Origin of the sequence: Xylanibacter rarus (assembly GCF_001275135.1) — a bacterium.
Taxonomy (GTDB): domain Bacteria; phylum Bacteroidota; class Bacteroidia; order Bacteroidales; family Bacteroidaceae; genus Prevotella; species Prevotella rara.
In genome coordinates this window covers 115,344-173,014 of the sequence record NZ_LFQU01000002.1, presented here as the reverse complement: position 1 = coordinate 173,014, position 57,671 = coordinate 115,344, and the positions used below count along the sequence as shown (strand labels likewise).

50 protein-coding genes (2 of these 50 cut by a window edge) are annotated in these 57,671 nt (G+C 48.1%); 14 read left to right on the top strand and 36 right to left on the bottom strand.

Annotated elements, in window-relative coordinates:
• The 4 genes in view from ACU52_RS02445 to ACU52_RS14940 are tightly spaced (at most 40 nt apart) and all read left to right on the top strand, a layout consistent with a single transcriptional unit that may run on beyond the window.
• Nucleotides 1-1,346, top strand: partial view of a leucine-rich repeat domain-containing protein gene (locus ACU52_RS02445; protein ID WP_053397624.1) — the 3' portion only. The gene continues 283 nt to the left of window position 1, outside the view; 1,346 of the gene's 1,629 nt are visible here — the last part of the coding sequence; its start codon lies beyond the left edge, outside the window; its stop codon occupies nt 1,344-1,346.
• Between the two features lie 40 nt (nt 1,347-1,386).
• The gene (locus ACU52_RS02440) at nt 1,387-1,968 is read left to right on the top strand and encodes a hypothetical protein (RefSeq protein ID WP_053397623.1); all 582 of its coding nucleotides are present in this window, start codon (nt 1,387-1,389) and stop codon (nt 1,966-1,968) included.
• Nucleotides 1,965-2,768, top strand: a complete 804-nt coding sequence (locus tag ACU52_RS02435) for a serine/threonine protein kinase (RefSeq protein ID WP_053397622.1) — start codon at nt 1,965-1,967, stop codon at nt 2,766-2,768. The genes ACU52_RS02440 and ACU52_RS02435 overlap by 4 nt, the downstream gene beginning before the upstream one ends.
• Before the next feature lie 15 nt (nt 2,769-2,783).
• A complete protein-coding gene (locus ACU52_RS14940; RefSeq protein ID WP_156316877.1) occupies nt 2,784-2,951 on the top strand; it encodes a hypothetical protein in 168 nt (55 codons plus the stop codon).
• 332 nt (nt 2,952-3,283) lie between these two features.
• On the opposite strand, the gene ACU52_RS02430 is transcribed toward ACU52_RS14940, so the two are convergent.
• The 5 genes from ACU52_RS02430 to ACU52_RS02410 are packed head-to-tail and all read right to left on the bottom strand — an operon-like array spanning nt 3,284 to nt 10,774.
• Nucleotides 3,284-4,135: a DUF7281 domain-containing protein gene (locus ACU52_RS02430; RefSeq protein WP_053397621.1), complete on the bottom strand. Its 852-nt coding sequence runs from the start codon at nt 4,133-4,135 to the stop codon at nt 3,284-3,286.
• 9 nt (nt 4,136-4,144) lie between these two features.
• Entirely contained in the window at nt 4,145-7,795 is a 3,651-nt protein-coding gene (locus ACU52_RS02425; RefSeq protein WP_053397670.1) for an ATP-binding protein, read from the bottom strand.
• Nucleotides 7,779-8,336 (bottom strand): condensin complex protein MksE, encoded by a 558-nt coding sequence (locus ACU52_RS02420; protein ID WP_053397620.1) that lies wholly within the window; start codon nt 8,334-8,336, stop codon nt 7,779-7,781. The genes ACU52_RS02425 and ACU52_RS02420 overlap by 17 nt, the downstream gene beginning before the upstream one ends.
• Nucleotides 8,326-9,525, bottom strand: a complete 1,200-nt coding sequence (locus tag ACU52_RS02415) for a hypothetical protein (RefSeq protein WP_053397619.1) — start codon at nt 9,523-9,525, stop codon at nt 8,326-8,328. The genes ACU52_RS02420 and ACU52_RS02415 overlap by 11 nt, the downstream gene beginning before the upstream one ends.
• 4 nt (nt 9,526-9,529) lie before the next feature.
• Nucleotides 9,530-10,774, bottom strand: a complete 1,245-nt coding sequence (locus ACU52_RS02410) for an ATP-binding protein (protein WP_053397618.1) — start codon at nt 10,772-10,774, stop codon at nt 9,530-9,532.
• Between the two features lie 1,444 nt (nt 10,775-12,218).
• On the opposite strand from ACU52_RS02410, the gene ACU52_RS02400 reads away from it, so the two are divergent.
• A complete protein-coding gene (locus ACU52_RS02400) occupies nt 12,219-13,565 on the top strand; it encodes an ATP-binding protein (protein WP_053397616.1) in 1,347 nt (448 codons plus the stop codon).
• Between the two features lie 158 nt (nt 13,566-13,723).
• The gene (locus ACU52_RS02395; RefSeq protein WP_053397615.1) at nt 13,724-14,245 is read left to right on the top strand and encodes a methylated-DNA--[protein]-cysteine S-methyltransferase; all 522 of its coding nucleotides are present in this window, start codon (nt 13,724-13,726) and stop codon (nt 14,243-14,245) included.
• A 310-nt stretch (nt 14,246-14,555) separates the two neighbouring features.
• Here the strand turns inward: ACU52_RS02395 and ACU52_RS02390 are convergent, their stop codons facing one another.
• Together ACU52_RS02390 and ACU52_RS14935 are read right to left on the bottom strand one after the other, a co-directional pair.
• Nucleotides 14,556-15,275 carry a porin family protein gene (locus ACU52_RS02390; protein ID WP_053397614.1) on the bottom strand — a complete coding sequence of 240 codons (720 nt, stop codon included), beginning with the start codon at nt 15,273-15,275 and terminating at the stop codon, nt 14,556-14,558.
• Nucleotides 15,256-15,471 (bottom strand): hypothetical protein, encoded by a 216-nt coding sequence (locus tag ACU52_RS14935; protein WP_147630742.1) that lies wholly within the window; start codon nt 15,469-15,471, stop codon nt 15,256-15,258. Before ACU52_RS14935 ends, ACU52_RS02390 begins: the two co-directional genes overlap by 20 nt.
• 58 nt (nt 15,472-15,529) lie before the next feature.
• On the opposite strand from ACU52_RS14935, the gene ACU52_RS02385 reads away from it, so the two are divergent.
• Together ACU52_RS02385 and ACU52_RS02380 are read left to right on the top strand one after the other, a co-directional pair.
• Complete coding sequence (locus ACU52_RS02385; RefSeq protein ID WP_053397613.1) at nt 15,530-16,180, top strand: MarC family protein; 651 nt, start codon at nt 15,530-15,532, stop codon at nt 16,178-16,180.
• Between the two features lie 642 nt (nt 16,181-16,822).
• Nucleotides 16,823-17,986 (top strand): hypothetical protein, encoded by a 1,164-nt coding sequence (locus ACU52_RS02380; protein WP_147630741.1) that lies wholly within the window; start codon nt 16,823-16,825, stop codon nt 17,984-17,986.
• A gap of 139 nt (nt 17,987-18,125) precedes the next feature.
• Here the strand turns inward: ACU52_RS02380 and ACU52_RS02375 are convergent, their stop codons facing one another.
• The 6 genes from ACU52_RS02375 to ACU52_RS02350 all read right to left on the bottom strand — a co-directional run bounded on the left by ACU52_RS02375 (nt 18,126) and on the right by ACU52_RS02350 (nt 24,710).
• A complete protein-coding gene (locus ACU52_RS02375; RefSeq protein ID WP_053397611.1) occupies nt 18,126-18,674 on the bottom strand; it encodes an RNA methyltransferase in 549 nt (182 codons plus the stop codon).
• A 126-nt stretch (nt 18,675-18,800) separates the two neighbouring features.
• A complete protein-coding gene (locus ACU52_RS02370; RefSeq protein ID WP_021855888.1) occupies nt 18,801-19,226 on the bottom strand; it encodes a SufE family protein in 426 nt (141 codons plus the stop codon).
• A 271-nt stretch (nt 19,227-19,497) separates the two neighbouring features.
• Nucleotides 19,498-20,754, bottom strand: coding sequence for a U32 family peptidase (locus ACU52_RS02365; protein ID WP_053397610.1), 1,257 nt, complete (start codon nt 20,752-20,754; stop codon nt 19,498-19,500).
• 471 nt (nt 20,755-21,225) lie between these two features.
• The gene (locus ACU52_RS02360; RefSeq protein ID WP_053397609.1) at nt 21,226-22,425 is read right to left on the bottom strand and encodes a PDZ domain-containing protein; all 1,200 of its coding nucleotides are present in this window, start codon (nt 22,423-22,425) and stop codon (nt 21,226-21,228) included.
• Between the two features lie 96 nt (nt 22,426-22,521).
• A complete protein-coding gene (locus ACU52_RS02355; protein WP_147630740.1) occupies nt 22,522-23,631 on the bottom strand; it encodes a tetratricopeptide repeat protein in 1,110 nt (369 codons plus the stop codon).
• A gap of 395 nt (nt 23,632-24,026) precedes the next feature.
• Nucleotides 24,027-24,710 carry a hypothetical protein gene (locus tag ACU52_RS02350; protein WP_053397607.1) on the bottom strand — a complete coding sequence of 228 codons (684 nt, stop codon included), beginning with the start codon at nt 24,708-24,710 and terminating at the stop codon, nt 24,027-24,029.
• Nucleotides 24,711-25,107: 397 nt separating this feature from the next.
• Here ACU52_RS02350 and ACU52_RS02345 point away from each other — a divergent pair, with 397 nt between their 5' ends.
• Nucleotides 25,108-26,328 carry a PDDEXK-like family protein gene (locus ACU52_RS02345; protein WP_082335127.1) on the top strand — a complete coding sequence of 407 codons (1,221 nt, stop codon included), beginning with the start codon at nt 25,108-25,110 and terminating at the stop codon, nt 26,326-26,328.
• 736 nt (nt 26,329-27,064) lie between these two features.
• Here ACU52_RS02345 and ACU52_RS02340 read toward each other — a convergent pair.
• The 21 genes from ACU52_RS02340 to ACU52_RS02240 all read right to left on the bottom strand — a co-directional run bounded on the left by ACU52_RS02340 (nt 27,065) and on the right by ACU52_RS02240 (nt 49,155).
• The gene (locus ACU52_RS02340) at nt 27,065-27,472 is read right to left on the bottom strand and encodes a hypothetical protein (protein WP_053397605.1); all 408 of its coding nucleotides are present in this window, start codon (nt 27,470-27,472) and stop codon (nt 27,065-27,067) included.
• On the bottom strand, nt 27,465-28,061 hold the full coding sequence (locus ACU52_RS02335) for an RNA polymerase sigma factor (protein ID WP_021854095.1): 597 nt from the start codon (nt 28,059-28,061) through the stop codon (nt 27,465-27,467). Before ACU52_RS02335 ends, ACU52_RS02340 begins: the two co-directional genes overlap by 8 nt.
• Nucleotides 28,062-28,078: 17 nt before the next feature.
• The gene (locus tag ACU52_RS02330) at nt 28,079-28,705 is read right to left on the bottom strand and encodes a BACON domain-containing protein (protein WP_082335126.1); all 627 of its coding nucleotides are present in this window, start codon (nt 28,703-28,705) and stop codon (nt 28,079-28,081) included.
• Nucleotides 28,706-28,719: 14 nt separating this feature from the next.
• Complete coding sequence (locus tag ACU52_RS02325) at nt 28,720-30,138, bottom strand: serine/threonine-protein kinase (protein WP_021854093.1); 1,419 nt, start codon at nt 30,136-30,138, stop codon at nt 28,720-28,722.
• 48 nt (nt 30,139-30,186) lie between these two features.
• On the bottom strand, nt 30,187-30,567 hold the full coding sequence (locus ACU52_RS02320; RefSeq protein WP_053397603.1) for a DUF805 domain-containing protein: 381 nt from the start codon (nt 30,565-30,567) through the stop codon (nt 30,187-30,189).
• Between the two features lie 129 nt (nt 30,568-30,696).
• A complete protein-coding gene (locus ACU52_RS02315; protein WP_053397602.1) occupies nt 30,697-31,107 on the bottom strand; it encodes a hypothetical protein in 411 nt (136 codons plus the stop codon).
• Nucleotides 31,108-31,119: 12 nt separating this feature from the next.
• Nucleotides 31,120-32,043 carry a hypothetical protein gene (locus ACU52_RS02310; protein WP_053397601.1) on the bottom strand — a complete coding sequence of 308 codons (924 nt, stop codon included), beginning with the start codon at nt 32,041-32,043 and terminating at the stop codon, nt 31,120-31,122.
• Between the two features lie 31 nt (nt 32,044-32,074).
• Nucleotides 32,075-35,857 carry a serine/threonine-protein kinase gene (locus tag ACU52_RS02305; RefSeq protein WP_053397600.1) on the bottom strand — a complete coding sequence of 1,261 codons (3,783 nt, stop codon included), beginning with the start codon at nt 35,855-35,857 and terminating at the stop codon, nt 32,075-32,077.
• Nucleotides 35,858-36,150: 293 nt separating this feature from the next.
• Nucleotides 36,151-37,605, bottom strand: coding sequence for a protein kinase domain-containing protein (locus ACU52_RS02300; RefSeq protein WP_053397599.1), 1,455 nt, complete (start codon nt 37,603-37,605; stop codon nt 36,151-36,153).
• An 8-nt stretch (nt 37,606-37,613) separates the two neighbouring features.
• Nucleotides 37,614-38,852 (bottom strand): Stp1/IreP family PP2C-type Ser/Thr phosphatase, encoded by a 1,239-nt coding sequence (locus tag ACU52_RS02295; RefSeq protein WP_053397598.1) that lies wholly within the window; start codon nt 38,850-38,852, stop codon nt 37,614-37,616.
• A gap of 4 nt (nt 38,853-38,856) precedes the next feature.
• Nucleotides 38,857-39,507: an FHA domain-containing protein gene (locus ACU52_RS02290; protein ID WP_053397597.1), complete on the bottom strand. Its 651-nt coding sequence runs from the start codon at nt 39,505-39,507 to the stop codon at nt 38,857-38,859.
• Nucleotides 39,508-39,553: 46 nt separating this feature from the next.
• A complete protein-coding gene (locus ACU52_RS02285) occupies nt 39,554-40,687 on the bottom strand; it encodes a hypothetical protein (protein ID WP_147630739.1) in 1,134 nt (377 codons plus the stop codon).
• 198 nt (nt 40,688-40,885) lie between these two features.
• Nucleotides 40,886-42,112: a hypothetical protein gene (locus tag ACU52_RS02280; RefSeq protein ID WP_053397595.1), complete on the bottom strand. Its 1,227-nt coding sequence runs from the start codon at nt 42,110-42,112 to the stop codon at nt 40,886-40,888.
• Between the two features lie 141 nt (nt 42,113-42,253).
• Nucleotides 42,254-42,877, bottom strand: a complete 624-nt coding sequence (locus tag ACU52_RS02275; RefSeq protein WP_053397594.1) for an FHA domain-containing protein — start codon at nt 42,875-42,877, stop codon at nt 42,254-42,256.
• 18 nt (nt 42,878-42,895) lie between these two features.
• Nucleotides 42,896-43,780 carry a PP2C family protein-serine/threonine phosphatase gene (locus tag ACU52_RS02270; protein ID WP_053397593.1) on the bottom strand — a complete coding sequence of 295 codons (885 nt, stop codon included), beginning with the start codon at nt 43,778-43,780 and terminating at the stop codon, nt 42,896-42,898.
• A gap of 53 nt (nt 43,781-43,833) precedes the next feature.
• Nucleotides 43,834-44,547, bottom strand: coding sequence for an FHA domain-containing protein (locus ACU52_RS02265; protein WP_053397592.1), 714 nt, complete (start codon nt 44,545-44,547; stop codon nt 43,834-43,836).
• A 20-nt stretch (nt 44,548-44,567) separates the two neighbouring features.
• On the bottom strand, nt 44,568-45,188 hold the full coding sequence (locus ACU52_RS02260) for an FHA domain-containing protein (RefSeq protein WP_053397591.1): 621 nt from the start codon (nt 45,186-45,188) through the stop codon (nt 44,568-44,570).
• Between the two features lie 17 nt (nt 45,189-45,205).
• On the bottom strand, nt 45,206-45,970 hold the full coding sequence (locus ACU52_RS02255; RefSeq protein ID WP_053397590.1) for a caspase family protein: 765 nt from the start codon (nt 45,968-45,970) through the stop codon (nt 45,206-45,208).
• 23 nt (nt 45,971-45,993) lie between these two features.
• Entirely contained in the window at nt 45,994-46,689 is a 696-nt protein-coding gene (locus ACU52_RS02250; RefSeq protein WP_021854078.1) for an FHA domain-containing protein, read from the bottom strand.
• 41 nt (nt 46,690-46,730) lie between these two features.
• On the bottom strand, nt 46,731-47,345 hold the full coding sequence (locus ACU52_RS02245; RefSeq protein WP_162207743.1) for a UpxY family transcription antiterminator: 615 nt from the start codon (nt 47,343-47,345) through the stop codon (nt 46,731-46,733).
• A 1,048-nt stretch (nt 47,346-48,393) separates the two neighbouring features.
• Nucleotides 48,394-49,155, bottom strand: a complete 762-nt coding sequence (locus tag ACU52_RS02240; RefSeq protein WP_053397588.1) for an EFR1 family ferrodoxin — start codon at nt 49,153-49,155, stop codon at nt 48,394-48,396.
• Between the two features lie 304 nt (nt 49,156-49,459).
• Here ACU52_RS02240 and ACU52_RS02235 point away from each other — a divergent pair, with 304 nt between their 5' ends.
• On the top strand, nt 49,460-49,948 hold the full coding sequence (locus ACU52_RS02235; RefSeq protein ID WP_053397587.1) for a DUF3592 domain-containing protein: 489 nt from the start codon (nt 49,460-49,462) through the stop codon (nt 49,946-49,948).
• A 122-nt stretch (nt 49,949-50,070) separates the two neighbouring features.
• Here ACU52_RS02235 and ACU52_RS02230 read toward each other — a convergent pair whose 3' ends face one another.
• Together ACU52_RS02230 and ACU52_RS02225 are read right to left on the bottom strand one after the other, a co-directional pair.
• Nucleotides 50,071-51,408 (bottom strand): S41 family peptidase, encoded by a 1,338-nt coding sequence (locus ACU52_RS02230; protein ID WP_082335123.1) that lies wholly within the window; start codon nt 51,406-51,408, stop codon nt 50,071-50,073.
• Between the two features lie 167 nt (nt 51,409-51,575).
• Complete coding sequence (locus ACU52_RS02225; protein ID WP_053397585.1) at nt 51,576-52,964, bottom strand: sigma-54-dependent transcriptional regulator; 1,389 nt, start codon at nt 52,962-52,964, stop codon at nt 51,576-51,578.
• Between the two features lie 252 nt (nt 52,965-53,216).
• On the opposite strand from ACU52_RS02225, the gene ACU52_RS02220 reads away from it, so the two are divergent.
• The 4 genes in view from ACU52_RS02220 to ACU52_RS02205 are tightly spaced (at most 56 nt apart) and all read left to right on the top strand, a layout consistent with a single transcriptional unit that may run on beyond the window.
• On the top strand, nt 53,217-54,647 hold the full coding sequence (locus ACU52_RS02220; RefSeq protein ID WP_053397584.1) for a nucleoside hydrolase-like domain-containing protein: 1,431 nt from the start codon (nt 53,217-53,219) through the stop codon (nt 54,645-54,647).
• Nucleotides 54,648-54,674: 27 nt separating this feature from the next.
• Nucleotides 54,675-56,093: a DUF1593 domain-containing protein gene (locus tag ACU52_RS02215; protein ID WP_053397583.1), complete on the top strand. Its 1,419-nt coding sequence runs from the start codon at nt 54,675-54,677 to the stop codon at nt 56,091-56,093.
• 28 nt (nt 56,094-56,121) lie between these two features.
• Nucleotides 56,122-57,282, top strand: a complete 1,161-nt coding sequence (locus ACU52_RS02210; protein WP_021854529.1) for a sialidase family protein — start codon at nt 56,122-56,124, stop codon at nt 57,280-57,282.
• 56 nt (nt 57,283-57,338) lie between these two features.
• Nucleotides 57,339-57,671 carry the start of a pectate lyase family protein gene (locus tag ACU52_RS02205; protein ID WP_053397581.1) on the top strand. The gene runs 1,059 nt beyond the window's last position, so only the first 333 of its 1,392 coding nucleotides appear in the window; its start codon is at nt 57,339-57,341; its stop codon lies beyond the right edge, outside the window.

The following is a 57,671-nucleotide window of genomic DNA, read 5'->3' as shown; positions in this document are numbered from 1 at the left end:
TTCAGCCGGGCACGATGTACTACTACAGACTCCATGCTACCAATGGCCGCGTGGAGCTGCATGGCAACACGATGACCTTTGTAACCGTGCCAAACGACAGGCCCACGGTGGGCGTGCCGGCAGTGCTGAGCCAAGGCCCAATGAGCGTCATTGTAGAATATGAAATAACGGACGACGGCAACGAGACTATAACCTCCACGGGATGCTACGTAACCGACATTGAGACGGGCGACACGCAGAGCGTAGAGGCTGAGACGCCGGGCGCTGAAGGCGTTGGCATGAGGGTGCGCATAGGCGGACTGCGCCAGAATGCCACCTACGAGATAAAGGCCTACGCCGCCAACGGCGAGGGCGAGAGCGTGGGCGAGGCGCTGACCATAACCACGTCTGATGCCGTTCTGCTGGCCGATGCGGGCGAGTTTGAAGAACTTATGGGCGACAGCAAATACGAGTATACTACGCTGTCTATTGCCGGCCCTATGAACGGCGACGACCTGCGGTGCCTGCGCCAGATGATGGGACGCGACATCGACGGCTCTGCCACGGCTGGCCGCCTTGCGCAGGTAAACATGGCCGACGCCCATATCGTGGAGGGCGGAGGAGTGTACGGCTCGTCGCGATACACCGAGAATAATGTAGTGGGTTACGGCCTCTTTGCCGACTGCACCCTGCTTACAAGCGTTACTCTGCCTTCCGATGCCGTCAAGATAGAGAAAGACGCCTTCATGAACTGCACGGCGCTCAAAGAGATAACCATACCGGCATCAGCCACCGACATCAGTCCGTCGTCGGGCTGCACGGCGCTCGCCGCCATCAACGTGTCAGCCGCCAACACTGCATACAGCAGCATAGACGGAGTGCTGTTCGACGCCGGTGCCACAGAGATACTGTGGTTCCCCATAGGCAAGCAGGGCGACTATACGCTGCCGTCCACAGTCAAGGCTATAGGCGACTATGCCTTCCAGGGTTGCCACATAACACGCTTCACCCTGCCCGACAACCTCACGGAGATAGGGCAAGCCGTGTTCTACGGCAGCAGCGTAGAGGAAGTGGTCATGCCGTCAGGGCTTAGACTCATACCCACAGCCACCTTCCAGAAGTGCGACAAGCTCACCACGGTGCGCCTCGGTGCAGCCACAGAGCTGATATCCGACTATGTGTTCGACGGCTGTCCGCTCGAGCATCTGTATGTCGACGCACAGTATCCGCCCGTGTGCAACAGCAACGCCCTGACCAGCACGCCCGACTTTCTGCCTACATGCACGCTGCACGTGCCCAAGGGACGGCGCAACTTCTATCGTGCCGACTCGAGCTGGAAGCGCTTCGGCACCATCGTAGAGGAATGACGCGTGCTGCTCATTTACAAACAAAACAGCATTTAAGTTTATGACAATGAATACACCTGAAATAGAGGAGCTGAAGCTGCTCATTGAACAGAAATATGGAAAGACGCTCGGCACGACAACCGACTTTGAGGAGTTTTCGGTTCATCTGAGCCACGACACCGGACAGAACGTGTCGGCGTCGACGCTCAAGAGGCTCTGGGGATATGTCAACGACAGCCACAAACCGCGCATGTTTACGCTCGACATCCTGGCCCAGTATCTTGGCCATGCCAACTATTACGCCTTTGTTTCGTGGCTCAAGACAAGCACACGCTACAACTCGTCGTTCTTCAACGCCAAGCAGCTCATCAGCAACGAGCTCGATGCCGGAACTGAGGTGGAGATAGGCTGGAGCCCTAACCGCCTGGTGCGCCTGCGCTACGTGGGCGAGAGCCGCTATGAGGTGGTGTTGTCGCAGAACAGCAAGCTCGTGCCCGGCGACAGCTTCGTCACAGGATGCTTCATCAAGGAGCAGCCGCTCTATCTGCCCTACATCGAGCGCCCTGACGGCCGCACGGCGCCCTTTGTGGCAGGCCGCAACGGCGGACTAACCATAATTAACGTCATCAACATCGAGAAATGAACAATTCAGACACCGAAATATTGGACGACAGCCCCTCAGGATACATGAGCGACATAGACGGCGAGATGGACAGCGCCGTGCGCATACCCGTGCAGAACGCCTTCAGAGACATAAGCGAGTTCTATGTGTCGAGGTCGGGACATACGCGCCTGCTGACAGCTACACGCTTCGGCAAGCGCTATACGCTGAAATGCCTGAAGCCCGACTTTGCCTACACGCCCGTCTACCGTCAGGCCCTTGCCAAGGAGTTTGAGATTGGGCTGCAGATGGACCATCCGCACATCTGCCGCACCATAAGCATGGAGGAGGTGGCAGAACTGGGCACGGTCATCGTTATGGAATATATCGACGGCGACACGCTGAAGAGCCTCATTGACAGCAAGACGCTGACGCCCGACATGGCGCGCAGAGTAACCGAGCAGCTGGCCGACGCACTCGGATACATACACAGCAAGCAGATAATACACCGCGACCTGAAGCCTTCGAACATAATGATAACGCACAACGGCCACAACACCAAGCTGATAGACTTCAGCCTGTCGGACAGCGACTATTTCAACGTACTGAAATGTCCTGCCGGCTCATCGGGCTACATCGCCCCGGAGCAGCTTCAGCCCGACGCCAAGCCCGACATAAAGGCCGACATCTATTCGTTCGGAATGGTGGTAAGAGACATGGCCCGGCTTACTGGCGACGCCTATCTGCGCCGCATAGCCGCAGCCTGCACCCGGCGCAACGCCTCTGAGCGTCCGGCAGACATGTCGGCCGTGATGTCGCTGCCGCGCACAGACAACCGTTAGCGCATCGTAGTTGCATTGCTGTCATTAGTTGTTGCTGCGCTCACTGCTTATGTGGCTGTTACGCTCTACAACCGCTCCACGGCATCAGACGACGCACGGCAGGACAATGCTCCGATAGAGATTGCTCCCGACAGCAACCGCGCCTTAGACTACACCCTGTGGCCCGAACGCGGTGAAAAGTAGAGCCAGTCTCCCGACAATTTACATCTTCTTCCGCAGTCTCCCCCGGCAAATAGGCGTAAATAGTATTTTTTTCCTACGTGATAAGGCGAGCGAAGTTTCGTTCCCAAGTCTCTATTTATACCTGCCGGTTTGAAGGCGAAATAGAACGACATAATATCCTCGAACAATACATCTTGTGAGTTAGAATACGAAGAATCGGATAAATGATTATATATACTGATTTTGGCTGTTTTTGATTTAAAAATTATTACTATTAATATTTTATGCTGTCAACTGAGAACTCAGTGGGAATGACAACAGGGATAATTTATAAATTAAAGAGTTTTTATATATTACGAATTACAACATATGTAACCCTCCTGATCATAGGCTTTTTGCTCACGATGAATTAAAGTTATCAATTGCTGCAACTCGAATAAATCTGATTTGATATCTTTGAAATAGTTATACTGTTCATCATATCTTTTCCGAGAGCCAGACTGCAGACGGAATTCAATATCGTCAGGAATTAAATATGAAGAACGTTCCTTGCCTAGATATTGATGAAATTCTAAGAGAAATATATTAATTCCAGCCAAATCAAAGTCTCCGAAATGGAGATAATAATTTGGAATAGAACACAGCCACCTTCTAAGGTCAGAAGATTGTGGATATCTGGATACAAAGAGTACTCTGTTTGAAAAATCATGTGTTTTGAGATAATTTTCAAATAATTCTCTTTGTTTACGAATCATCCTAAAATTTTCCATATTCTCGATACCAATTATTACCACATCTTCTGGAATCGTAAATTTTTCCCAGTCTGAGACAAACAGGAAGCTTCCTTCCTGCGGATTTACCAAAAATGGCTCTCCACAAAGAAAACATTCAATAGGTTCGTAGCTGTTTATAGGAAATCCAGGGCAGGAACGAACTGTAGCAAGTTTTGAATTTCCTGTTTCCATTGCCATTGACGCACGGGAATCAGGAACGTTTACTTCAAGAATTCGGTAACTTTCATCCTTATCTACAAGAAACCTTTTAAGAGCATCTGTGTCACGGGCAAGATATGATTTTCTTGAACCATGTGATATCACCAATAGCATACCTTCAGCCAACAGTTCATCAAGCAACTTATTGTTTAGTTTTGAGCCGGCAACCTGTTCACCAGCCAACAATGCCTGTATAGATGCGCTTATTGCCATATCATCTGACTAATTTATTCGTTTTAACAACTTTTCCACTCTCGTCCTCACCCCATGCTTACTTAACATATAGGTATAGCGGTAGTCGTAAGCATTATACGATGTCGGTGAACTGTTAATAATATATATATTGCGCGTATTGGCAAACTGCAGAATGCCTTTTATATTGTTAGGGTGTAAGCGTCCTATCTCATCCATCATACAGTGTACAATGAAATCACCACTTTTTCTGGCTACCTTTTTCTTAAAAACATTGATGAGCATGATATTGACCATTGCTTTCACAAGGATATCCGTACCGTCAGATCCAACATTATTAATACGTACGGTCCAGCCTGTGTCATTGTCGTTCTCCTTCACGCGAAACTGTAAACGGAAAGCATCACCTAACGATACAGTCGGACGATTAGGTTCATTATGTAGCTGATGAGACAGACTCTTCAGATAATCCACGACCTTATGGTTCACTTCATCCCGGTTATTACTTGAGAAAAGATTCAATTCACCTATTGAAAGAGCATTCTCTACAGCATAATCGTGAATGGATATAAGCAGTTTCATAAGTTTGTCTGATGATTCATCTGACTTGAGTTCAATACTCTTGATTACACCAGCAAAATTCTTTTCTATAAAATCACGGTTTATGTCTTGTATCACCCCATCTACATCTGATCTGCGTTTTATCAGTGACCCTATTTCTGTCGAGATACGTCCTAAAATATCTTTATAGTGTTCGCTTGTACGTCTGCGGAAATCCTCTATTTTGTTATTATCCATGAAGTCCTGCAAATCAAAGGCAATCTGCAAATAGTCATTATCTGTTATTGGCATCGTATTAAAATGGAAAGCATTTTGAGGCTTGAAGTTACGATTGAAATTGACAACTAATGACTTAAGTTTTTCAATTGATTCGCGTTTTTGATTTACAGTACCCCTAAATTGACTTAAAAGTTGCTGACAATCCAGCTCAGTATTCTTCGTTTTGTCATCCGAGAGGAAAGTATCAGGTACCAGATGCTCATTCTCTACCATTTGATGATAAAGTTCTAAGCCTTCTCTCATATGTAAAAGTTCATTATGGAGTTCTTCCTGGTGTTCTTTCATTTCTTTACATTTTTTCTCGATACGTATTCGTTTATCTTCATAACGCTGACGTATCATGGCAAGTCGCTGTTCAATATTTTTAATTTCCTTTCTTATTTCCGGTTCCTTAGCAAAAAGATTTTGCTCAGTGTGACGATATTTGAAAACTATTGAACGTTCATCTTCAATTTTTGCCAAAAGTCCCCTTAATTTATTTAAATTTACACGATATTTCTCAAACAAATTTGTATCAACACCTTTTCCGGCAAGTTCTGCTGTCTGCTGTTCATCAAGTTGCTTTTTCTGTTCGGAAAACTCCTGATAACGCTCTCTGGCTTCATCCTCTTGTCTATCTTTGAAAATACGTAATTCATCTTCAAGAAGATTCGTAGCCTTTTTAAATGATGAATCAAGATTCTTAAGGTCTTTCTTATTTTTGCTTTTATTCTTATCACGAGTTTCCCGCTCCGAATTTACATGCAAAACAGATTCATTATAGGAGCGTTCGCGGATATCCTTTTCTTGCTTAATCAGCTCTTGTTCCTCCATCTGAAATTTATGCCTACTGGTTTGTAGGTTTTGCCGTTTGACGGGTATTTGTCCTTCTTCAACCCTCAGCGATGTCCTCTTCTGACGAAGGGGATTTATCTGAGCGGCATGTTTCTTGCCAAGTTTAGAAATCTCTTCTTGAAGGTTAATTGGTAATTGTGCAAGCCTACGGTTAATATGTTGCACCTGTTCTTCCAGGTGGCTCTTCTCTAATCTATAATCGTCAGGCGTACGATGTACAGAAGCAATGTTATCCAGGTTCAATTTTATACCAAACAGACCATTGGACTCTGTATCCAATTGAGGTTCCAGTCCTTGAGCATATAGAATTCTTTCTTCGTCAACAACTTTGCCTATAGTGTTCTCCCAACCTTCCGAATTATCACAAAGCCACTTATATAGAGAACCGTCTAAATGAGCCAATATATCATCAATCTTCGCCATCTGTTCACGAAGAGTTATACGCTCACTTTCAAGACGTTCCTGCTCATGCTGCGACTCCTGTTTTATTTCCGTTTCTTTCATCCTGTACTCGGCTGTAATCCGATCTATCTGGCTTTTTACTGCTGCTTGCAGGATCGTATTTTCCTTCTCTTTAAAATTCAATTTCTGTAGTTCATCATCCACCTGCTTTATTTCATCTGCCTTTGGATTCCAGTGACGAAGTTCTTTAAGTGCGCTATCTGCCTTGTTCTGTTCAACCAACAGAATTTGCAAACGCTCATCCGAGTCATGTTGCCAGTTGTTGAAAGCATCCATAATCTGCTTTCTGTTTTTGATATATTCCTCTTCCAAATACTTACGCTTTATCTGAAGTTCGTCCTGCTTATGATAATACGCCTTTTTCTGAACATTCTCGAACGCCTGACGTGCATTTTCCAGTTTTTCCCTTGCAATATTGTACTTTTCTTCTATAGATGCATGAGTTTTCAATAAATCATCCAATAGATTTTGTTTTTCAGTTATTTCCTGCTTGATAGCAGATTCACGACAGGCAAGAGCCAGCTTTTCGTCTATACCTATAGCCTCAAATTCCTTTCTTGCCTGTGCTATATCTTTCAGTTTCCCTTTCTTTGAACCAAGATCTTGATTGAGAGAGTCCTTTTCTTTATCATATTCAGATGTGAGTTCTTTTTCACGGTTAAGTTCTTTCTCTATTTCAGCCTTAGTTTCGATATCTTTAGCTTCCCAAAGAGGTATGTGCTCTTCACTATAGGCTACAGCATGATTGAGCATATGCCATACATCTGCCAACTGCTGGTCAAGTGCAACGATTATACGCCCTTGTTCAGCTATTTTCAAAGCCTGCTGACGAACGGGATAACTACCATCACGTGATTGGCGAAACCAACAGTCTATCTCGTCATACTCTCGTTCAAAATTTGTAACGAGTCGTCTGTAGGTCTGCAAATCAAGCGGTAAATCTTCATCTGTCATGGATTGTATTATAGTATCCTTTACAAAGTCTGCATCAAGTTTTGTATTTAGAAAAACATTTTGAATACTTCGTGGAATATTCTGATAATGCGGACTCTGAACCAATGCATAACGTGTATATTTATGGTCATGGGTGTTACCGAAAATTATATCCTTAAACATCACACCGGATTCTATTCTGGCAGAAACAGCTACATTTTTGTCTATACGTTCACGAATCTTTACCCAGTCACTCAGTACTCGGTTATCGCCATCGATTAACCATTCACGCTGATAAGGAGCATCAATAAACCTCCATGAAGCACGCCCCTGATATCTGCATACAACAATCGTATAAGCCCCATTATCACGCATCACCTCATAAAGTATATAAGAGTTTGACTGACTGAAATAGAAATCATCAAACGATTTTTGTCCCTGTTGAATACCCAAACGATGTTTATCTGCATTATAGAAAAACAGCAATGCTCTCAACACAGTACTTTTACCAACGCCCTGGGTTCCTGTAAAATGTACATTCCCATCTACAGAAATCTCTGCATACGGGATATTGGCACTATTGATAAAAATAATCTTATTCAGGTATTTCATCTTCATTTGCTATTTGAATTATATCAACTAACTCTTCGACATAACGGAATGCAGAAGTAACCTTATACGTTTCCTCAAGTTCACTGATACACTCCGCAAAGCCCATATTCTGCATTTCCTGTAACAGTTTGTTTACTATCTCACTATTTGAGCCTACGCCGTATTTTTTGAACAGATGGTGCGCCTTTTCCTTCAGTTCTATATCCAGACTAATCTGTTCTATCAAATGGCTTTTACGGAACTGATATCCAGCTGCAAATGACTGATTATAGCATTTGAGAAAATCCAGATAGTCAATCCATTTTGAAAAGCTGTCCAATTTCTGCTCTATCGACTGTTTAGCCTCTCCTATCCTTGAAAAATAGAAGTAACCATTACCTGATTCCAATTGCAGACCTATTTCCTTGAAATATTCTTTATAATCCTCCAAATTCTCTTCGACATCCTCATAAAGATGGCGTACAGAAGCGTCTGCACTGTCCACCGAAAGAAATTCTCCCCGGCTTAACTTGTCGTATATTCTTCGAGTATTATTTCGCATAAATTATAGGATATTCGATGTCTTGATAAATTGCATATTTTCCTGTCATCCGGCATTCATCCGGATGCAGGATGACCAACTGACAGAAAAGAGTAACATGCTCTTCAATATTACGTTTTACCTTATAGTCGTACCTCAAGATGAATTCAAACAAATTATAGCTTGATGCCAGGAATGAATTCCATACTTCAGCAGAATCCACATCCTTTAATAGTCGGACATGATTTTGCAGTTCTTCTTCAGTCAAGGGATCGGCTTCCGTTTTTGCTGTTTTATGTATTCCATTACGCTCGGCAATCCGTCTCAGAATCTTTACTACCAATTCGTCTTCCCGCAGCATTTCTAAAGACAGACGAATCTTATTGTATTGACGGGATTCCATCCACAGAGGATTTCTTTCCTCCAACACATTTTTAATATTTGTGCCACTTTTGATCAGTAGCTGATCTTGCAGATACTTCAGTCTTCGTATCTTTTTGTAAAGTTTATTCTGCTGGTCTATCTGATTGATATAAGAAATAATCTGTCTGTCAATCTCCATTAACGCATGATAGGCTTCTACAAAATCATGCTTCACATCGCTACAAGTCTTGGCCATGTGCGGATCATTGGCCATAATGAAAAAAGCATGCTCGTTATCCATCAGTTTCTCACATTCACGTATCATTGCACGAATGCTATGGCTCTTTTCATCTAAGTTCTCCAGTTTTTTCTTTTTGATAATATAATTGGGTTCCTGCTTATAGGCATTATCCATATTGCGCTTCAAATCAACCACATTCTTTAAAGTCCTGAATCCGGTCTTCTTTAAAAGCTGGCGCACACTATCCTGATATCCGGCTTTACGGTTGGTATTAGTTTCTTGCAGGAAATAGCCTATATACTCCTTCAATGTGTTGATACATTCCTGTACGCTCAACACACTGATTTCCTCATTTACATTCAGCACTTCTTCGAAGAAGTTCAGGTAGTCACTCTCTATCTCAACCGTATTGCCAGTTTCCACTAGTACACCGTAGTCCACCAGTTTCCTCAATCTTGTTTCATTTCCTCCGACAAGGTCTATGGCAAGCCCGACCGGAAACTTCATAAGTTTTCGCTTTTCAAACATCTCGCTCAGCAATCCTTGCTCACGTGAGAGTGTCTTTGTTAATTCTTCTATGCTTCTAAAATGCGTCAGGACATCCATATATTTAAAACTCTGTGATTGGCACTACATCTATCTTATAATCGTCTTTCTCTATTGTGCGTTTGTTATTATAAGTCACAATAACGAGATTATCACACTTTAATTCTCCGGCACATTCAACAATACTGTCCACTTCTCGCTTCTCCGTTTTAGGACTGCTCATATCATAACAGACCTGTACAAGTTGTAATATGCGAGTTCCTTCACGAAGTACAAAATCAACTTCCTTATCGTTTCGTGAACGATAATAGAATATGGTCTTTTCAACATCATAACCTCGGCGTATAAGTTCTATGAAAACTTGATTCTCAAGCAATCGTCCCAGATTGTCACTTAAAGAAAAAGCCTTGGACACCACAAAGCCATTGTCAACTACATACACTTTCCTTGGAGCTTTTTTCATCAGCTTAAGTTTGTTATTGTAGCGTGATAAATAATAGAAAAGGTATGGTTCATGGAGATAGTCCATATATTTCTTTGTCGTATTGACACTGGAGAAGTCAAGTTCTGTTGCTAACTCATTAGCACTGACAGGATTACAAAAGTTTGAGACAAGATACATGGCCAGATTATTCAAATCGGTCACATTCCGGACATTATGACGTTTGGCAACATCTTTCCATATGATGGAATCAAATAACGTATCAAGGTAACTACGGGTCAGTTGGCGTGAAGCAACTACTTCCGGATAACCGCCATACCTCAAATAGTCGTCTGTCAGCACAAGAGATTCCGTCTTGTGTTCTGGTTCCTGTACATGCAAATCAAGCTTATTCCAGTTGAAAAACTCTTCAAGACTAAAAGGCAACATTTCTACCTGAAGATACTTACCGGTTAATACTGTAGCCATTTCGCTGCTGAGCATTCTGGCATTACTGCCTGTTATCACGAGATTCTTTCCCATTCTATACAGTTCACTGACCCACAGATCCCATCCGTCAAGGTTCTGTACCTCGTCCAACAACATATATTCATACCCGGGATATACATCATCCAGCATCCGCATTACCAAATCAGCATCCCAGGCTTCTAGCAATTGATAGTTATCGAAGTTCAAGTATGCAAAATTCTTGTCCCGCAGCATCAATAGTGCCTGAGTGGATTTACCCACTCGCCGTGGACCTGTTATCAACTTGATAAGATGGCTGCCCAATAGCAAATCTGTATTTTGGTTGCTCTTACGCGTCAAATACGGACGAGACATCAGCTCGTCACGTTCTTTGCGTTGATTCAGAATGATTGTTTTCATCTTTTATATGTTGTTATTCAAATACAATATTACTGTTTTTTATTCAAATAACAATGCCTATTGCACAAAATATGTATTATTTTATGCAGTATAAGATTGTTATTGAGTAAACTTTAGCATTATCGAGTGCAAAAACAGCCATACCGACAGAAAGGTCGACAGAGAACGTTTTATCCTTAGAACACAAAATAATTTTCTTCTCACGTTATTTCACTTCTAACAAACAATATATTGTTTCTATACAAATGCTCAAGCCCATTATGGCTGTACAATCTTTGGCTTGATATTTATATAAAAACGATGCAGGTCATTAAAATACTACAATAAATGTATATACACTTTTTGTTGCAACAATTTTTGTAGTTACATTTTATGTATCATTTGTAGAACGGATCAAAATAATAGAGCGCTATGTCTGTTTCAAAGTGATTGTAACTGCAGAGAACTGCAAACGTGAAGATAAAGAGTCTTGATGATATATACAGATTTTGGCTCTTTTTTGATTAAAAATAAACTATAATTTGCCAAATCTCTAAAATTTAATGTGATTTGGCAAATTATATTGATTTTTTGTGCTTGTTTATGTAAAAAACAAAATTCTATAGTTATGGTAATTTTCTGAATTTGCCTTGCTTTTGTATCTTCTGGAACGTTATTATCATTGATGATAAAATGTGCCTATATTGTATCAACAAATAATTTCACTACTTTCATACAAAAACTAAAAACGCGGTAAAAAGTCAGGACAAAATTTTTTTGTAATCTGGAGAAGAAGGCTTTAATGGATGTTAAAGAAATGATGTGCTGAGTGTCTTTGTTTTAACTTATGTTTGCTTTTGTGCGGCTAAAGAGAGTGTGAAGATGATGTTTTTGGGGCATGTAAGGGCTTGTTTTGCGTTGCAATAGCACTGCTTTTGGAGCGTAAACCTATGGGTTTTGCAACGAAAGTGGCAGAGTAATATATTTTAACACTGCGGCTTTTGCTTTCAAAATGGCTTAAATGTCTGTATGTCAATGCTTTAGTGCGAATGCTTGTTTTTGACGTTTTTCAGGCAAAATCGCGGAGACGTGAGGAGCATGGGCATTCTGAAGACGTCAAACGGTATGGACTTTGTCTGAAATATTTACAAAATGCGGCGGCGCCACGGTGTGTGGTGTGCCGCACGACCTTCATGATGTCATTATACAGGTACCGTCAGAATAAGTATCGTCAGTTGGCTTAGTCTGCTTATACAGCTGATTACTTTTGGCCTTAATAAGGGGAAAATGTGAAATTTATAGGCCTTTTGGATGCGGAAAGTGTGAAATTTATGGCTGTATATTGTGTGGAAAATGTGAAAATAATGGGGCAATATGGCACGGAAAGTGTGAAAAATATGGGTTTTTATGATGCGGAAAATGTGAAATTTACTATATTTGCAGATGTATCAAGACGTTTGGAAATATGGAGAAGTTGCTGAAAAGAAAGATTGACAAATATCTGACTGACTGGAAAAACAGACCAGACAGGAAGCCTCTTATCATCAAGGGCGCCAGGCAGATAGGCAAGACGCGCTCAGTAGAGTGGTTTGCCGGTCAGAATTATGCAAGCGTGATAGAGATAAACTTTATCGAACAGAAAAAATACCGTGAGATATTCAACGACGGATTTGAGGTGGACGCCATACTGAAGAATATATCACTGCTGAATCCTGAACTGAAGTTTATTCCCGGCAATACCATATTCTTCTTCGACGAGCTTCAGGCGTGCCCCAACTGCGCCACGTCGCTGAAGTTTTTTAAGCTCGACGGCCGTTTCGACGTAATCTGCTCAGGCTCGCTCATGGGGATAAGCTACAATGAGATAGAATCTAACAGCGTGGGATATAAAGAGGACTACGAGATGCACTCGATGGACTTTGAGGAATTTTTGTGGGCAATGGGCTATAACGACGATTTCACGGCCGACCTGCTAAGTCACATGCTTGATGTAAGGCCGCTGTCTGAACTGCAGATGGACACACTGATGAGCCTGTTCCGCGACTATGTCATAATCGGAGGCATGCCCGAAGTGGTCAGCACGTATGTTAGGAACAAGAATTTCAGCGGCACGCTCGACATTCAGCGCCAGCTGCTGAAAGACTATGAGGAGGACATAACAAAATATGTTGAAGGTCTGGACAAGGCAAAGGTGAAGGCGGTGTATAACCATATCTCGACCTTCCTGGCAAAGGAGAACAAGCGGTTCCAGATAACCAAGATAGCCAGAAACGCGCGCAACAGAGACTATATGGGATGCGTTGAATGGCTCGCCGATGCCGGAGTGGTGAACGTGTGCTACTGTCTTAATCAGCCCGAGCTGCCGCTGAAAGGCAACTACGACCCAAAGATGTATAAGATATACTTTAAGGACACAGGACTGCTGATAGCCTCGCTCGACGAGGAGGCACAGGAAGACCTGAGGGCAAACAAGAATCTCGGCACGTACAAAGGGGCGATATACGAGAATATCGTAGGCGACATGCTCGTAAAGCAGGGCTATCGGCTGTTTTACTATCACAGCGACAGGCCGGCTCTTGAGATGGACTTCTTTATAAGGGACGCCGATTCGCTTATACCTGTAGAGGTGAAAGCCAACGACGGGGCTACGGCTTCGCTGAACAGACTGCTGAATGATGACAAATATAATGACGTGAAGTATGGCATCAAACTGGGCTACAGGAACATCGGATTCAACGGCAAATTCTATACATTTCCATATTTCCTGACCTTTCTGCTGCGAAGATTCGTGGCTGAGAGCAAACGGAGGTAGCTCCTTGAATGAGCAAAGCCGTATGGCGGCATGAGGCTTTCTGGTGTGTATAGTCTGTTTCTGTCGTGCCATATATTATGATGAAATGTGGCGCCGGGCATGTAAACGGGCAGTCTGTCGTGCCGCATTAATCGTTTAACAGGTAAAAACATATCCGCATGAGCGACATTTCATTTACATGCAAATATCATTCGCCGCTGGGAGAGATAACCCTGGCATGCCGCGACGACAGGCTTACGGGGCTGTGGTTTGACGGACAGAAACACTACGGCAGCACGCTGACCGGTAGAACCGAAGAGGCAGACGTGCCCGTGTTGAGGCTTGCCGTGAGGTGGCTCGACGAATATTTCAGCGGCCATGAGCCGCAGTTTGTGCCGCCGCTGAGTTTCACAGGCACGCCGTTCAGCCGCCTTGTGTGGCGCAGACTGATGGACATTCCATGCGGAACTACGCTGACATACAAGGAACTGACGCTGCGCATGGCTGCCTGCGGCGAGTGTGGCGCTGGGGCTGTGAGGGCCGTGGCGGCGGCGATAGGGCGCAATCCCGTGTCGCTCATAGTGCCCTGCCACCGCGTTATCGGTTCGGGCGGCAGCCTGACGGGATATGCCGGGGGCGTATGGCGCAAGGAGTGGCTGCTGCAGGCGGAGCGCTCTATGGCAGAAGGCAGACTTGTGTAGTGAGGCTGTTGCGGTTCGGCCTTACAGAGGCTTCATGTGGGGCGCATTGTAGGGTATGTTGTTATATGCGTCGGGATTGTTATGAGGCAAAAATTCAGGCTGAACAATAACGCCGGATTTGGGCTGGGCTGACCGCTTGTCTTACGGGCGGTGGCGCAGCCCGTAAGGCTGTCAACGAAAAAGGCCGCCGTGCCCCTTGCGGGCAGGCAGCCTCAGTTTAAAAATAACATTATAAAATAAATTGTGATATGTTGTCGTCATGCCTTGCGGCATGCGTCCGGGTACACACTTTTAAATGGCATCGGCAGACTTAGAAGTTTACGCCGAAGTTGAGCGACAGGCATCCGTTGTGCGATGTGTCGAACGTGTCGTGACAGATGTTAGACAGACCGATGTCGTATGTTATGTCGAAGTAGAACAGGTCGTAAGCCACGCCGCATCCTACGCGCAGACCTCCGTCAAAGCGCTGGAAAGCATCGTCGGAGAACGAGCTGAAGGCCTTGCGCTCGTCATAGTTCTTCATCTTGCCGCCCACGCCGCATGCCAGGTATCCGCCGAACTGCGGCTGCACGGAGAAGTGGTCGGTGATGCTGTAGATGTATTTCAGCACGATGGGCATCTCTATGTAGTTGAGGTCGTAGGTCATTTTCTTCTTCTCGCCCATGTCGTTTATTATGTCCTTCTTTCCGCCTTTCTCGGTGTAGAAGAGTCCCGGCTCAAGGTAGAGCGGAATGTCGGCCGACAGCGGAATGCCCACCACTGCTCCTACGGTCAGTCCTGTCTGCGAGTCGCTGCCGTCGAGCGTAGGGTCGTCAGAGTTGACCGTTGAGAACGCCGGACCTATGCGGAAACCGTAATACATGTTGCCCGTGCCCAGTCCGCTGTCGTGGCGTCCGTAAGAATATTCCAGTCTTCCGGTGCTCTCGTTGTAGTAGCGGCTGTGGCTGTAGTGCTGTGCCGATGCCGGCAGTGAGAGTCCTACTGCTGCCAGTGCGGCTATGGCAAATCTCTTAATTGTTTTCGTGCTCATAAGTTTCTGAATATTGTTTACTTGGTGCAAAGAAACTAAAAAATGGCGAGATGTCAAAAGGAAAAGGCCTAAATTGCATAGGGAAACCCCTAATATGCGCCCTTGCGGCGCTGTCCTGTGTGCTTTTTGGGCGGCTGTATTTGCCGGCACGTGCAGCCGAAATAACCATTGGGCGGTTATTATTTTTATTTTTCATGACATTTATGGCTTTATTATTAATTTATTTATAAATTTGCAGAAAAATTTAAAAAACCATGGAAACATTACTTCCTTACGCACTGTTGTGCCTCACATCAATCTTCACGCTTGCCAATCCTCTCGGCACGATGCCCGTGTTTCTTACCATGACCCAGGGCATGAGCGAAGAGCAGCGCCAGTCTATCGTAAAGCGCGCCACCATCACGGCGCTGATCATCCTCATCGTGTTCACCTTTGCCGGCCAGTTTATCTTCATGTTCTTCGGCATATCCACCAACGGCTTCCGCATAGCCGGCGGCGTGATAATCTTCAAGATAGGCTACGACATGCTGCAGGCACGCTACACGCACGTGAAACTCAACTCTGACGAGATAAAGACCTATGCCAACGACATATCGATAACGCCGCTGGGCATACCTATGCTCTGCGGTCCGGGCGCCATCGCCAACACCATCGTGCTGATGAGCGACGCCCATACAATAACGATGAAGAGCATACTGATAGGCTCGATAGTGTTTATCTACGTGCTTACATACTTCATCCTGCGCGCCTCCACGCGCCTTGTGAGCGTGCTCGGCGAGACGGGTAACAACGTAATGATGCGCCTTATGGGCCTTCTGCTTATGGTCATCGCCGTTGAATGTTTCGTCGGCGGAATGAAGCCTATACTTATAGATATAATAAGTCAGGGCGCGGCAGGTGCCTGACGTGATATCATATAATGCGGTATGACGCGTTGAATGCGGCAGTCGGGACAAGTGTCCGGGCTGCCGCATTTATTGTCTCAAAAGGCTTTTTAGGCAGCATATAGCTCAGCCTGTTTGGCTTATTCCTGCCTTCGTCGTCAGTCTTTTTGGCGGCTTCTTCTTGGCATATCAGCCACGTCTGCGGAACGTCAAATGAAAATACCGCTCGGTATTAAAGCAAAAATACCGGCCGGATTATAATAACAGATCGGGGTTAAAATACCGGCTGTATTCTGAATATAGGATATTGTGTTTGCGGTTTAATGTATGGCAGGGTGCCGTCGGATGTTTTCTTTGGCATGGTGTGTTATGCCCTCAAAAATGTCATATGGCATGACGCCGGCAAAGAGCATAGGGACGGCTGAGGGCACGCTGGGGCTGAATGGATAGAAACAATGCGACTGCTGACAGATTTTTTGCCTTGAAATTGTCTGCAAATTGTATTGTCATGACGACTAATTTTAACTTTAAGGGCTGATTTTGTAAAAGATTATTACATTTTTACAAAATATCTTTTGTTTTTATAAAATTTTGCTTATATTTGCTTTCGGAATGCTATAGCTTTTAAGAAACAACATGTATAACCTCTAAATCAAACGCATTATGAACAGAAATTTTATCTCCCTTATCATCGCTGTATTGTTTTCTTCGGCATCATTTGCCCAGCAGTATGAATATAAGCTGACCGGAATAACATCTAAGCACACTAATGACTATTACAAATACTTCTACGACGATGCCAACGGCCGTGTAGACAGTGCGGTGCAGTATCGCGAACTGGCAGGCTTTATCTACGACTATACGCTGAAATATGTTTATGACGAAAACGGAAACGAGGTGCTCGAGAAGGGATATCAGAAGTTCTCGGGCGACGACTTCTATACATATTCTACGCAGGTGAGATACACTTACGACGAGAACGGACGCATCTTAAGCCGTGCCAACTATAACCTTAACCGCAAGAAGGGCGAGTTTGAACTTGGCGGTGTCTATGAGTATGTCTACGAAGGCGACAAGCTCGTTAAGCGCAACACCTACGTTGACGAGGCGCTGACGGAGAAATTCGAGGAGGTGATCTATACTTATGACGACAAGGGACGTCTGGACGAGGAGAATGTCTATTCGTCGTTCTTCGGCGATGAGATGACATTCTCGAGCGGCACGAAGTATATTTATGACGACAAGGACCGTATGGTTGAGAAGATAAGCACCATTGGCGACTTCTTCACCGGCGCGAAGATGCCTGCCGGAGGCGAGGTGTGCACGTATGACGAAGCCGGAAACATTGTGGAATGGATGACATACAGCGAAGTGAAGGAGCAGCCGTCGAGCCGTGATGAATACACGCACGACCTGTCGCTCGAGACTGTCAACACGCTTTATCCCGTGGAGAACGAGTGGGACGGAACGGTTTATCTCAACTCGAAGAACGCCATACTCTCAAACATCGTTTATCAGACGGACAGAAACACGGGCGAGATGGCTGTGTATGACGAGCTTGTGATGGAATATGCTCCTGTGGCGTCTACCGGAATCAACGTGATACGTCCGGCTGTGAAGGACATGGTGCAGGCTGTTTATGCCGACGGCAGAGTGCGCCTGACGGGCGTGGCTGAAAACGAGCCGGTAAGGGTGTACAGCCAGACGGGCGTGCTGATGGACATGAAGAAATATAACTCGCAGGAGGGTATAAGCATCAGCAGCATGCCGGCAGGTGCATACATCATCTCTACAAGGCTGGGCTCTGTAAAGGTGTGGAACAGATAGGATTATATTAGCAAGATAGAAAATACAACGTCCGCAGATTCTGCCTGATGCAGATATCTGCGGACGTTGTTTTATTTCGGCCGGCTTCAGGGCCGTATGTGTTCTGTGTTATGCCGCCGCTTATTGCGGTGCCGTGGCATTATTGCTGTTGCTTTGCTGATTTGATGTGCTCCTGCGCGAAGTGCCACACCACGATGCCTGCCGTTACCGACACGTTGAGCGAGTGCTTTGTGCCGAATTGCGGTATCTCAAGGCATCCGTCGCTGGCGTCAACCACCTCCTGGCGCACGCCCTTCACCTCGTTGCCCAGCACGACGGCATAGCGTTGGCCGGCGTCGGGCACAAACTCGTTGAGCATGGTGCTGCCTTCACACTGCTCCACGGCCATCACCTTGCATCCCATGGCGTGCAGCTCGCTTACGGCTTCGGCAGCCGTCTTGAAGTAGCGCCACTCAACGCTGTCCTCAGCTCCGAGCGCCGTCTTGTGTATCTCTACGTGAGGCGGACATGCCGTGATGCCGCAGAGCCACACAGCCTCTACGCGGAATGCGTCGCACGAGCGGAACACCGAGCCTACGTTATACAGGCTCCTCACATCGTCGAGCACCACGATGAGCGGCATCTTCTCAGAACTCTTGAACTCGTCTACCGTCAGACGGTTCATCTCCGTAACCTTTAACTTGCGCATCGATTCAAATTGAGAATTGATAATTGAGAATTGAAAATTATGATTTGACCAAGAAGGCGGAAATTATGAATTGTGAATTAAGAATTATGAATTGTCAATTCAAATGAATTCTTCACTCTTCACTCTTCACTCTTCGTTCTTCACTTTGAACGCCAGCGCATACATTCTGATCTGCTTGACCATGGCCAGCAGACCGTTTGAGCGGGTGGGTGAGAGGTGATCTTTCAGACCGATGCGGTCGATGAAATAGAGGTCTGTGTCGAGAATCTCCTGCGGTGTGTGTCCGCTCAGCACGCGTATCAGCAGGGCGATGATGCCCTTCACGATGAGCGCGTCGCTCTCAGCCGTAAAATAAATCTTGCCGTCCTCATAGTCAGCCTGCAGCCACACGCGGCTCTGACAGCCGTCAATCAGGTTGCTCTCCGTCTTATACTTGTCGTCGAGCGGCTTCTGTTCGTTGCCCAGGTCAATGAGCAACTGATATTTGTCCATCCAGTCGGTGAAGTCAGAAAACTCCTCAATCACCTCGTCCTGTGCTTCATTTATTGTCATAATATCCTTTTTTTTATGTGTTTATTTAATTCGTATGTCAAGGAGAAACCAATAGCTTCCGTTTCTATTCCGTCGTCATAAGCAGCTTTGTCATATTTGCTCTTACGCAACAAGTCATTTGACTTTAACTCCCAAGAAGAAAAGCATTTGTCTTTTTTCGCTATGCTCAAGGAAATTTCTCCTTAACTACCTAACTCCTTGACTCCCAAGAAGAAAAACATTTGCCTTTAACTCCTTTAACTACTCTAACTCCTTTAACTCCTAAGAAAAATCAATACTTCGGCTCCACCTTAACCAGCTTAAACAGCTTGTCGCTCGGTCTAACCTTGTCAGGCACCTTAAACGATACTCGGGTGCCCTTCTGCGCTGTCTCAACGGCATGAGTGTCGTCGTGAATCTCCTCAACGGTTACATACATCACGCCCGTTGTAGGACCCGTTATAAGCATCTTGTCGCCTACTGAGAATTCGCACGCCTCGCACGTAAACTCTGCCACTCCGAGCTTAGAGAAATACTTGACGCCCTTGCCCACGTAAACCTTGCGCTCCGTGGCGTTAGAGCCATAGTTCTTGTTCCATTCGCCAAGGCGCTGTCCCTGGTAGTAGCCGTCCCAGAATCCGCGGTTGAACACCGTTGCCAGGCGCTCGTCCCACTCGTCCTTCTTCTCCTCGGTGAATGTGCCGTCAAGCACGCTCTGTATGGCCTCCTTGTAGCATTTCACCACGGTGTAGACATACTCAGCGCCGCGCGCACGGCCCTCAATCTTGAACACTCTTACGCCGGCTTTCATCATGCGGTCGATGAAGCGCACCGTCTTCAAGTCTTTCGGGCTCATTATATATTTGTTGTCAATCTCCAGCTCCGTGCCAGTCTCCTTGTCCGTCACGATGTACGAGCGGCGGCACAGCTGCATGCACTCTCCGCGGTTTGCCGAGCGCGACGCGTTGTCAAGACTCAGATAGCACTTGCCGCTGATGGCCATGCACAGCGCGCCGTGGCAGAACATCTCTATGCGTATCTTCTTGCCCGACGGTCCGCAGATGTTCATCTGCTCCGCCTGCTCATGTATCTTTGCCACCTGCTCCATGTTCAGCTCGCGCGCCAGCACCACAACGTCGGCAAACTGAGAGTAGAACTTCAGCGCCTCGATGTTGCTTATGTTAAGCTGTGTAGACAGGTGCACCTCCTGGCCCACCTTCTGGCAGTAGGTCATCACGGCCACGTCGCTCGCTATCACGGCCGAGATGCCGGCCTCCTTGGCGGCGTCGATAATCTGGTGCATCAGCTCTATGTCGTCGTCATAGATGATGGTGTTCACCGTCAGATAAGTCTTCACGCCCCTTTCGCCGCACGTAGCTGCAATCTCGCGCAGGTCGTCAATGGTGAACGTGCTTGCCGAGTGAGCCCTCATGTTCAGCTTCTCGATGCCGAAATAAATCGAGTCGGCACCTGCCTGCAGTGCTGCCTGCAAGCTCTCGCGGCTGCCCACGGGCGCCATTATCTCATAGTCGGAAATGTTAGTGTCCATAACTTATTGTGAAATCTTGTTGTCAATACCCATTTGTCAAAGCCTTTCGGCCATTATAAAAAATGCCCGCCGTAAAAAAGGACGACGAGCCAACCTGAATGTTTTCACAACGGAATAATCCTTATTGTGATTTGCTTAAAATTCTGTCTGCAAAGATACTAATAAAATGCTAACGCTCAAACAGTTTTTCATATTTTTATCATATTTGCCCAAGAGCCTGTTTAACCTTTATCGGTCGCAAGCCGGTATATGGTTTGTTTCTGCGGGCAGATTGATGTTTTCATCTGTCTATTTTACATATTGCTGTCTTGCCGTCTGCTATTTAGCAGGCATAACGGTCTATGTCTAGAAAATAGCGGACGGCAAGATATTCAATATAAAACGGCAATAGGGCTATCTTAGCTTCATTCCTATAAAAATAAGAATTTCTCTCCCGATTATAAAAAACTTAATATTTAGTCAGGCATTAAATCAGATTATCTGTTTGTCAACGTGTAATGTATAGCAAACTATCTTGCCGTCGGCTTTTTTGACGGTATATTCAACTTCTCCATTAAGGTTTAGCCCCTTTCGTTGTTCTTCCCATGTTATTTCTTTTACCGGACGGTTGTTTATGGCTATGATTATATCTCCAATTTCAATACCGGCCTTTTCTGCTATTCCGCCTTTGTATAATCCGTTCACTATCCATCCTTCATAAATATCCGTGCGGTCAAAAGTTGCCATATGGGTTACGGATGATTGCATGTACACTCCTTTATTCTTGTTGCGTTTCACCCACACTGAAGAGTTTTCCGGATCTAAGACAATATCGTATAACGACCATATTTCATTTCCAATCAGACCTAAATATGGCTTACCAAATGACAGAGCGCCTTTTTCATTAACAGAATAATCTATTACGATGTCTTTAAGTGTATCTGTCATACAGAATTGTGCGGCTCTTATAATAAACTGGTCAGAACCGCCGCCAATGCCGCCGGCTTGTGTCCTGAAGTATGCTTTCGGTATGTCATCAATATTCAGAGAAGATGCTGCCTCGTTAGTAAGACTGATTGAGGAACCACATCCTAAATCCATTCTGAACCATCCTTCCAAGGTGTTCTTCTCGTCAATCTGAAGTTTGGCCTTTACATCAATACGGTTTTTCTCAAATCGTGCGTCAAGTTTTATATAGTTATCAAGCAAATCATCTTTAAACGGTTTTTTAAGCTGTTTTATGTATCCTTCGCTAAAATTGATTTCCAAAGGAGATGTCAGTAGGTGAGTGTTGCCTAACAAGCCGTCGGTATGTCTGCCGAGAATGTCACGCAGCTTAATTATAGGAGTAATCTTGTTTTGATATTCCATATCACCGCAGTGAATCTTGACGGGCTCGATGAATATCTCTACACTTTGAGGTCCGCTGTTGCCTGCTCCCCCGATTTTGGCCCTGCCTTTTCTGCCGAAAGCATTTTGAAGATTATTTACTTTCAGATAATCTTGGTCTAAGTATAGAAAATCAGCCCCGGTGTCATAAATTAGGGTAACAGGTATGGTGTCATTAAGCGTACACTGAAAATACAGATGCCTGTCAAAGATAAATGGTATTGCCCCTTCAGGAATGGCCGCAATGCCTTTTAATGAGAAGAAAAACAGGAAGAGAGAAACAAAATAAAGATTTCTTTTCATAGGCTTAAATATTTAATTAGTATTGTTTTAATCTAAGATAAGCTGTCTCTATTATGTGCCGACGTGGCGTCTGCCCGTTTTAGGCAGCCGGCATGGTCAGTTTGCAGGCAGGCTTATTATGTTTCCGTTGAAGTTTTCCTTCACTCCCACTGCGGTCTCGGCCTGTTCCACCATCTGGTTAAGCTCCTTGTTGGGCTTCACCAATGCTGCCATGCTCAGGAAAGTTCTGTAGTAGGCCTTCTCCATGTCGTGCTTGCCCACAAGTCCGTATGCCTGCGCCGTGTTGAATATCGTGGCCATGCTGTTGCGGTTAAGTTTTAGCGCCTCACGCCATGCGTATATTGCCGACCAGTATTTGCCCTGCTTGTAGTAGCCTTCGCCCAATGCGCGCTTTACTACAAACAGCACCGTATGGTCGGGCTGCATCAGTTCGATTGATTTTTCCAGATAATCAACGCCCTCGGCCACGCTGTCCATGTCAACACATACGATGCCGAGCCGGTAAAGGCATCCCGCATTTTGCATCTTGCTTTTTTCGGCTGCCTTGGTGAGCCATCTGCGTGCCATAGGGTTTTTGCCCGTCTGCATGTAGGCCATGCCGAGCGAGTAGACCGTATTGTAGGTAGAGTCGCCCAGTTCAAGCAGCCTGTTATATGCATTTATTGCCTTGTCGTAGTCGCGCAGCAGAAAGTTGGCGTCGGCATATTCGCGTATCACGGGCAGACACGCAGAGTCTGTCTGCATATATCTGGCCGTAATGTCATAAGCCTTCTGCGGCGACGATATATTGTCGTCGCTGTTGTATATGCGTGCCATATATGCCGTCACGATGCCGTCCATTGGGCACCTGCTCAGCAACCTGTTACCCCATTCAATTTGTTTTGCCGTGTTGTCCATGTATCTGTAGCAGTCAAACAGCCGGCGCATCGTCTCCGCAGTCAGACTGTCTGTGCCTTTCCTTGCCGTGGTTTCGAGCATTGCCGCGCATTTGCGGTATTCGCCACGCATAAACAGGCAGTGCGCCATTTTTTCCTTTATCGCGTCTGAGCTGTCTGTCTGCAGCGCCTCGCCGTAATATCTCATGGCGTTGAACGTGTCGTTTATCCTCATGCAACTGTCGCCCATCGCTTCTGTTGAGTTATTGTCGGCTCTGGCTGAAGCTGCCGTCAGGACTATTAGCGATAGTATAAGACTGATGATTTTCATGGCAATAAAATTTTTATTTTAGCGATATATTCTTTTCTTTATGCAGAAGGCAAATTTCTGTTCATGTTATGCAAATATAGCGAAAATATAAGAATGTAGTACAGAATACATCATTTTTAACTAAGTTGTTTAGTTGTCCTTGCATTTTCCTTTGTCTTCCGTGTATTTTCCTTTGTGACGACATACGGTTAAGGTTATTATTCAAGTGCTAAACGTGGTGTTGCTTTTCATAGCTTTATGCCCGCATGTTGATATTATTCTTTAGAAAGTTTGGATTATTCGATAAATCAAGAGATTGAAGTAAGATAACATGACTAAAACTTTCATGACTTGTACAATCGCCATTGCAGACATACATTCTTTGTTTAATCAGAATCAGTCTCTTGCATGTTTTCTTAGAAATCCTTACCGTCTATATCTATAATCAGCACACCATCCTCTTCCAACATGTTTTTATTAACACCCAGTTCATCCCAAATTTTATTATATTTCTTTATCCATTCGTCGCATTTTACGGCCTTTTTACCCCATGTGGTGTCATTTTTAAAGTTAAGAAATATAAGTTTAACATCATTATAGTCTGTTTTCTTGTTCTTAGACAGTTCTTTCATCTTTTTCAAAAACGCCAGTCTGTTTGAAATCTGATAGTATTTGTGCAGCCATAATTTATTTTCTTCGTTTGAGTTATAATGTTTTTTAATGCATAACAGACTTTTTCTTTTTATGCTGTAGTTTATGTTCTGATCCTGATTAGAGCCGTCAGGCTCACGGTTTCCGGGGCATATTTCATCCAAGTGCGATTTAGCTTCTATAAGATACAAATTATTATTTTCGTCTTTTGCTATACCATCCCATTGCGGTTGTCTTGTCGGCCAAAAATCTTTGAAATCTTCGCTAGATAATCCAAGTTCGCCACACATCTTTTCTCCGTTCAGTTGAAGTTCTTTAAAATTATCCTCCTTAATCGGGCATATCCATTTGAGCTTAACACCAAGCACCTTATCCAACAAATCTTTATGCTCTTCAACCAATATTTGAATCATGCCTTTACTTCCTTTGGGATAATTGTTCCTATTCATAATTTACGCGATTCTGGGATAAAATAACATATATAAGAATTGGCAGTTTCGCAAGTATTTTGTATCTTTATGATTGAAAATAAGATAGCTACAAATAGTACGAGCGATGATAACCAAATACAAAGTTACTGAATTATTCTGTATTGTCGATGAATCTGAGTATCGAATTTTCAATAAATCTGCATCTAAAACGGAATAGTCTTTATTCTCGTTTGTTCAAAATTTTGTTATCAAAGACATAAAATAAATACTAATACTCAAACTGCTTTTGGAGAAATTTGTTTGAGAAAATATTTCTGAAATAAAAACTTACTCATGATTTCTTATAAATAATTTATGGAATGTGACCCCAATACAATAAAATTTTATACATTTGTTTACGCCAAAATAAATTCACATGAATGATATATTTTCTTTTATCTCGCATACATCTTCAGTAATTGAGGAAAGTTTGAATAATACACTTGATTTCTGTTGCAGAACTTCATTTAAATACAAAAACGAATTATCCTCTTTCCCTTTCTTGGTGGATTTGTTGGGAGATGCCCTGCATACAGAAAATCTTAGAGAAACTGCCCATTGTAGGATTCTTTACGGTCTTCTGCAAAATAAGGATATTCAGAAAGACTTTATAGAATATTTTCTTCCCGATATAGATTGTTCTTTTGAAAGTATTGAGATACCTTATCCTGACAAAAGAAGAATTGATCTGACTATAAAAGGTGATACATTTTTTCTTATAATAGAAAATAAGATTAATGGTGCGTGCGAGCAAAATAAACAAATAGACAGGTATGTGCAGACAGCTCTTAACTATTATTCTGCAAATGAAATTTATGTATTGTATCTTTGTGGCGAATCAAACAAATATCCGTCTGAATATTCCATATCATCGGATACAAAGGACTTGTTGTGTGACAGAATTATTTGTAAAAACTACAAGGACAATATAACTCCATGGGTAGCATCTGTGTATGAGCATGTGGACTTTGATGAACAGCCGTTCCTTAAAAGCGCATTGCTGATGTACAGAACATATTTAGAAAATAAGTATAAAATTAACAGCCAGTATAAAGAAATGAATAATAAATTAGACCAGACCATTATAGAGACTCTTGGATTGGAGTCAATGTCTCTTAAAGAGAAAATTAATGTTGTTGAAGACCAAATAAATAACATCGACAAGATAAGTGAACGCTTGTCATCTTTGTTACAAGAATACAAAAGTCAGAATAATGAGAAGAATATAAGGCAATGGTATGATGAATGTGTAAAGATATTATCCGGACATCCTGTATTGACAATGGCAGATAATATAGAATTTGGATTCGATTTTAAATATCGTAATACACGTTTCCGTTGTTGTGTGTCTTATGATAATAACAAAAAACCATTTTGGGGAATATCTGGATTGACTGAAAATATATATTCGCGTCCAAACGTTTTCAATGATCTTCAAAATTTTGTGCTTCAAAGTAATAAAGGTTTCCATAATAACGAATATAATTCTAAGGAATGGGCTGTATCTGATTACGAAGATGAGAGCGAAATTGTTAATAAATTTATCACCCTAACACGTCTAATTTGTTCTTCAGAACAATGCACTTTAATTGAATAGATTCTCAATTCAAAATTGTTTTTGTAAATAAAAGCTCCATGCAACGTACGGAGAGATGTTTAATATGTGGTAAAAACTTATGACAAAAATATTTTTCAATCTGGAAAATAAAAAGTAAACGTGTGTTAAGGAAATGGCAATAAGAATGTTGTTTCGTTAACATACGTTTGCATATAAACCGAAAAATGTCACTAAAATCAGCCATTTCTGGGCCTGAAACCATAAGTTTGAGCCTCAGAAATGGCACCTTTTCATCCGTAACCGGGCCACTTTTTATGCGTAAGTGGCCCGGTTATGTTTTTTAACACTTCTGCTTTTCTCTCTTATTCACTGCAACTCCCTGTCAGTCAGCGTCTTAACAAAACACTCCGTTTTTTGCCCTTTTCTGCCCCAAACCGCGCTATGGCGAAGAGCATGCGTGTTCTGAGAGCGTCAAATGGTCGGAAAACATGAAGAATGTTTACAAATTAGCTGCGCTATATTCATAAGATTTAATCTGAAAAACTGCTATAGTTTATTTTTTCATAAATTATATAATTGTTTATAACGCGCCTCGGCAAAGCCAAGATGTTTGTTGCTATGCAAAGATAAGAATTTTAAAGCAAATTATTGATTAATATTGTTTGCAATAAAAATATCCGCAGCACCTCAATGGGAGAGGGCTGCGGATAGTAATTCTTAAGATGTCCATGCGGCCGCCGTTGGCGGGGCGCCACGCCGTATGTGTCTGTATGGGCTACATTAAGTCCATGTCCTGATAAGTGTCGCTGCCGAAGTGATCCGTCGCGTTGTCGTCGTCGAAGCCGTCGCTGTCTGTCATGCCGTCGTCAGTCATGTCATGGCTGTCGCTGCTGTCGTCATACGGCTCGATGTCTTCATAGCTGTAAATGTCGTCGTCTTCGTCTGCCGGTGATATGTAGGGCAGGTCGAAGTCGGTGTCGAGCTCCTCGGGTATCTCGTATCCTCCGTCTATAAGACTTTCGTAGTAGTCGTCCACCTGGTCGTTGGCGTCGAGTATTTCGCCCATGGCGGGATCGTCGGCACACATGTCCATGAAAGCCTCTTCCTCGTCGGGCGTCATATTTCCGTCGAGCCATGCCGAAAACATGTTCTCGTCAAGGGTAAAGTTGCCGTAGTCATCCATGTCGCATTTCCTCCGTTCTTAGTGTCTTTAAAAATTGTTCTTTAGCCATCTTGTGCTTGTTGTAGAAGGTGTTCATGTTCATTCCCATCATCATGGCCGTCTCCTCGTTGGTGTGTCCGCATAGATATCGCAGCCTTATCAGCCTGCTGTATCTTCTGTTGGGCATCAGCCTCAGTATGGTTTCGGCGTCGTCGGCCTGAAGAGATGAGATGTCTAACTCTATAGATGCGGGAATGGTGTCGATTCTTACACCCTGGCCGTCAAATTTTTCAGAAATTTGTTCTGTCGGCATTTTTGTCCTGCGCTCATATCTCTTGTAGCAGTAGAAGAGGCACACGGCCTTTAGCCATGTGAAGAGCGTGCTCTGGTATCTGAACCCTTCGAGCTTGCATTGTCCGCCGGCTTTGTCGGGAGTCATTATGTGGACGTATATTTCGCTTATAAACTCCATGCACGACGAGCAGTCTGTGTGGTAGTTGTCGTACACAGACTTGAAGAGCGGATAGCATTTACGGTAAAAGAAGTCCCTTGTGACCCGGGCGTCGCGCTGCAGCAGTGCCCGGACCACTTCACGGTCAGTGATATTCATGTCAGCTTATGTTGTTCTTACTTCTTGCCGCCGATGAGAGACTTCAGCGAGAACGGCTTTTTCTGATAGATCATCAGTTCGGCCTTCTCATCGTAGCATTTTACGGTGAGCACGCCCGAGCGTTCTCCGTCTGTCTTGTTGGGGTCGGCGGTAAGCGTCAGCTTGTTGCCGTTTTTGGTGACGTCGACCCATTCCGGGAAGGTGTAGGTCCAGTCGTCGTAGTTGCAGTTTACCGTCACCTCGTGGTTGTCGCTCTTCTTGCCTGACGACTTAAATTCTACCGACGACACCGACAGGCTGAGCCTTACGGGGTCTTTGGCCACCTCGGGCGGAACGGCAGAGTCGGCTTTCTCGAGCACGACGGTCTCTTTTTTCGTCACGGTCCTTGTCTTTCGCGTTATCAGCTTGATGTTGCTCCTGCATATTGCAATCTGGTTGTCGCACATAGCCTTCTTGGTGCTTGAGTCGTAGGCCTTCTTGGCTGCGCTGAACTTTGCAATGGCCTGTTTCTGCGAGCTTACGGTCTGCTTCAGCTGCAGCTTCTGTCCCTGTGCAAACAGGCGGTCGCCGGCGGTCTGTGCGTTGGCCTGAAGAGACAACACGGCAATGACAACGGTTAAAAGAAGTTTGGCAATAGTACTCATAGTTCAAAAAAAGATTATGGATTATAACTTAATGCGTCTGTAATGTTCTTAACTCTGGTGTGGAATTCTTTGGCTATATCCTGCATGTCGCTGGCCTCAAAGTCTTTAGCCTTGGCTTCCAGTTCGGCCTTTGCCTTCAGCAGGGCATCCTTGGCCTTGTCGCGGTTGAGGCTTATGTTCTTGGTGTCAGGCTTGTTCTCTGTTATCTTTTTGGCAATGGCCAGTGCCTCCATGTATTTCTTGTAGGCGTCGATATAGTGGCGCTCGTATCCCTCGTCGTGCCTGTCGCCCGTGGCGAGGCTCTTGTCGGCCGTGAGAGTGAGGGTTTCGGTCTTGGTGCGCAGCGAGTCGTTGGTGGCTTTTATCTCGAGAGCTATCTGCTCCTGCTCCACCTTCTTGTTGTGATATGACACGCCTCCTATGGCTATTATGGCAACCGCTATGGCAGCGCAGGCGGCAGCTATGGTTATTCTTGTCGACTTCTTGAGCTGTCGCTTCTTGCCGTCGAGGTTTTCTATCGCCACGCGCATCTGTGCCGCTGTCTGATAGCGCACGTTCTGGTCTTTGTCGGTGGCGCATTCTATTATCTTGCGCATGCCGCGGTCTTTGATCTGTGCGAGTGGAATTTTCTTGTGCAGCTGTTTCTCGAGCACTACGTGCGACTGTCCTTCAAACGGCACATGACCCACGATGCACTGATAGAGCAGTATGCCCATGGCGTATATGTCGGTGGTCTGGTTCTGGTGTTTCAGGTCGCCTATGGCAAGCTCTGGCGCGGCATATTCAGCCTTGCCCATGAAGGTTCCGGCAGTTGTCAGTCCGCGGTCGTTGGTGGTGAGCTTGTTCACCTGCTTCGCTATACCGAAGTCGATCAGCTTGATGTGTCCGTCCTCGGTCAGCATGATGTTCGACGGGTCAATGTCGCGGTGTACGTATCCTGCGTCGTGCAGCGCTATGAGTCCTGAAAGCACGTTGAGCATTATGGTCTTTGCAAAGTGTACGGAGTCGGCCTGAAACTCTTTTAGCAGCTTCTTGGCAAACGGATTCTCGTGGCCGTCGGCGTCGGTGCACTTGCCCTCAAAGATGCTCGACAGCGGAATGCCGTTAAGCAGCTCGCTGACAACGTGGTAGTGCTTGCGTGTCATCGTGCCGTGCTTAGTCTCGGTTTCGATGAATCCGAGCATCTCTATCAGGTTGTCGTTGCGCAGGCGTATTGATGCCTCGCGCCGTGCCCTCTCGATGGCGTGTGGCGGCAGGTCTTCATAAAGAAACTTTATGGCGACGGGGCGCGATATGTTGGTCGCGATGTCTATGCAGACGCCCTTCATCACCTTGCCCATGCCTCCTTCGCCTATTGGCGGATTGGCGGTGTCAACCTCAAAACATATGTTTTTTCTTTTCTCTTCTTCTCCCTGTAGTCTTATTTTTGCCATTTTTTTATTGTTGTTTTTTCAGTTCTTTGCTTGTAAAGGTGTTGTGTGTTAATAAACAGGCAGGCCGTACTTGTTCTCCTCGTCACTGTCGGTGGCAAGAAGTATTATCAGCCATATTGTGCCTATGAGCGGTATCAGCGATATGAAATACCACCATCCGCTGTGGTTAGTGTCGTGCAGGCGCCTGACAAGCACCGATAAGTATGGCACGGTGAGCAGCAGGATGCATAATACTGAACAGATAGATAATGATATCGTGCAGCCGTCGTAGCCTCCCAGCAGATAGCCTATGACGGAGAATATGGTGAGCGAAACGATCTGCACAATAAATGTGAAAAGCCAGAACCACCAGAATTCTGACCTCGATGCGCGCCCGCTGAAGGTGGCATATTTGTTTATGCATGATCTGACTGAATCTGTGAATGTCATGACAATATGTATTATAATAAAAAAGTGCCGGAACCGCTTTGACCGCTACCTGAGGCGCAGCATGCAACGCGTCGCTGCTGCAGCCTGGTGTCCGGGCAAATCCGGTTCTGACACAACGTTGATGAAATGTTATTGATTCTGCTGTGTGCTAAGTTCAGAAGGAGTGAACACTACGGTCATCTCGTTGCCTTCCATCTCGTAGACATACTGAAGTCCGATAGAATTGCGCGACAGTATCTTTACAAGTTTCTGCATTCCCGGCTCTGTCAGCTTCTTTGACAGCGTGCTCTTCACCGAGTCTGCCGCAACGTTGCTGAAGCGGTCGTCGCTTATCTTTATCCTGTATGTGAAGAGGCTGTCGCCCTGCTTGTATTCACATTTTGTCAGCACTGTTCCGTTAGCAAGGTCTTTGCCCGGCTGTGAGTTTATCTCTTCAACAAAGTTCTGCAGCAGTTCAATGTCTTTGTTCTTTTGCTTGCAGCTTACGCACAAAGCCGCCGTCAGCACGGCTATGGCGGCAAATATGATTAGCTTTTTCATGTTGTGTGTGTTTTACAGGATATTAAACGTGGTGGTGTAAATTACGTCGCCCGACTCGATGACTTCCACCTTGTATTCGCCGGCCTTCCAGAATCCTTCTTTAGGCGAGCCGAACTGTCCTAACTCTATCATCTGGTTCTTCTTCGACTTCTCGAGTGTTATGTTCATCTCCGAGGTTACTTTCTTTCCTGGCATGCAGATGGTCTTTCCGTTAGGTCTTGTAACCCTCAGCTGCAGGTCGAAGTCCTGTGCCTTCTCTCTCCATGGCGCAAACTCTATGCGTGCCTGTATGTATCTTGCGTTGAAGCTGCGCAGAGGCTGGTCGTAGGCCGTCTTCTCCACGCCGTCGGCATCGAGCAGGCGGAAGGACATGTTGACAATCTTGTCGGTGAGCACGCTTGGCGGAAGGTCTTTGCGTGCCTCCTCCTCCAGTCTGTTCATTGATTCGCGCTCAGCCTTTAGAGCCGTCTGGTATTCGTTCTTAAAGTCGGTGTCTACATCCTCAAATCTTGAGAAATAGCTTGAAAACACTGCCGTGAAGTCTTCGGTCTTTGCGGCATATACCTGTATGGCTATCTCAACCTTCTTGTCTTCAACGGTAAGCTTCACGGTCTTGTGCTTGCGGTTTACCTCGTTGGCAGCTATTATGCTGGGTATGCGCTTATACGACATCTCGTCAGCGCCCACCTTGAATGCCTTTCTGTGGAAGGTGTAGAGTATGGGCGAGTTCTCGTCGAACGTTATCCAGTAGAGCACTCCCTCGCGGCGGAAGCATACACTGTTGTCAGACGTGTCGACAGAAGGTTCGTATTTCTTCTTCTGCAAATAGTTGTAAAGTTTTAGCTGTGCGTCTTTCTGAGCCGGAGTCAGATCGCCTGCCGATGCTGATGCCGTAAACGCTAAAAGCAGGCAGATAATGATTTTTAAAGTTTTCATCGTCTTATAGGTGTTATTGTTCTTATTCTTTTTATATTATGGCTGTCCTTTCGTGGTTCATGTCGTACACTATCATGCGTATGTCAACATACGACGGCGTCGACGTCGACTTTCTAAGTGTTGACACAAACTGCCGCAGGACGTTGAGCATTTCGCTTGTTATCTGTTCTGATGAAAAGTTCTCGATGTATACGGCCAGGGTAACGGCGTCGTTGCCTACGGTTACGCTTTCTATTGTCAGTCCGTCGGCTATCCTTGTGGGGCACTCTCTTGCCGCTTGCCGCCATGCTGCCTGCCAGCCGTAGCCTCCGGTCATGTTCTGCCGTTGCTCCACCTGCAGGCTCCATTTGCCGTCTGTGTTTGTGGCTGTGCCCAGCTTGCGGTTGTTCTTGTCGTAGAAGACGCATTTATACTGTGTGCCTGCCCTGTAAGAGTAAACCAGGCGGTGCCATCCCTGACTGTTGTCCACGGGGCGGCCTCCGGCTCCGTAGCATGCCGTTTCCGTAAGCTGGTTCTGCTTGTTGTACTTATATTTTACGGTGCTGTATCCGCTTGCCGTGTTTGCCGGCTTGCCGTCGGCGCCGTAATAAGATTCGCTGCTTAGCATGCGCATCCCGTTGTATGTGTATGTATACTTGTGTATCTTCTCGCTCTTGTCGGCAACGGCTTTACCGTTGATGTCAAAGTATGCCTTCGAGGTTATGTCGCCGGCTTCGTTGTATGTGAATCTGCACTCGCTCCATCCCTGTCTGCCGTTTATGCTCTTTCCGTATCCGTCATAGCACATTATCTTGGTCATGTTGCCCCGCTTGTCGTAGACGGTGCGGCCTTCAGCCGCGATATTGTTGGCTACAACTGGCTTGCCGTCAATGCCGAATGAAATCTGATGGCTCACCTTGTTGGCAATTCTGTCGTACTGGTTGTAGTATTTGTGCACCTTTTCGTTGTCGCATCCTCGTGTGCCGTTCTGCGTGAAGAACACTTCCGAGGTCTTGTTTCCGCGCTCGTCGTATTCGCGCTTTATGACAGCAAGGTTCTGTCCGCTGATGTTTTTCAGCCTGCCGTCGGTTCCGTAGTATTCCTGTTGCACGCACATGTTGTTCGAGTTGTATTTCATCACCTCTTTGTGATATCCCCCGTCACACAGTGCCGGCCTGTTTCCGCTGCTGAAGTAGGAGCGTTCGGTTACGTTGTCGCGTCCGTCATATTTGTATCTGATCTCATATTTTCCTGCGGCAAGCTTTCCGTTTGTGCCCATGGAGCGTTCGGCCGTTACGTTGCCTTTCTGGTCGAACTCCCACTCATAGTATGCCACACCCGACACCGACATCAGTTTTCCGTCGGTGTTCTTGTGCCTTTCTGATATGCAGTTGCCCTGGCTGTCGTACTCGTATTCCACGCGTGAGCAGAAATTGTTGAGCACGCACGGGCGGCCTTCGGTGTCGAGGAAGTAGCGCGCTGTCTCGTTCCCGTTGTCGTCATATTCATAGCACACCGTTGACGCTCCCTGTGATGTCATGGCCGGCTTGTCCTTGTCGTCGAAGTAAGAGAACTTCGTGCAGTTTCCGCGGGCGTCATATTCTTTGGTGAAGTAGCAGAAGTGCATGTCTGATAGCATTATGCGCTCCTTGGCCGCGCCCATGTAGGTGAGTCTTGCCAGGCGTCCCTGCTTGTCGTATCTTGCCTCCAGACCGGCGTATCCCAGTTTGGCAGGTGCGTATATCTTTCCTTTTTTGTCGAAGTAATATTCTGTGAGCATGTTGCCAAGCGAGTCGTATGTGCTTTTCTTGTGGGCAAAGTAAGCCGTCTCTACGAGTTCGCCCGACGCGTCGAGCAGCTTGTGGTCGATAATGTTCCCCTTGTCGTCGTTGACAAATTTCTGTTTCGAATATGTGGCTTCGTCATCCGTGTCGTTGAAGTATGCCGCATTTCCTTTGGCATCGACATACGAAATGCCCGACAGGTATCCGTTGTCATCATACTCGTTGACATATCCGCTGACGCCTTTAACGTATGTCAGCCTGCCGTCTACTCCGAGATACTGTCTCTTCTTGCATGTGCCGTCGTCGTTGTATTCGTAGAGAATGCCCGCAAAGGCGTCGTCCTTGCGTATCATCGGCTGGCCGTTTATGTCGGTGTATTTCTCTGATGTGCGGTTGCCCCATTTGTCGTAGGTCAGCAGCACCACCGGGCAGTTGTTGCCGTCGCTGCTCGGCTTTCCGTCCACCGTGAGGTAAACAATCTTAGACAGGTTGCCGTCATCGTCGTAGGTGAATTTCTTCACGCCTAGGCCGAATTGTGTGGCCTTGGGCTTGCCGTCTTTTCCAAGATAGTGTTCCTCTATTACGCGTCCTTTGTCATCAAGGACATATCTGCGGCCGAAGATGCCTTGTCCGTCGGGCACCCTGACATTGCCGAATCCGGCATATTCAACCTTCACGAGATGTCCTTCGTCATCATATTCGAGAATGTACTTTGATATCTTCCCCTTTCCGTCGAGAGAAACATCGAATGCGCTTTGAAAGAGCTTCACCTGTGCGTTGAGCGTCATCTCGGTGCCGAGTTCGTCGTCCAGCTTGAAGGTGCAGGTCTTCATGTTGCTGTCGTAGTCTTTTACGTACAGCACCTTGCCGCTGCGGTCCATGAATTTCTCAGAGTCAACCTTTCCGCTTCCTTCGGTGTAAAGCAGCGTCATGTCAACTATGCGGTCTTTGTCTTCAGAGTCGTGATGGTCAACCAGCTTGCCCTTGCTGTTCACGTACGACACGCGGCGGAGCTTGTGTCTTGAATATTCAAAGCGGTACGACGCCTCGCGGTGAGACATTTCGCTGCTGCTCAGCCGGCCCACTCCTTCGGGTATGCCGTAGACTTCAACATAATCGCGATAGTATTTTACCTTTGTGCGGTAGTAGTCCCATGTGAAGAAGCCCACGAGCATCAGTATCACCGCGACGGCTGCTCCTCCGTAGATCAGCGGGCGCGGTATAGGGTCGGGGGCGATGGCTTTTTTCACGGCGGCCTTCATCTCCATGCACGACTGATAGCGTGCTTCGGGAATCTTTTGTGTGGCTTTGTCTACAACCTCCTGTATCTTGTTTGATATATAAGGATAATATTCTGCCATGCGCGGCATGTCTTCTCTCACCACCTTCTGCCTTATTTCCTGCGCCGTAAGCATGGTTGAGTCATACGGTGCGCGGCCTGTCAGCATGTGGTAAATCAGCACTCCGATTGAATATATGTCCGAACGGGTGTCTACGTTCCTGCCGTAAATCTGCTCGGGGCTCATGTATGTCGGTGTGCCCATTATGTATCTGCTGTCAGCCATGTTAGCCTCAGACACAATCTGCGCTATACCGAAGTCCATTATCTTAATATGCCCGTCTTCCTGTATGATTATGTTCGAGGGCTTGATGTCGCGGTGAACAATGCCTTTTGAGTGGGCATATTCAAACGCATCAAGTATCTCACATATCATGGGATAGGCTTTCTTTTCGACAATCAGGCCGTTTTTCTTGTTGATGAAGTCTTCGAGCGTTATTCCTTTGACATATTCCATTATAAGGAATACGCCTTCAGGCGTTTCAACATAGTTGAGGAACTTCACAATGCCCTGGTGGTCGAGCGAGCAGAGCAGTTCGGCCTCTTGCTTGAATCGTGCGCGGAGCGCGGGGTTACGGGCAATTTCAGGCTTCAAGGCCTTTATTGCCACCTGTTGGTCAATGTTCGTGTTTACTGCAAGGTAAACACTGCCCATGCCGCCTGAGCCCAGGTGGCGCACAATTCTATAATTAAGTATGTCTGTCGGTATCATGTTGCTTCAATGAATGATTTTCAAGGTAGACGTCAGGTTTTTTTATGCCATTGCGCCGGAACTTACGGTCTGTCGCATTTCTGCGGCTTTTTCTTACGGTTTTCTCTTGATTCCGGCAGGTTTCCAAAAGGTGTCCTTTTATGTTGTGAAAGGTTATCTTTCAGAAGACGAAAGCCCATGTTCCGCAGGCTGAAATGATATCTTTTGAAACTATAACTGTCAGCTGCCAGTCAGGATAATTCCGCCGGCGGGTAATGTCTCCAAGAGTCTTATATATCAGTAATGGAAGGTTATCACACAAGGATGACGAATTTCCACACGACCATGGATATGATGGACAATATTGCCGCACCCCATCCGAGCCTGCGGTGGTCAGACTTGTATTTGTATATTTTTTCGCCGCTCACCATCTCCACCTTTCCTGTGGCTACCACCGTGCCAAGTATTATTCCTAAGAATCCGCCGAGAATGGCAAATATGTAGGCTGCTATCAGCCATCCCGTGGCATCCTTCTCTACATATTTAGCGTTTTCTTCATTGGGCTTGGATATGGTTGTCGTTTCCGACACGGTGTTGTCATCTTCCGTCGGCGTGTCTTCCGCGTCCTGTATGGCACGTGCACGCTTGTCGAGTTCTTCCACCACTTTGTTCCAGTCGAGATGTCCCTCAATCACTCCTGCGAGATAAATCTCCGGGGCAGGCCCGCTGGCGGGGATGTTTACCGAGGTCTTGCATACAGACTTGCGGTTTACGATAGTGCCGTTTGAGCTGCAGTCTGTGAACACATAATATTTTCCTCCGGTAAACTCCTTCAGCTCTATGTCAGCGTGGTGGCGGCTTATCTTTCGTGCCGAGTCGTTCACTATGATGTCGCACATCTCGCGGCCTACTGATATCTTCACCGGCATGTTGCGCGATGATATGTTGCTTACGTTGGTGCCGTTGCTCAGTGCCGACATAAACTCGTAGCAGCTTTGGTAGCGCTGCATCATGTTCTTGGCCGTAGCCTTGTCGAGCACCTTCTGCAGCACGTCGGATATGCCCTTCTTGTATTTGGAGAGCTTCGGAAATTCGTCGTTTATTATCGAGTCTTTCGTCTCAAACTCGTTGGAGAGCGTGTTGAAGGCATGGTGTCCTGTGAGCATATAGAAGAACACGCAGCCTACGGCATATATGTCCGAACGGTAGTTTATGGAGTAGCCGGCAGCCTGCTCCGGACTCATATATCCGTTTGTGCCGAGTATAGAGCCCGGTATGGTGTTGCCGTTATTGTTGTCAAGATCCTTGGCTATGCCGAAGTCCAGCAGGCAGATGCTGCCGTCAGGGCGCACCATGATGTTCGACGGCTTGATGTCGCGGTGCACGATGTGTGAGTCGTGTACGCACTGCAGCGCGTCGAGTATTTTCATCATCATCTCCACAGCCTGCTGTTCTGGTATGGGGCCATGCCTTGTTACATACTGTTCGATGTTCAGTCCTTCAACAAGTTCCATGACGATATAGTAGCACTGTGTGTGCTCGTCGCGGAAGGCCGAATAGAGCTTTACGATAGAGGGGTGGTCTATTCTTACAAGGAACTTCACCTCCTTTTCTATTCTGTCTATTATCGACCAGTCGGTGGCAAATTCCGGGAGAATCTCCTTTATCGCCACTATGTTGCCCTTGGTGTCGCGTGCACGGAATATTCTCCCCATGCCTCCACGGGCAATAGGCTCGTCGTCAATGATATAGTTAGCAATTTGTCTCATCGAGATAATTATTTTTCGCCTTTTAGATTTTCATACACAATGCCATCTTTCTCTTTCCTGCCGGTGTCTCCGCTCTTTTCCTCGACAATCTTTTTCTTTATCTCTTCTGTCTTTGAGCTTCCTTTCTTGTCAGTTGTTTTTTGAGCTTCTTTCGTGATGGCTTTCTTTGTAGATATTTTGTTGTCTGTAACCTTTGGCTTTACGGTCTTGACGGGCTCGCTTTCCTTTACGGTAATCACCTTCTTCACCTCCTTTGTGCTATTGGTAGTCTCGGGTGCTGAAGGTTCAGCGGTCTCAGCTTTCTGCTGCGGCTTTGCCTGTGTCTGTGTCTTCTTCATTATTACCTCGGGCTTTGTCTGCGGCTTGCTGTCCTTGTTCAGGTACCAGTAGATGCCTCCGCCGGCTATTGCCACCATCAGCAGGCCTATTACGGAGTAAAGCAGCGTGTGGCTTTTCTTTGCGCGTGTTGAGGTGTAGCCGTTGGGCTGCATGCTGCCGCGCTTGCCTCCTCCGCCAGGAAACTCCACGAGCTGCACCGTTATGTTGTCTACTCCTCCTGCATCGTTGGCCTGGCTCACCAGCATGTCTGCACGCTCCTTCAGCGGCAGGTCATAGCGCGTTACGGTGTTGAGTATGGCATTGTTGCTGACCATTCCGCTGAGGCCGTCGGAACACAGCACAAACACACCGCCCGGTTCTGGCGTTATAGGCATCTGTCCTATCACGGGAGGTGTCATGTTTTCAAGTCCGAGGGCATTGGTTATCTGGTTCTTGTCCTGATGATGCTCGGCGTCTTCCTTGCTTATCTGTCCTGAGTCGACGAGCGCCTGGACATACGACTGGTCTTTGGTTATCTGATGTATGTTACGGTTGGCCACGTAGTATATGCGGCTGTCTCCCACAGAGCCGTAGTACACCTGTCCGTCCCTGATGATGATCATCACGCATGTAGCCCCCATGCCGCTTAGTCCGTCGTTCTGCGAAGCCCTGCGCAGTATGGCCTGGTTGGCGGCAATGATAGAGCTGTTGATAGCCTCTTCGGCTGTGGCGAATGTGTTGTCGGTCAGGATGTCCTGTATCACGGCCACGGCGAGCTGCGATGCCACGTCGCCGGCCTTCTGTCCGCCCATGCCGTCGCATACTACAACGACTCTTCCGTTTGGAGAGTCGAACGTGGTCATGCTGTCTTCATTAACGCTGCGCACCCTGCCCGTGTCGGTGCAGTTGGCTATTATATAGTTTTCCATGATTTTATCCTATTTGTGGTATTGCTATGAAAATGAACACGGTGCTGCCCAGGCGTATTATGTCGTAGTTCTTCAGTTCGCCTTCGTCTGAAAGCTCCTTGTTGACGAAGGTTCCGTTGCTCGACTGCTCGTCGCGGTATTTGAACTTGTTGTCCACGTTTCTGTAAAGGAGCGACATATGGCGGCCCGACATCTGCTTGTCTTCCGGCACGCAGATGTCGCATGAGCGGTCGCGTCCGATAAAGTTCTTGCCCTCATAAATGTTGTATGACTTGCCCAGCGGATCGCGGTTGTAGGTTACCAGAAATCCTACCAGCTTGCGTCCCTGTGCCGTGGGCACGCCTTTGGGCTGTCTGATTATGGTGCCGTTCACGGGTCTTTGTGCCGACTGCTGCTGTCCGGGGAAGCGTGTCTCGCCGGCAGCGTCCATTCCGCCCATCACAGGCGAACCCATTGCCCCCTGCTGCGGCATTCCTGCAGGAGGGGCAACGCGTGTTCTGTATGCTGAGTCAGGAGCCTGGTCGAACGGAGGCATTCCGAAATCTTGTTTTGAGTTAAACTGTGTGCTGTTGCCGTCTTTCGGGCACAACGGACATTCGTCACCATAGATGTTAGAGTCGTATATATGTCCGTTTGGACAAGTTTTCTTAGGCATATTCTTAATTGTTTTTATTGTTTGACTATCTGTGTTATTTCTCTATTTATCCAAGAAACTCCTCATTCTCCATCATGGAGTCGAGCGATTCGCTGTTCTCGTCGGCCTCGGCATCAGCATTGTTTTCGGCCAGGTCACTGTCGTATTCAATGTTGTCTGGCTCGCCGTATGTTTCGGCTTGTGCCATTGCAGGATCGTCCACTTCGGGAGTGTATGTGCTGTCGTCAGTATAAGTATCGTTCTCGGCTATATATTCTTCAGGCTGTTCGTCGGCAGCATATATGTCGTTTTCGGCTATGTCTTCGTTGAATCCGTCGTCTATACGGCTTTCAGGGTTGGGCAAACCTTCCATTTCGGCTGAATACCTGTCGTTTTCTGCCAGATACTGGTTAGAGTTATATCCGTCTACCAGTCCGTTAGGGTTGTAGTCAGGATTGTTCTCTGCGAAGTCGCCGTGGTATGCCTCGCCGGTTTTCTCGTCTTCAAAGTTGTTGTATATAGGCTCCTGGTTCTGTGCTATATAGTTTTCATTTGCTTGATGCTGTTCATCGTATCCGTTTATCTCCTGTGGGGTGAATCGCTCGTTGGTTACCTGAGCCGTTTCGTGTCCCATGTGTATGTTGTCCGACTCGCTGAGCTGCATGAACTCGTCCTGGTCGAAGCGGTTGTTTCCGTTTGAGTCTACGGCAAGCAGGTCAGCCACACCGTCGCCGTCGCCGTCGGCTATTGCGAATTTATGGCCGTTGATGGTGCCTTCCTCGATAGAGCCTATCTTTGTGTCGCCTACATAGAAGTTTGTGGTTTCGTCCCATGTTACGTTCGGCTCTTCTGCCGCCTGTGCCTCCTCATGATACACTTCTGCCGCCGGTTTTTCCACTATCACCACGTGTTCTGTCGTTGTGTGCGTAGCGGTGTGAGTCTCCTGGGTTTCTTGTGTTTCAGCTTCCTTATATTCGCTTCCTGCCTCGGCTCCGCCTATTATGTCTTCAGTTGTAAGCGTCTCGTCTGCCGTCTGTCCTTCAGGCTGTCCTGCCGCATAGGCTGCTCCGCCGGCCACTGCCGCTCCTCCTAAGAAGGCTGCTCCGCCAACAGCTATTCTCTTTGCTGCATTGCTCTTCTGGATGGCTTTATCCTCATAATCCTCAACGTTCATTCCTGGGTTAGTTCCGTTAGTATTCATAATCTTACAGTTTAATGGTTATTTTTTCGTTTTCTGTTCTCAGAGGCTTCAGCCCTTAGCCGGCTTTGCCTTTATATTAGTATAGATTTGTTTAGGATGACTTTCTTACGGTTAACTCAAATTTTTTTTCAGGCGGGCGTCGTTCATTATAGGAGATATAGCCTGAAAGCCTGCGCATATATTTATTTTTATGTATGCCTATTTGGTTATTTTTATCACGTAGGTTTCAGGGTTGTCGTCGCATACGAGGGCATAGAAGCCGGGTGAGAGATAGGTGAACGATATGCTGCTAATGCCGCCCGACATGTCGGTTGTCGACGGGTCAATGCAGTTGGTCTTTCTTGTCTTCGTGGTGTAGCCCTGGCTCTTTGTGCCGTTTTTCAGTTCCACGTTGTCGAGGGCTATCAGGTGCCAGCTGCCCTGAAACTTGGCGCCGGCAGCCTTGAAGGTGGTAACGATGCCTTCGGGAAAGGGATACACCTTCTTGTCCACATAGGCCGTGACGCCGTCTTCGGTCATTGTCCTTGCCCTTGATATGGCAAACTCGTTTACGTAGACTCTGCCGGGCTTGTATGTCTCGCCGTCTTCACCGTTGTATGCAGTCCTGTATTCCGTTACGTCGGCTGCCAGTATTTTCTCTTTCGAGCCGTCCTCGTGTAGCAGGGTTACATATTGGTCGTCGGTCTTGGCGCCATAATGCTGAACTGTCATTATGCCGTCCTTGGATGTTCCGTCCTTCATCACTATCGTGTTGACAAATCCTGCCTGACCGAAGAGCGGCTGCGAGAGCGAGCGTGCCACCTTGCGTATCTCGCGTATGTTGCCCATGCCCAGCTCTACCGTTGCCGAACTGGTCTTTACAGCCAGCGTCTGTCCTATCTTCTGCGACACTATGGTTCCGCGGTAAGTCTTTCCTGCCGCCGTCTCCACCTCGTCGTCAACGCCCGTGGCCTCTTCAGCCTCAGGAGCCTTGCGCCTGATTTCCTGTATGTCGTTCCATTTTATGCTGAATGTCGTCGGCACGGCCTGCAGGTAAGTGTCGGTCTGCGCGTTGCCCTTTTCAGTCTTCACCACGTCGGTGTAGGTGTAGTTTCCGGTCGTTATGCTGTGCATCATCAGATAGCGCCCGTCGGCGTTTCCCTGCAGAGCCTTCGTCTCCATGGCCCAGCGCTTCCATTCGCGCGGAAGTTTTTCGTATTTTACATATTTGTCTTTCTTCGACTTTATTTCGCCGTCGCTGACCACCAGCAGTGCTTTTGTTGCCTCCACTGTGATGTCCTTGCCGGGCCTCTGAACCACGATGTTGCCCGTAATCTTTGAGCCGTTTTTCATTATCAGGGTGGTTTCCTGCTGTGCGTATGCAGGAATTATGATGGTCAACAGGAGAACAACTGCTGATGCAGTCTTGTATATAGTTGTCCGCATTATTGTTAAAAACGTTTTTATTATTCTGTGTTTTATCTGCTTTCTGCCGGCAGCTGTTGCTGTAATCCTTAATGCCGGTCGGTATTTATGTCAGCCATCCGGCCTTTGGCTTATTGCCCATGCTGCCGGATGTGCTTATTGTCAGTTTATTACAGGCATGTTGTCCGTGCGTGCATTCACGTTGGCCGATGCCTTGGTCTGCCCTGCGTTGCCTTTAGCCTTTACGGCTTTGCCTGCGCTCTGCTTTCTGCTGCTGCGCCTGCGGGTGCTTGCGTCGTTGTCGCCGGCAGCGGCTTTGGTGCCTATGGGTATCGACATCTCCGTGGGGGCAACCTTGTTGGTGGAGTCTTTGTTCCATTCGCCTTTGCCTTGCTCTACATATTCCTTAGGTGCAGCAGGAGCTGCTTCGGGTGCCGGCGTCTGTCCGGCAGACATGAGCCATACTGCAGCAATGATGACAACAACCAGCAGTGAGGCTGCCGCAATAATAGTCTTGCGCATTGTTACGTAAGGGTCCTTTACCAGGTTCCAGTCGAAGTTCCAGCGGTCTCCGAGCCTTATCTTGTCGTTTCTTGTTACGGGTATGGATGTTCCTTTCAGCATTCTCCTTTCGTTGATGAAGGTGCCGTTGCTGCTTGTGTCGCTTATGGTCATCTTGCCAAGCAGGTTGAACGAGATGACCATGTGGTGTCTGCTCACGTTGTCCCTTTCGTCGGGTATGACAATGTCGCAGTCGTTGCCGCGTCCTACTGTTATTTTCTTCATGCGTTATGTCTGTCTTTTTTATTTCTTCTTCTTTATCTGCCTTATCTGCTCTGACAGAGCGTCCTTTATGCGCCGCATGTAGCTGTACTGGTATGTTGAGTCTTTCTTCATGTCGACAACTATTGCTGTAAGGTTGTCGTGGCTTTCGCCGTTCTGTATGCCTATGGCGTTGACTCTTTCTGTTAGATAGCGCAGGGCTTCGTCGGGACGCTTTGAGGCGTTGAACATCTTTATAATCTCAGGTTCGGGCTCACAGTTCCATATGCCGTCGGAGCAGAGTATGAACCTGTCGCCGGCCCTGTAGGGTATCTTCTCCACCTGGACAGCTGCCTGCGGCCTTATGCCCAGGGCCTTTGTTATTATGTTGGAGAAGCTCGACAGGCGCGCCTGCTCTTCGGTCATCAGATTTTTCGCAACCATCTCGAACACCTTTGAGTGGTCGAAGGTTCTGAATATCTTTTTTCCGCCTCTCAGCTGGTAGATGCGGCTGTCGCCTATGTGTGTCAGATATGCCGCCTCGGGCGTTATGGCCACAACCGTCGTCGTGGTGCCCATGCCGCGCAGCGGCGGGTCGTTGAGCGCGCGCCTGTAGATGGCTGCGTTGGCGTTGGCAACGGCGCTGCTTACGGCCTCGGGGCCAATCTTCTCTGCCGGCACTTCGGCCAGGGTCTGCACTATCTCTGTGGCCGCTATGCGCGATGCCGTCTGTCCGCCGTTCATGCCGCCCATGCCGTCGCATACGGTCAGGATGACAGCCCTGCCGCTGACCATGCCGCCGTATGAGTCCTGGTTTTCTTCGCGTCCGCCTATGCCGGAGCGTCCGTATGCCTCGCATGTGTCTGTTGAGGCTATGAGTTTTATTTCTTCAAGGCCGATTGTAGATGTAGGATGGTTATCGTTCATTGTCAAGCGATATATGTTTCTGTATGATGGTTTACGGGCGTGTGGCCGGCGCGTCAGAACATGCCCGATATGACGGTGCGTGACGAGTCGTCGCTGCTGCCCGATGGTGAGTAGAAGTTGTCCTGTATGTCAGCCTCGGGGCGGGTGTCTGCTGCCGTTGCGGCGCTTGCAGCCGCCATGCCTGTCTCCTCAAAGCCTTCGTCCTCAAAGAGGCCGGCCTCCTCCACGTTGAATGTCTTTACGAGCAGCTTGTAGTGTCTGCCTATGCTTATGACGTCGTTCTCGTTTACGGTCAGAGTGTTATATCTGGCGTCGGTGCCGTTCACTTCGGTTCCGTTGGCCGAGTTGTAGTCTGTTATGGTCATGTTGAAGCGCACGGGGTTGCCCTCCTTGCGTATGTAGAGTATGGCGTGCTCGGGCGACACGGTCTTCTCCCTTAGGCACACGTCGCATCCGGCTGCCTGTCCTATGGCGTTGCGTCCGAGATAGAGCGGGAACATCTCGCCAAGCAGTCCGTGGGATATGGAGAAGAGACAGCCCACTATCACGCGGTTCTGCATGGTTATCTGCCGGGTGTCTCTGTCGGCCACGGCTGTGCCTGACGCGCTTTGTGCCTGGAAGCCATGTCCCTGCGCGCCGGCTATGCACGTGCGGTTGTCGTCGTTGCCCGAACGTGTGTAGAGGCTGCTGAACGCTGCCTCGTCATACTCGCTGCTTCCGGGATTGTCGTAGTCGACGCCCGGTACTATTGTCTTGTTCTGTGACATAATCTATCGTTGTTCAGTGTTTACACCATTTGAAACCTCATCAGGGTTTCGCCCATCTTTATCATGTCGCCCGTCTTCAGGCTGTAAGCCTTGCCCTTGGGTATGGCATGCCCGTTGACGTATACGGGGTTTTCTGTCTTCACGGATGTTATCTGGTAGACAATCTGCCCTGCGGGCGTTTTCACGGTACGCATGCCTGCATGTATGCGGCTCATGGCTATGTCGGGTGTTATCTTTATCTGTGCGGTGCTGTCAGAGCTCTTGCGTCCCAGGTTGTAGTAGTTGCCGTGGGGCAGGCTAATAGTGCCGAAGCTCATGCCCTGGAAGCTCACCTGCAGTATGCCCTTGCTCTTCTGCTGCAGCTCGGGTATGAGCCTTGTCTTCAGTCCGCCGTTGAGGCCCTCTACCACCACCGTCTTGTCTCCCTGTCCGTTGATGACCGACGTGGGCAGTCCCTGGGGCTCGCCTCCTGCCGTAACGGTGGCGCCTGATGCCGGCGCTGCCATGGTCTTCTCAGAGTGCTGCTCCTGCAGTATCACGCTGAACGGCACCTTGTATGAGCATTTGGGACAGCAGAATGTTTCGGGCGGACGGCGCTGAAGCTCGAATCGCCGGCCGCAGTATGGACATTTTATTATCATTGTTGCTATAGTTGTTTTTATTTTACGTAAACGACCACCATGCTGTCGTCGAATTTACCCCACATTTGCGGATGCTGCTGGCCTTCAGTGTCGCTGATTACTCTCGGGTTGACATAGTTGAACAGCTCGCGCGCCGTAACCTTCCTGTCGCCGTTCCTGTCGGCGGCACCCCTGAAGGCCTCGAGTATGCGGCTGATGAAGAATGAGTTGGTCATGTCGGGACTTTCCCACGAAACCTCGTTGGCGCGGCTCGACGTGTAGAGCATCACGCTTGTCTTCTGCGTGCTGCGCCGCGGCGTCCTGCCGCCGTTGCTGTTCTTCAGCGTTAGTCCTCCCGAATAGCATGCCATGGCCAGAATCACCTTGCGGCGGGCCTTGGCCGACTTCATGATGTTCTGTATCTCGTTGTATGTGATGAGGCTCGAGGCGTCTTTGGTCTCGTAGGTGGTAAGTCCGCCCTGCACGCCGTGGCCGCTGTAGACGAAGATTATCTCGTCGTTGGGCGTAGACTTGGCAAACTCCGACTTGAGCACTCTCAGTATGTGGTCGCGCGTGGCGTTGGAGTTGAGCAGCATGAACACGCTGCTGCCGTTGTATTTGTAGAAGAAGCGCGACACGGCACGGGCGTCGCCCACCGAGCAGGGCAGGGGCGGGGCCACCTGCGGATACTTGTATTCGCCTATGCCGACCGACACCACGTAGGTCTTCTGCGGAAATGCCGCTGCTGCCAGCAGTAGCATCAGCGACAGCGATATCAGCTTAATCATGCTTGTGTGTTTCATAATATGATGTCTTTTTAAGGTTGCTATTTTCCCTTGAACTTGCACTTGCAGCTGCTGTTGGGGCATTTGCCCTCGGCCAGGATGTTCTCATAGAGCTTTGTGCCGAAGTGGTAGCCGCACTTGGGGCAGCAGTATTTCTTCCTGAAAAAGCGCTCGTTCTGGTCCTTGCGCTGTATGAGGCTGCGGTTCTTCACGTCAACTATGATCCACGAGAAGCCTATGGCTATTATGCTGCCTGCCACCTTGATGGCGGCGCTGGCGGTGGTGTCGCCTGCAAAGTCCTTGGGCAGAAGCATCGTCAGCAGTATGGCAAAGATACTTCCCAGCGACAGCGACGCCATTCTCATCATCATTATGTTCGACGTCTTGGCCTCGAGCGACATCTTGTTGCGGTTGTAGGTCTCGTAGATGTTGCGCAGCTCGCTTATGTCCACGGCGTCGTCGGTCTTGGGCGGCTGCTGCGCCATAAGCTCCTTTATGCGGAAGGTGTGTCTTGCCCCGAGGCGCACAAGCGTGTTGAGGCTCACCGGAACCTCGCCCGTAAGCCGCTTGAAGCTGCCGCTGGCCGACATTATCCATGTGCCGTTGGTCGAGTTGTTGTCTCTAAGGGTCATTTTGCCGGTGGCCTCGTCAAGATGAAACAAGGCATGCTCGCGGCTTATGCTTGGTTCGGTCAGTTTAAATGGCTGATTACCAAATTTACCGATTAAGATATCCATATCTGTTTAAAATATATTTGCTGTAGATATAATTTGTTTCTTTACTGTTCTGTGACTTTTTGTAAAAATGCCTTCGGGACGTATGCCGTCACTATCGTGCCGAAGCCATTGATGGTTACCCCCACGCGGGTTTGCCTTTTTACGCGGCAGACAAAGCCGCTGAATCCGGTGAACTTACCGCTTATTATCTTCACCTTGTCCCCCTTGGATATGTCGCTCTCAGTGTCGGAGATGAACATCTTGTTCTCGTCTTCAGTTTCATACCATTTGAGGAAAGACTCCATCTGGTCGTCGGGAACTATGAGCGGCTTTATTCCGCTTTTGCCTATCGGACAGCCGTTTTCGTCTTTGTTGGGGATATAATAGTGATGAAGAAAACTGAGCCCGGGGCTTCCCACGTATTTTCTTATCATTCTCTCGGTGGTGTGTACAAACAGAAAGTTGGGTATCAACGATTCTGTTATCAGCTTGCGCTTGCCGCCTATTATGCGCATTTTGTTCGTTACGGGCAGGAACACTTCTATGTTTTCCGCCTCAAGTATGTCTTTGGCTTTTCTCTCCTGTCCGTATGCAGCCCTCATCAGGAACCACACAGCCTCCTGGTCGGGCTTGTCGGGCGGGTCGGCACTTTGTCTCCGGACACTACTGGGGGACACCCCTTTAGCTGATTTACACGTTCTGGGGGACACATCGGAGGCAAATCCGGTGTTTGAGGTTTGCCCGCCTCGCCGGGTGTTCTCATTAGACAACGAGCACATTTTGTCTTAGCGTATTGCGGTTAAGCGCTAAATACATAATTAAAAGACACACCCGTCAGGAAATGTTTGCTCAATTCTCAGATAACAAAGCTTATGCCTGTAAATATCTTTAAGTTAGTAACAAGTTGCAGGTAAATGTCTTTAATATGCAAAATAAGTAAATTGTATACCTTATCCGGTGTTAGCCTGATGGGCCTTGCACTTGAGGCCCCGACCACATTCTGTCACCAGCAGGACCTTATGCCCGCCGTTATCAGTGAACTGTGTTCAGCTTCACCGGAGGTAACAGATATATTAGTTCGTCGACAAAATTAAATAAAAATATAAATATAAACAAAAGATAACGCAAAATAATGAAAAATTTTTTAACCAAAATCGGTTGTTAGTATTCGGTCTGTATTTTTTATATTGAGCTGATTTTGGTTAGATTTTTCATAGGCGCTTTTTATTTCATAGTTTAAATGAGGCGTGGAGATGGCGGTAAAAACTTATGACAAAAATATTTTTCAATCTGGAAAATAAAAAGTAAACGTATGTTAAGGAAATGGCAATAAGAACGTCACTTCATTAACATACGTTTATAAATAAGCCGAAAAATGCCACTAAAATCAGCCATTTCTGAGCCTGAAACCATAAGTTTGAGCCTCAGAAATGACACCTTTTCATCCGTAAACGGGCCACTTTTTATGCGTAAGTGGGCCGGTTATGTTTTTTAACACTTCCGCTTTTCACGCTTATTTGCTGCAACTCGCTGTCAGTCAGTGTCTTAACAAAACGCCCCGTTTTTTGCCCTTTTCTGCCCGACCGCAGCATGGCGAAGAGCATGCGTGTTCTGAGAGCGTCAAATGGTCGGGAAAATATGAAGAATGTTTACAAATAAGTGCTGCTGTCAGGGGTAGGGAATCTTGTAGGTAAGATGCCGGAAACAGTCATACGCCCTGTGATGTCAGATATAAAGCTCACATTCTTTTCTTGTTGAGCATACTTTCTTCAGCATTATGTTTGCTGCAGAGAGGAGCAGTCTGTTCACCTTTCTTGCGCCGTGAGGACATATGGCGGCGCAGCGCATGCATGATATGCAGGCCTTCTTGTCCACCTTTGCAGGGTTGTCTGTGCTGATAGCGCCTGTCGGGCATTTAGAGGCGCACAGGCCGCAGCTTGTGCATTGGCCTGTGGGGCGCGGCACGAAGCCTACGCTTCCTGCCTTCTTGTATGGTCTGTTGCCGGGTATTGCAGGCGTGGCAGAGTCGTTGCTGTTCAGCTTGGCGGCTATCTGTTCGGCATATTTGTTAAGTGCGGTATAATCGTCCTGGTCGGGGCGGTTGGCGGCATATCGGCGGACAATAGAGTGTTCGGCTATGGCTGCCACGGCTGCTACGATGCTGAATCCTGCCTTAAGGGCGCAGTCTTGCAGTTCGGCCAAAGTGTCCTCATAGGCACGGTTGCCGTATACGCATACTATTACGGCCCTTGCGCCGTTGCCGCTTATCTGCGTTATGTGTTCAGCTGCCGGTGCAGGCACGCGTCCGCCATACGACGGAACGGCTATCACGGCCACGTCGTCGTCGTTGAGAGCAACGCCCTTAAAGTCGGCCTTGCGGTCGGTAAGGTCAATGTTTACTATGTCGCTGCCGAGCTTTGCGGCAATAAATCCAGCCACCTTTTCGGTTCCGCCCGTCGGGCTGAAGCATATTTTATATATTTTCATTATTCTTTGTCTGATGTTTGTTTTGTTGCAAATATAATAATTTTAAGGCAAAGTCAGATGAAAAAACTTTGCCGTTTTTTGCCATTGCTCTCGCCTTTGGCTATCTTTGAATAAGATAGTATGCGGCTCGGCAGTGTCAAATGAAAAAAACCTTTGTTGTTTTTATTTGTCGTTGCTCTCGCCTTTGGCTATCTTTGAATAAGATAGTGTGCGGCTCGGCAGTGTCAAATGAAAAAACTTTGCTGTTTTTTATTTGCCATTGCTCTCGCCTTTGGCTATCTTTGTAGCAGAAATGGTTTAGATTATGAAATACACAACAGATAAACGATATTCGGAGCATGGCACGGAGGGGAGATGTGCGGTGTCGTCTCGCAATAAGGTTATTTGTCTTTTGCTCTTTGTCGTAGGACTGCTCATGCTCGGCGGAGGCGTCTACGGCTTTGTGTCGCTGTCGAAGGCTTCAGGCGCTTTGGGCCATGCCACCGGCGTGATAGACAAGCTCAGCTATAAGAGAGAATACTGGCACCGGAAGAGGCGTACGCACTGGGAGATGCGCATAAGCTACGAGACAGAGCGCTACGGCAAGACATATATATCGGAGAAGTGCTATCTGCCATTCTGTAGTGAAGGCGACAGCATTGGGGTGCTGTATAATCCGGATAACCCCTACGACGTGCGCATTCCGGGCAATGAGCGCTGCATATGGTTTACGCTGCTGGGCGTAGGACTGTTATGTATGTCGGGGGTGTGGCTGATGCTCAGGCCGCAGCGGCAAAAAGAGCGGCATGCTTAGCGCCATATAATAAAATAAATGTTCTTTATATATTGCGTTATGTCCGTTTTGCTCAGTCATTATATGGCATAGCAAAACGGACATAATCATGATTTTGTTTTGATAGGGGTTGATGTCTTGTTCTATTTTTTGCCTTTCAGCATCTTCAGCGCAGCCGCTAGTGCTGAGTCGGTCTTGCCCAGTGCGTCGCTTTCGGTATATTCTATGCAGACGTCAGGCTGTATGCCGGTGTTGATAATATCTGAACCGTCGGGATTGGTGAAGCGGCATTCAGCTATCAGCGACGAGTAGCCGTGCCCCCAGTTGCAGAATTTAGGACTGCTTATCACGCCCGCTGTCGGCGTGCCTACAATCTTGCCGAGCGACAGGTTCTTCATTGTTGCGGCAAAGTCTTCGGCTGCCGATGCCGTAAATCCGTCAACAAGAATTATAACGGGGGCGGTTATTCTCAACGAGTCGGGCGTGTTGTTCTTCATCACGAACCAGCCTTCCTGAACGGGCTGCATGGCCACGCCGTTATAGTAGTCGGCCAGTTGGCTGACATTTTTGCCGTACATCTCGTAGGCCGTGTTAGCCACTCTTGTCATAATCTTTAAGCCGTCGAATATGTTAGTGTTTCTGTCGGCGATATGTCTTATTATGTTGTGCCATGACTCGTCTGTTCCTCCTCGGTTTTCGCGTATGTCGAATATCACGCCTTTGGCAGACAAGAAATCAGAGAGGTTATTCTCAAAAGCGCTTTTTATTGTGCCGGGCAACGTGAACGTGCTCATCTTCATATACATGATGTTGCCTGGCAGCTTCTTTATGCGGCATTTTGCCGTGTCGCGTCTGATGCTCCAGTCGTCAGTGTCGTCGTAGTTCCTTATGCTTGTCATGAGTTTTGTGTTTATGGTCTTGCCCTTAGGAGTCGTTATCTCAATATGAAATTCCGCGCCTTCCTTGCCTGTAAGGAATATGTCGAGAGCCTTTCTCTTTCTCCATTCCATGTTGGGAGCCGAAACATACGGATAGACATGCCTTTGCAGATATTCGTCGAGCGTCAAGCCGTCCACCTTCTTAATCTCGCTGCCAACAGGCAACAGCGGTTTTAGCTGCCTTGTAGTGTTGGTTATCAGCAGTTTGTCTCCAGCCCATGTAAGTATCAGCGGCACCCTGTAGCGTATGATGTTGCTGTCGTTAAATCGTGTGTGTCCCTCGTCGAAGTGAGCCATGAACTGTGTCATTAAGCCCGAAAACTCCTGTTCGCTTTCGGCATTCAAGACCTTAGTAAGATAGCATCTGTAAAGACTGTCAGGATTAGTCTCCTTGAATTTCTCAGGAAATGCAAAGTTGTTGCTTATTTCTTTCCATATAGAAGAAAGTATATATATTCTTTCGCTCAGAGTTGTGTCCGCCTTGGCCGTGTATGGCACGATGCACATTAAGGCCAAAGTCGCAATAATTATTCTCCTGATCATGTTACGATGTTTTTGCTGAATGTATAGAGTTAAGTTGACTATGCAAATCTTCAGTATGAATTATGCTGACTAATATGTGAAACTTGTAGCCTTAAAGCATCACCCTTTTAATCGCCACAAGAGTAATCATAATTTTCAATTCTCCATTCTCAATTGGCAAATGCCCGTTACGCCTCGATGTTGTATTTCTGAATCTTGTTATACAGCGTCTTGCGGTCTATGGCGAGCAGTTGGGCCGTCTTGGTTTTGTTGCCGCCCGTGGCGCGCAGGGCGTCTATTATGCGCTGGCGTTCGGTCTGCTCGTCGTGTAGGGCTGTGGGCTCCTGTCTCACGGGGCGCGTCATGGCCTTCGACAGCTCTTCGGTGCCGATGTATGAGCCGCGCGTAAGCAGGGTGGCACGCTTCACCACGTTGTTAAGCTCGCGCAGGTTGCCCGGCCAGCTGTATCGCGCAAGCATCTCCGACGCCTTGTCGTCGAATCCCGCCACGTTGCGTCCCAGCTCCTCGTTGGCCTGACTGACAAAGAGGTCGGCAAACAGAAACAGGTCGGCGCCGCGGTCTTTAAGTTCGGGCATATATATGGTGAACTCGTTGATGCGGTGATAAAGGTCTTCGCGGAACTTTCCGTCGGCCACGAGCTGCGCCAGGTTGCCGTTGGTGGCGCACACCAGTCGTATGTCCACGCTTATCTCTTTTGGCGAGCCTAACGGGCGCACCTTGCGCTCCTGAAGGGCACGCAGCAGCTGCACCTGTACGTCGTAGGTCAGGTTGCCCACCTCGTCGAGGAACAGCGTTCCGCCGTTGGCCTCCTCAAAGGCTCCGCGCTTGTCAGTCGTGGCGCCTGTGAAGGCTCCCTTGGTGTATCCGAAGAACTCTGATGCCGCCACGTCCTTGGGTATGGCTCCGCAGTCGAGCGCAAAGAAGGGCTTGTCGGCGCGGTTGCTCTGGCTGTGAATGCGGCGCGCCACATACTCCTTGCCCGTGCCGCTGGCTCCGAGAATGAGCACCGACATGGGCGTTGGCGCAACGAGGTTTACGTAGTCGTAGAGCTGGCGCGAAGCCTCGCTCGTGCCTTCTATGTATTTCTTGGCGGCCGTGTGCGTCTTCTGTTCTGCCGCCGCGTTGTTGTCGTGGGCTGCTTGTGTTGCTGCTGTCGTCGGCGTAGCTCCTGCCGTGGCGGCTGCTGCTGCGTTGTGGCTGTCGAGCGCATCGTTTATCTTTTGCAGCAGGATGTCGGGCTGCACGGGTTTGGCTATATAGTCGCACGCTCCCGACTTCATGGCCAGCACGGCATTCTGCACTTCGGCATAGCTCGTCATCACGATGAAGGGCGTCTGCATATTCTTCTTGCGCAGCCAGTTGAGCAGAAACAGACCATCGTGGTCGGGCAGACGGAGGTCAGACAGTATGAGGTCGAAGCCTGTGCCGTCGGTCACAGCCCGTGCCGCGGCGCTTACAGAGCTTGTTTTCTCAACCGTGAAACCCTTTTTGCGCAGCCATGTCTGCATCATGGTTGCGTATGTAAGGTCGTCTTCAACTATAAGGATACTTGCCATGTAGGTCAGAATGTTGTTATGATAACAACTGCGTGTCGTCGTGCAAAATTAGCTTTTTTATTATACATGGCGCAATAAACCGTTGTTTTTTATTGCTTTTTAAAACTTTGAGATTAATGTCTGCGGCTTTCAGATATATTGATTTTTGATTATTCGACTGCTATTTGTGCTTTGCGTTGCGTGCCTCGCCGCAAAAAATGTTATATTAGCAGAACATAATCTACAATTTAAAAATCGGAAAATATTAATATCATGAAAATCAAGATTACATTACTGCTTGTTGTCATGGCCGTGCTTCAGCCGCTGAGGCTTTTCGCGGCAGATAAAGGCAATGCAGGCAAGCCCCGCGTGATAGTGCTTACGGACATTGAGAACGAGCCAGACGACGCAATGTCGATGGTGCGCTTCCTGACATACTCTAACCAGTGGGACGTTGAGGGACTTGTTGCCACAACGTCGGTGCATCAGAAGAAGGAGACGGCAGCATGGCGCATACGCGAGATTGTGACGGCATACGGCAAGGTGAGAGACAACCTGCTGAAGCACGAGAAGGGCTATCCCTCGGCCGACTATCTGCTGTCGGTGATAAAGGAGGGACGCCCCGACTACGGCATGCACGCCGTGGGCAAGGGCATGGACTCTGAAGGATCCGAACTGATAATCAAGGCCGTAGACCGCAGCGACAGCCGTCCGGTGTGGGTGCTTGTGTGGGGCGGCCCCAACTGTCTGGCGCAGGCTCTGTGGAAGGTTAAGGCCACGCGCAGCGAGAGCGAGCTTAAGTCTTTTGTGTCGAAGCTCCGCGTGTATGCCATTTCAGATCAGGACGACAGCGGCGTGTGGATAAGAAAGACGTTCAAGGACCTGTTCTATATCGTCAGTCCGGGCTTCCATCGCCTTGGCGGATACCATTACGCCACATGGAGCGGCATCAGCGGCGACAAGTTTCACGGCCGCTTTGCCGGAGCCGACTTCAGCATAGTTGACAATCCGTGGCTCGACGAGCACATACGCAGCAAGGGCGAGCTGGGCAAGCAGTATCCCTACATGAAGTTTCTGATGGAGGGCGACTCGCCCACGTTTATGTATCTCATTGACAACGGACTGGGCTGTGCCGAGCATCCCGACTGGGGCAGCTGGGGCGGACGCTACGAGCTGTATCAGCCGCGCATGGAGCGCTGGTTTATTGAGCCTGAGACAAGGCCGATATGGACCGACGCGCAAGACGAGGTGATGGGCTGCGACGGCTCATGGCACACAAGCAACAAGGCCACGATATGGCGCTGGCGCGAGGCTTATCAGAACGACTTTGCAGCACGCATGGACTGGACCGTGAAGGACTACGGTGAGGCCAATCATCCGCCTGTGCCTGCACTGGCATGTCCGGCAGAGATGACAGCCGCCACGGGCGACACAATAAGGCTGAGTGCCCTGGGCACATCTGACCCAGACGGCGACAGCCTTTCGTACAGCTGGTTCTACTATCCCGAGCCGGGAACCTTCAACGTGGCTACGGCGCGCACGGGCAGTCCGCTAAAGATAGTGGGCCACGACAGCCGCGACGCTTACTTCATAGTGCCCAAGGGCGGCCGTCTCGGCACGATGCACATCATACTCGCCGTTACCGACAGCGGCACGCCGTGCCTTACGCGATATAGCCGTGTGATAGTGAATGTTGTTAAATGACGTTACTGAAAATAAATACTGTTTCAAATGAGAAGAATATTTTTAGCTTGGAGTTTGCCGTTGGTAATATTGCTGTGCGGCGCTCCGTTCCAGGCTGTGGCTCAGGATGACAGAACAAGAGTTATCGTGACGAGCGACGGCGAGATAGACGATGAATGCTCTTTGGTGCGTTTTCTCCTATATTCAAACGAATGGGACATTGAGGGTATCATAACATCAAGCTCGCAATATCACTGGCATGGCCACAAGTGGGCCGGTGACGACTGGATGGAGCCTACGCTGAATGCATATGCCGAGGTCTATCCCAATCTGCTGAAGCACGACAGGAGATATCCTTCGCCTGAATTTTTGCGCAGCCGTACTTATCTTGGCAATGTAGAGACTGAAGGTGAAATGGACAAAGTTACTAAAGGCTCACAGCGTATTGTTGAGGTGCTGCTCGACAATACCGACAAGCGCCCGGTGTGGATACAGGCATGGGGAGGCACGAACACCATAGCCCGTGCGCTGAAGACCATAGAGGAGACTTATCCTGAGCGCATGGCCGAGGTGGCAGACAAGATGAGGCTCTTCCTTATATGGGAGCAGGACAGCACATATCAGGCTTACATACGCCCTCATTGGAAGAAATACAACATAAAGACAATCATATCTGACCAGTTTGAGGCCATCGCCTACCGCTGGAAAATGGTTCAGCCTGATTATATGCAGAAGTATTATGAAGGCGCATGGATGAAAGAAAACATATTGCAGAATCATGGTGCCTTGTGTGGTTCGTATAAGGCTCATGACAATGGCGACTTCCGTTCAGAGGGCGACTCTCCGGCTTTCCTGCATACAATAAATGTCGGACTGCGTAATCTGGAGAATCCCTCATGGGGCGGATGGGGTGGCCGTTATGTGCTGGTGCGCGAGAACACATGGCTTGACCCTGTGCCTGTTGAAGGATATAAGTATCCTGAAGGCCGCTGGTATGGCGATAACGGCTGGGGGCGATGCAGTCTTCGTCCCGGCAGCACTGCCACCGACGAACAGCGCAGCGCTTACTTTAAGCCGATGTGGAGATGGAGCGCTGCAATGCAGAACGATTTTGCGGCCCGTGCCGACTGGTGCGTCAAGTCTTATGCAGAAGCCAACCATCAGCCTGTGGTTGTGCTGGCGCATAGTGCCGACATAAAGGCCAAGCCGGGCAGCAAGGTCAGTCTTAGCGCTGCGGGCACTTCCGATCCCGACGGCGACAGCCTCACCTTCAGCTGGTGGCAGTATGCCGAGGCCGGCACATATCCGGGTTCTGTTGATATATCAGACAGCGGGTCTGTCAATGCAATGCTGACAGTTCCTGCCGATGCAAAGTCCGGGCAGACCATACACGTGGTGTGTGAGGTTACCGACAGCGGCACGCCGCACCTTACGCGCTATGCCCGTGTGGTTGTTACAGTGAAATAAAAAAACATTAAATACAACTTAATATTATATGCAGAAATTATCAATATTGTTATGCTCCTTGTTGCTTGCGGCTTCGGCATGGGCAGGCAGCAAGGCCGATCCGGGCAAGCAGGCCATAGTGCTCGAGGAGTTTGTGTTCATGAAGTCGCCCACGCGCGACTGTCACGCATCGTCTATAATGGAGCTGTCTGACGGTACTCTGCTATGCACATGGTTCGGCGGTACGCGCGAGCGCGCCAAGGACGTAAAGATATGGCTGGCGCGCAAGCCCAAGGGCGGCACGTGGCAGGAGCCTGTAGCCATAGCCGACGGCGAAGGTGGCACGGTGTTCAATCCGGTGCTGGTGCAGCTCAAGGGAGGCGACATACAGATATATTATCTCTGCCCCACGATAGACGAGGGCCGCGTGATAACCTCTTCTGACAACGGCCTCACGTGGAGCCGTCCCGTGGCCCTGCCCAAAGGCTTCGTAGGTCCTGTGGTCAACAAGCCCGTGTATCTCGACGACGGCACCATCGTGGCAGGAGCCAGCCTGCAGGACGCGCCCGGCAAGCGCATACACGTGGAGCGCAGCACCGACAACGGCCGCACATGGACCAAGACGCCGGCGCTGAGCGATCCTGCCGGAACAAAATATAAGCTCATTCAGCCCACCTTCCTCGTACACTCGCAGAAGCGCCTGCAGCTGCTGGCACGCCCCAACGGCAGCGGACCCGACACGAGGATAGCGCAGACATGGTCGGACGACGGCGGACTGACATGGGGCCCGATAACCGACACCACGCTGCCCAACAACAACTCGGCCATAGACGCCGTTACGCTGAAGGACGGCCGCCATCTGCTTGTCTACAACCACTCTACGCGCAACGACACCATAGGCGGGCGCAAGGGCAGGGGCATACTGACCGTGGCCATGACACGCAACGGCATCGACTGGGAGGCTGCCGCCGTGCTTGAATATCGCACCGGCGCCGTGCAGTATTCGTATCCGGCAGTGATACAGACGAGCGACGGACTGGTGCATATCACCTACTCATGGCACCGCAAGCGCATAAAGCACGTGGTGATAGACCCCTCAAAGCTCGTTACCTATCCCATCGTAGACGGCGTGTGGCCCAAGGATAAAATGCCGTGGACAAAGAGCACCGAGACCGAGAGCGTGGCACAAGGCACAGAGGTGCTGCAGTAATGCATAGTGCCCGCACTGTAGCTTCTATATAATGTTAAAACAAGTCTTACTGAACCATGAAGAAACTTATATTTTCTGTTGCAGTCGCCCTCGTGCCGGCATTGTGCATGGCCGACGGCCTTAAGGCTTTCCCCACGGCCGAGGGCTATGGCAAGTTTACCGTAGGCGGCCGCGGAGGCGACGTCTACGAAGTTACCAACCTCAACGACTCTGGCGAGGGCAGCCTGCGCCATGCCGTTGAGGCCGAGGGGCCGCGCACGGTGGTGTTCCGCGTGTCGGGCACCATCGACCTGAAGAAAAAGCTCACAATACGCAACCCCTACATAACCATAGCCGGACAGACCGCTCCCGGCGACGGCATCTGTATAAAGCGCTATCCGCTGAGCATA

What these genes read in the sequence shown, in the direction of transcription:
- ACU52_RS02360 (WP_053397609.1), bottom strand. Translation starts at nt 22,425, where the DNA reads ATGAAAAGAAATCTTTATTTTGTTTCTCTCTTCCTGTTTTTCTTCTCA.
- ACU52_RS02285 (WP_147630739.1), bottom strand. Translation starts at nt 40,687, where the DNA reads ATGAATACTAACGGAACTAACCCAGGAATGAACGTTGAGGATTATGAG.
- ACU52_RS02430 (WP_053397621.1), bottom strand. Translation starts at nt 4,135, where the DNA reads ATGGCAATAAGCGCATCTATACAGGCATTGTTGGCTGGTGAACAGGTT.
- ACU52_RS02380 (WP_147630741.1), top strand. Translation starts at nt 16,823, where the DNA reads ATGAACAGAAATTTTATCTCCCTTATCATCGCTGTATTGTTTTCTTCG.
- ACU52_RS02265 (WP_053397592.1), bottom strand. Translation starts at nt 44,547, where the DNA reads ATGTCACAGAACAAGACAATAGTACCGGGCGTCGACTACGACAATCCC.
- ACU52_RS02425 (WP_053397670.1), bottom strand. Translation starts at nt 7,795, where the DNA reads ATGAAATACCTGAATAAGATTATTTTTATCAATAGTGCCAATATCCCG.
- ACU52_RS02295 (WP_053397598.1), bottom strand. Translation starts at nt 38,852, where the DNA reads ATGGAAAACTATATAATAGCCAACTGCACCGACACGGGCAGGGTGCGC.
- ACU52_RS02370 (WP_021855888.1), bottom strand. Translation starts at nt 19,226, where the DNA reads ATGACAATAAATGAAGCACAGGACGAGGTGATTGAGGAGTTTTCTGAC.
- ACU52_RS02355 (WP_147630740.1), bottom strand. Translation starts at nt 23,631, where the DNA reads ATGAAAATCATCAGTCTTATACTATCGCTAATAGTCCTGACGGCAGCT.
- ACU52_RS02310 (WP_053397601.1), bottom strand. Translation starts at nt 32,043, where the DNA reads ATGAAAACTTTAAAAATCATTATCTGCCTGCTTTTAGCGTTTACGGCA.
- ACU52_RS02235 (WP_053397587.1), top strand. Translation starts at nt 49,460, where the DNA reads ATGAAATACACAACAGATAAACGATATTCGGAGCATGGCACGGAGGGG.
- ACU52_RS02220 (WP_053397584.1), top strand. Translation starts at nt 53,217, where the DNA reads ATGAAAATCAAGATTACATTACTGCTTGTTGTCATGGCCGTGCTTCAG.
- ACU52_RS02315 (WP_053397602.1), bottom strand. Translation starts at nt 31,107, where the DNA reads ATGAAAAAGCTAATCATATTTGCCGCCATAGCCGTGCTGACGGCGGCT.
- ACU52_RS02420 (WP_053397620.1), bottom strand. Translation starts at nt 8,336, where the DNA reads ATGCGAAATAATACTCGAAGAATATACGACAAGTTAAGCCGGGGAGAA.
- ACU52_RS02410 (WP_053397618.1), bottom strand. Translation starts at nt 10,774, where the DNA reads ATGAAAACAATCATTCTGAATCAACGCAAAGAACGTGACGAGCTGATG.
- ACU52_RS02340 (WP_053397605.1), bottom strand. Translation starts at nt 27,472, where the DNA reads ATGGATGACTACGGCAACTTTACCCTTGACGAGAACATGTTTTCGGCA.
- ACU52_RS02260 (WP_053397591.1), bottom strand. Translation starts at nt 45,188, where the DNA reads ATGATAATAAAATGTCCATACTGCGGCCGGCGATTCGAGCTTCAGCGC.
- ACU52_RS02375 (WP_053397611.1), bottom strand. Translation starts at nt 18,674, where the DNA reads ATGCGCAAGTTAAAGGTTACGGAGATGAACCGTCTGACGGTAGACGAG.
- ACU52_RS02210 (WP_021854529.1), top strand. Translation starts at nt 56,122, where the DNA reads ATGCAGAAATTATCAATATTGTTATGCTCCTTGTTGCTTGCGGCTTCG.
- ACU52_RS02225 (WP_053397585.1), bottom strand. Translation starts at nt 52,964, where the DNA reads ATGGCAAGTATCCTTATAGTTGAAGACGACCTTACATACGCAACCATG.
- ACU52_RS02305 (WP_053397600.1), bottom strand. Translation starts at nt 35,857, where the DNA reads ATGATACCGACAGACATACTTAATTATAGAATTGTGCGCCACCTGGGC.
- ACU52_RS02335 (WP_021854095.1), bottom strand. Translation starts at nt 28,061, where the DNA reads ATGAATATCACTGACCGTGAAGTGGTCCGGGCACTGCTGCAGCGCGAC.
- ACU52_RS02300 (WP_053397599.1), bottom strand. Translation starts at nt 37,605, where the DNA reads ATGAGACAAATTGCTAACTATATCATTGACGACGAGCCTATTGCCCGT.
- ACU52_RS02280 (WP_053397595.1), bottom strand. Translation starts at nt 42,112, where the DNA reads ATGCGGACAACTATATACAAGACTGCATCAGCAGTTGTTCTCCTGTTG.
- ACU52_RS02290 (WP_053397597.1), bottom strand. Translation starts at nt 39,507, where the DNA reads ATGCCTAAGAAAACTTGTCCAAACGGACATATATACGACTCTAACATC.
- ACU52_RS02345 (WP_082335127.1), top strand. Translation starts at nt 25,108, where the DNA reads ATGAATGATATATTTTCTTTTATCTCGCATACATCTTCAGTAATTGAG.
- ACU52_RS02385 (WP_053397613.1), top strand. Translation starts at nt 15,530, where the DNA reads ATGGAAACATTACTTCCTTACGCACTGTTGTGCCTCACATCAATCTTC.
- ACU52_RS02215 (WP_053397583.1), top strand. Translation starts at nt 54,675, where the DNA reads ATGAGAAGAATATTTTTAGCTTGGAGTTTGCCGTTGGTAATATTGCTG.
- ACU52_RS14935 (WP_147630742.1), bottom strand. Translation starts at nt 15,471, where the DNA reads ATGAAAAATAAAAATAATAACCGCCCAATGGTTATTTCGGCTGCACGT.
- ACU52_RS02330 (WP_082335126.1), bottom strand. Translation starts at nt 28,705, where the DNA reads ATGAGTACTATTGCCAAACTTCTTTTAACCGTTGTCATTGCCGTGTTG.
- ACU52_RS02240 (WP_053397588.1), bottom strand. Translation starts at nt 49,155, where the DNA reads ATGAAAATATATAAAATATGCTTCAGCCCGACGGGCGGAACCGAAAAG.
- ACU52_RS02250 (WP_021854078.1), bottom strand. Translation starts at nt 46,689, where the DNA reads ATGGATATCTTAATCGGTAAATTTGGTAATCAGCCATTTAAACTGACC.
- ACU52_RS02400 (WP_053397616.1), top strand. Translation starts at nt 12,219, where the DNA reads ATGGAGAAGTTGCTGAAAAGAAAGATTGACAAATATCTGACTGACTGG.
- ACU52_RS02440 (WP_053397623.1), top strand. Translation starts at nt 1,387, where the DNA reads ATGACAATGAATACACCTGAAATAGAGGAGCTGAAGCTGCTCATTGAA.
- ACU52_RS02435 (WP_053397622.1), top strand. Translation starts at nt 1,965, where the DNA reads ATGAACAATTCAGACACCGAAATATTGGACGACAGCCCCTCAGGATAC.
- ACU52_RS02255 (WP_053397590.1), bottom strand. Translation starts at nt 45,970, where the DNA reads ATGAAACACACAAGCATGATTAAGCTGATATCGCTGTCGCTGATGCTA.
- ACU52_RS02230 (WP_082335123.1), bottom strand. Translation starts at nt 51,408, where the DNA reads ATGATCAGGAGAATAATTATTGCGACTTTGGCCTTAATGTGCATCGTG.
- ACU52_RS02275 (WP_053397594.1), bottom strand. Translation starts at nt 42,877, where the DNA reads ATGAAGAAAATAACAGTAGGACGCGGCAACGACTGCGACATTGTCATA.
- ACU52_RS02390 (WP_053397614.1), bottom strand. Translation starts at nt 15,275, where the DNA reads ATGAGCACGAAAACAATTAAGAGATTTGCCATAGCCGCACTGGCAGCA.
- ACU52_RS02415 (WP_053397619.1), bottom strand. Translation starts at nt 9,525, where the DNA reads ATGGATGTCCTGACGCATTTTAGAAGCATAGAAGAATTAACAAAGACA.
- ACU52_RS02325 (WP_021854093.1), bottom strand. Translation starts at nt 30,138, where the DNA reads ATGGCAAAAATAAGACTACAGGGAGAAGAAGAGAAAAGAAAAAACATA.
- ACU52_RS02365 (WP_053397610.1), bottom strand. Translation starts at nt 20,754, where the DNA reads ATGGACACTAACATTTCCGACTATGAGATAATGGCGCCCGTGGGCAGC.
- ACU52_RS02270 (WP_053397593.1), bottom strand. Translation starts at nt 43,780, where the DNA reads ATGAACGATAACCATCCTACATCTACAATCGGCCTTGAAGAAATAAAA.
- ACU52_RS02395 (WP_053397615.1), top strand. Translation starts at nt 13,724, where the DNA reads ATGAGCGACATTTCATTTACATGCAAATATCATTCGCCGCTGGGAGAG.
- ACU52_RS02350 (WP_053397607.1), bottom strand. Translation starts at nt 24,710, where the DNA reads ATGAATAGGAACAATTATCCCAAAGGAAGTAAAGGCATGATTCAAATA.
- ACU52_RS02320 (WP_053397603.1), bottom strand. Translation starts at nt 30,567, where the DNA reads ATGACATTCACAGATTCAGTCAGATCATGCATAAACAAATATGCCACC.